Source organism: Dokdonella sp. (assembly GCF_039926425.1).
Taxonomy (GTDB): domain Bacteria; phylum Pseudomonadota; class Gammaproteobacteria; order Xanthomonadales; family Rhodanobacteraceae; genus Dokdonella_A.
This window is the reverse complement of the sequence record NZ_JBDSWZ010000148.1, coordinates 1-48,174: the sequence shown is the minus strand read 5'-3', so window position 1 is coordinate 48,174 and position 48,174 is coordinate 1. Positions and strand designations below refer to the sequence as shown.

At 63.5% G+C, this 48,174-nt stretch carries 35 protein-coding genes, 1 tRNA gene and 2 pseudogenes; 23 read left to right on the top strand and 15 right to left on the bottom strand.

From position 1 onward, the window contains the following. The first annotated feature begins 143 nt into the window (after positions 1-143). The 15 genes from ABIV12_RS08915 (at position 144) to ABIV12_RS08845 (ending at position 23,215) form a co-directional block, all read left to right on the top strand. The gene (locus ABIV12_RS08915) at positions 144-830 is read left to right on the top strand and encodes a DUF2461 domain-containing protein (protein ID WP_348058392.1); all 687 of its coding nucleotides are present in this window, start codon (positions 144-146) and stop codon (positions 828-830) included. A 240-nt stretch (positions 831-1,070) separates the two neighbouring features. Then, positions 1,071-2,351, top strand: a complete 1,281-nt coding sequence (locus ABIV12_RS08910) for an HlyD family efflux transporter periplasmic adaptor subunit (RefSeq protein WP_348058390.1) — start codon at positions 1,071-1,073, stop codon at positions 2,349-2,351. A gap of 237 nt (positions 2,352-2,588) precedes the next feature. Next, positions 2,589-3,350, top strand: a complete 762-nt coding sequence (locus ABIV12_RS08905; protein ID WP_348058388.1) for an ABC transporter ATP-binding protein — start codon at positions 2,589-2,591, stop codon at positions 3,348-3,350. 90 nt (positions 3,351-3,440) lie between these two features. Continuing rightward, the gene (locus ABIV12_RS08900; RefSeq protein WP_348058386.1) at positions 3,441-5,876 is read left to right on the top strand and encodes an ABC transporter permease; all 2,436 of its coding nucleotides are present in this window, start codon (positions 3,441-3,443) and stop codon (positions 5,874-5,876) included. Beyond that, positions 5,869-6,018 carry a hypothetical protein gene (locus tag ABIV12_RS08895; protein ID WP_348058384.1) on the top strand — a complete coding sequence of 50 codons (150 nt, stop codon included), beginning with the start codon at positions 5,869-5,871 and terminating at the stop codon, positions 6,016-6,018. Before ABIV12_RS08900 ends, ABIV12_RS08895 begins: the two co-directional genes overlap by 8 nt. Positions 6,019-6,051: 33 nt before the next feature. Next, complete coding sequence (locus ABIV12_RS08890) at positions 6,052-8,511, top strand: ABC transporter permease (RefSeq protein ID WP_348058382.1); 2,460 nt, start codon at positions 6,052-6,054, stop codon at positions 8,509-8,511. A gap of 11 nt (positions 8,512-8,522) precedes the next feature. Beyond that, positions 8,523-10,907, top strand: a complete 2,385-nt coding sequence (locus tag ABIV12_RS08885; protein WP_348058380.1) for an ABC transporter permease — start codon at positions 8,523-8,525, stop codon at positions 10,905-10,907. Between the two features lie 51 nt (positions 10,908-10,958). Further along, the gene (locus tag ABIV12_RS08880; protein WP_348058379.1) at positions 10,959-13,373 is read left to right on the top strand and encodes an ADOP family duplicated permease; all 2,415 of its coding nucleotides are present in this window, start codon (positions 10,959-10,961) and stop codon (positions 13,371-13,373) included. 8 nt (positions 13,374-13,381) lie between these two features. Further along, positions 13,382-15,778 carry an ADOP family duplicated permease gene (locus tag ABIV12_RS08875; RefSeq protein WP_348058377.1) on the top strand — a complete coding sequence of 799 codons (2,397 nt, stop codon included), beginning with the start codon at positions 13,382-13,384 and terminating at the stop codon, positions 15,776-15,778. A gap of 57 nt (positions 15,779-15,835) precedes the next feature. Next, a complete protein-coding gene (locus ABIV12_RS08870; RefSeq protein ID WP_348058375.1) occupies positions 15,836-16,510 on the top strand; it encodes an ABC transporter ATP-binding protein in 675 nt (224 codons plus the stop codon). A 50-nt stretch (positions 16,511-16,560) separates the two neighbouring features. Beyond that, the gene (locus ABIV12_RS08865) at positions 16,561-17,949 is read left to right on the top strand and encodes a sigma-54 dependent transcriptional regulator (RefSeq protein ID WP_348058373.1); all 1,389 of its coding nucleotides are present in this window, start codon (positions 16,561-16,563) and stop codon (positions 17,947-17,949) included. A 164-nt stretch (positions 17,950-18,113) separates the two neighbouring features. Then, positions 18,114-19,442 (top strand): ATP-binding protein, encoded by a 1,329-nt coding sequence (locus tag ABIV12_RS08860; RefSeq protein WP_348058371.1) that lies wholly within the window; start codon positions 18,114-18,116, stop codon positions 19,440-19,442. Between the two features lie 278 nt (positions 19,443-19,720). Further along, positions 19,721-20,581 (top strand): hypothetical protein, encoded by an 861-nt coding sequence (locus ABIV12_RS08855; RefSeq protein ID WP_348058369.1) that lies wholly within the window; start codon positions 19,721-19,723, stop codon positions 20,579-20,581. Between the two features lie 12 nt (positions 20,582-20,593). After that, positions 20,594-21,850 carry a DUF4785 domain-containing protein gene (locus tag ABIV12_RS08850; RefSeq protein WP_348058367.1) on the top strand — a complete coding sequence of 419 codons (1,257 nt, stop codon included), beginning with the start codon at positions 20,594-20,596 and terminating at the stop codon, positions 21,848-21,850. A 180-nt stretch (positions 21,851-22,030) separates the two neighbouring features. Then, positions 22,031-23,215 (top strand): MFS transporter, encoded by a 1,185-nt coding sequence (locus tag ABIV12_RS08845; protein ID WP_348058365.1) that lies wholly within the window; start codon positions 22,031-22,033, stop codon positions 23,213-23,215. On the opposite strand, the gene epmA is transcribed toward ABIV12_RS08845, so the two are convergent. Both epmA and ligA read right to left on the bottom strand, forming a co-directional pair. Next, the gene (epmA, locus tag ABIV12_RS08840) at positions 23,206-24,189 is read right to left on the bottom strand and encodes an EF-P lysine aminoacylase EpmA (protein WP_348058394.1); all 984 of its coding nucleotides are present in this window, start codon (positions 24,187-24,189) and stop codon (positions 23,206-23,208) included. The genes ABIV12_RS08845 and epmA overlap by 10 nt on opposite strands. Beyond that, positions 24,189-26,549: an NAD-dependent DNA ligase LigA gene (gene ligA / locus ABIV12_RS08835; RefSeq protein WP_348058363.1), complete on the bottom strand. Its 2,361-nt coding sequence runs from the start codon at positions 26,547-26,549 to the stop codon at positions 24,189-24,191. The genes epmA and ligA overlap by 1 nt, the downstream gene beginning before the upstream one ends. Positions 26,550-26,756: 207 nt before the next feature. Between ligA and ABIV12_RS08830 the strand changes: the two genes are divergently transcribed. Together ABIV12_RS08830 and ABIV12_RS08825 are read left to right on the top strand one after the other, a co-directional pair. Further along, positions 26,757-27,599: a hypothetical protein gene (locus ABIV12_RS08830; RefSeq protein ID WP_348058361.1), complete on the top strand. Its 843-nt coding sequence runs from the start codon at positions 26,757-26,759 to the stop codon at positions 27,597-27,599. A gap of 133 nt (positions 27,600-27,732) precedes the next feature. Further along, positions 27,733-30,237 (top strand): M14 family zinc carboxypeptidase, encoded by a 2,505-nt coding sequence (locus tag ABIV12_RS08825; protein WP_348058359.1) that lies wholly within the window; start codon positions 27,733-27,735, stop codon positions 30,235-30,237. Between the two features lie 278 nt (positions 30,238-30,515). On the opposite strand, the gene ABIV12_RS08820 is transcribed toward ABIV12_RS08825, so the two are convergent. The 3 genes from ABIV12_RS08820 to hisS all read right to left on the bottom strand — a co-directional run bounded on the left by ABIV12_RS08820 (position 30,516) and on the right by hisS (position 34,442). Further along, positions 30,516-32,414, bottom strand: a complete 1,899-nt coding sequence (locus ABIV12_RS08820) for an aromatic amino acid ammonia-lyase (RefSeq protein WP_348058357.1) — start codon at positions 32,412-32,414, stop codon at positions 30,516-30,518. A 174-nt stretch (positions 32,415-32,588) separates the two neighbouring features. After that, the gene (locus ABIV12_RS08815) at positions 32,589-32,885 is read right to left on the bottom strand and encodes a GIY-YIG nuclease family protein (protein WP_348058355.1); all 297 of its coding nucleotides are present in this window, start codon (positions 32,883-32,885) and stop codon (positions 32,589-32,591) included. Between the two features lie 171 nt (positions 32,886-33,056). Then, on the bottom strand, positions 33,057-34,442 hold the full coding sequence (gene hisS, locus ABIV12_RS08810) for a histidine--tRNA ligase (RefSeq protein ID WP_348058353.1): 1,386 nt from the start codon (positions 34,440-34,442) through the stop codon (positions 33,057-33,059). 230 nt (positions 34,443-34,672) lie between these two features. Here hisS and ABIV12_RS08805 point away from each other — a divergent pair. Beyond that, positions 34,673-34,749, top strand: a tRNA-Pro gene (locus tag ABIV12_RS08805). 343 nt (positions 34,750-35,092) lie between these two features. Here the strand turns inward: ABIV12_RS08805 and ABIV12_RS08800 are convergent. Beyond that, the gene (locus ABIV12_RS08800) at positions 35,093-35,284 is read right to left on the bottom strand and encodes a DUF3606 domain-containing protein (RefSeq protein WP_348058349.1); all 192 of its coding nucleotides are present in this window, start codon (positions 35,282-35,284) and stop codon (positions 35,093-35,095) included. A 455-nt stretch (positions 35,285-35,739) separates the two neighbouring features. Between ABIV12_RS08800 and ABIV12_RS08795 the strand changes: the two genes are divergently transcribed. Further along, the gene (locus tag ABIV12_RS08795; RefSeq protein ID WP_348058346.1) at positions 35,740-36,012 is read left to right on the top strand and encodes a hypothetical protein; all 273 of its coding nucleotides are present in this window, start codon (positions 35,740-35,742) and stop codon (positions 36,010-36,012) included. Between the two features lie 106 nt (positions 36,013-36,118). On the opposite strand, the gene ABIV12_RS08790 is transcribed toward ABIV12_RS08795, so the two are convergent. After that, a complete protein-coding gene (locus ABIV12_RS08790; protein ID WP_348058344.1) occupies positions 36,119-36,361 on the bottom strand; it encodes a hypothetical protein in 243 nt (80 codons plus the stop codon). Positions 36,362-36,438: 77 nt separating this feature from the next. Between ABIV12_RS08790 and ABIV12_RS08785 the strand changes: the two genes are divergently transcribed. The 3 genes from ABIV12_RS08785 (at position 36,439) to ABIV12_RS08775 (ending at position 39,094) form a co-directional block, all read left to right on the top strand. Continuing rightward, the gene (locus tag ABIV12_RS08785; protein ID WP_348058342.1) at positions 36,439-36,756 is read left to right on the top strand and encodes a hypothetical protein; all 318 of its coding nucleotides are present in this window, start codon (positions 36,439-36,441) and stop codon (positions 36,754-36,756) included. A 156-nt stretch (positions 36,757-36,912) separates the two neighbouring features. Beyond that, positions 36,913-38,532 carry an MFS transporter gene (locus tag ABIV12_RS08780; RefSeq protein ID WP_348058340.1) on the top strand — a complete coding sequence of 540 codons (1,620 nt, stop codon included), beginning with the start codon at positions 36,913-36,915 and terminating at the stop codon, positions 38,530-38,532. A gap of 124 nt (positions 38,533-38,656) precedes the next feature. Continuing rightward, a complete protein-coding gene (locus tag ABIV12_RS08775; RefSeq protein WP_348058338.1) occupies positions 38,657-39,094 on the top strand; it encodes a hypothetical protein in 438 nt (145 codons plus the stop codon). Between the two features lie 411 nt (positions 39,095-39,505). Here the strand turns inward: ABIV12_RS08775 and ABIV12_RS08770 are convergent. Continuing rightward, positions 39,506-40,000, bottom strand: a pseudogene (locus ABIV12_RS08770) (GAF domain-containing protein); the annotation flags it as partial. 902 nt (positions 40,001-40,902) lie between these two features. On the opposite strand from ABIV12_RS08770, the gene ABIV12_RS08765 reads away from it, so the two are divergent. Further along, positions 40,903-41,433 carry a hypothetical protein gene (locus tag ABIV12_RS08765; RefSeq protein ID WP_348058336.1) on the top strand — a complete coding sequence of 177 codons (531 nt, stop codon included), beginning with the start codon at positions 40,903-40,905 and terminating at the stop codon, positions 41,431-41,433. Between the two features lie 103 nt (positions 41,434-41,536). Here ABIV12_RS08765 and ABIV12_RS08760 read toward each other — a convergent pair whose 3' ends face one another. From ABIV12_RS08760 to ABIV12_RS08730, 7 genes and pseudogenes are all read right to left on the bottom strand, one after another. After that, entirely contained in the window at positions 41,537-41,740 is a 204-nt protein-coding gene (locus ABIV12_RS08760) for a hypothetical protein (protein ID WP_348058334.1), read from the bottom strand. A 594-nt stretch (positions 41,741-42,334) separates the two neighbouring features. Then, positions 42,335-42,799: a hypothetical protein gene (locus ABIV12_RS08755; RefSeq protein WP_348058332.1), complete on the bottom strand. Its 465-nt coding sequence runs from the start codon at positions 42,797-42,799 to the stop codon at positions 42,335-42,337. A gap of 118 nt (positions 42,800-42,917) precedes the next feature. Next, on the bottom strand, positions 42,918-43,958 hold the full coding sequence (locus ABIV12_RS08750) for a PIG-L family deacetylase (RefSeq protein ID WP_348058330.1): 1,041 nt from the start codon (positions 43,956-43,958) through the stop codon (positions 42,918-42,920). Positions 43,959-44,144: 186 nt separating this feature from the next. Then, complete coding sequence (locus ABIV12_RS08745; protein WP_348058328.1) at positions 44,145-45,413, bottom strand: glutamate-5-semialdehyde dehydrogenase; 1,269 nt, start codon at positions 45,411-45,413, stop codon at positions 44,145-44,147. Next, entirely contained in the window at positions 45,410-46,573 is a 1,164-nt protein-coding gene (proB, locus tag ABIV12_RS08740) for a glutamate 5-kinase (protein WP_348058326.1), read from the bottom strand. Before proB ends, ABIV12_RS08745 begins: the two co-directional genes overlap by 4 nt. Then, complete coding sequence (gene argH, locus ABIV12_RS08735; RefSeq protein ID WP_348058324.1) at positions 46,566-47,861, bottom strand: argininosuccinate lyase; 1,296 nt, start codon at positions 47,859-47,861, stop codon at positions 46,566-46,568. The genes proB and argH overlap by 8 nt, the downstream gene beginning before the upstream one ends. A 193-nt stretch (positions 47,862-48,054) precedes the next feature. Further along, positions 48,055-48,174, bottom strand: a pseudogene (locus ABIV12_RS08730) (N-acetyl-gamma-glutamyl-phosphate reductase); the annotation flags it as partial.

Genomic DNA, 48,174 nt, shown 5'->3' with positions numbered 1-48,174 from the left:
GGCCGTGGGAGCAGCTTCAGCCGCGATGCTTGGGTCGACAGATCGGCATCCGCCTCCAATGACCACTCGACCCGGCAACGCAGACGGTTCACCCGCCGCATAGGCACTCTTACAATCGCGTTTTCCTCCAATCGACGACCGCCTTGGCCACGACCTACTTCACCCCGAAGACCTTCAAGTTCCTGCGCGACCTGGCGGCGAACAACAACCGCGCGTGGTTTGCGGACAACAAGCAGCGCTACGAAGACGTGCTGCGCGATCCATTTCTACAACTGATCACCGACGTGCAGGCGCCGCTCGCGAAGATCAGTCCGCACTACATTGCCGATCCGCGCGCACAAAATGGTTCTTTGTTTCGCATTTATCGCGACACACGCTTCGCCAATGACAAGACCCCGTACAAGACTTGGGCCGGCGCGCGCTTCGCACACGAACGCCGCCGCGAGATCCAGGCGCCGTCGTTTTATCTGCACCTCCAGCCGCGCGACTGTTTCGCGGGCGGCGGGCTGTGGCACCCCGAGCCCGCAACGTTGAAAAAAATCCGCGACTTCCTCGCCGACAATCCCGCGGCGTGGAAGAAAGCCGTGCACGCGAAGGCATTCCGCGAGCGCTTCGAATTCTGGGGCGAAAGCCTCACGCGCCCGCCGCGCGGCTTCGATCCCGCGCACGAACTGATCGACGACCTCCGTCGCCGCAACTTTGCCGCGGGGCAATCGTTCAGCGACACGATCGTCACGTCGGACGAGCTGCTCCCACGGATCGTCGATATCTTCAAGCGCGTCGCACCGATGAACGACTATCTGTGCGCCGCGGTGGGGCTCGAGTTCTGAGCGCATCCATTCCGGCCAACGGCCCCGTGGGCCGGACGCGTGCTTTTTGCGGCCGGCGCTCTTGTCCGTTCGGGCGGTAAAAGCGCCGGCCGCGTAGAACGCGTCCGGCCTACGCCGCCGCCGCGATGCCTCTTTGGCAAGTGAACGGCAGCGTTCGGAAGGTGTTCGGTATCGGACAGTTTTCTGGCGCGACAGCTTCATGGATTCTCTACAATCAATCACTTGCATGGATCGGGAGCCTTGGCACGCTCCCTGCTCTCTCCACGCATGGATATCGCACGCCCCGAACTCAAGAAGCGCAAACGCAATCGCCGGATCATGATCGGCGCCGCAGTCGTCGTCGCGATTGCCGGTGCCGGCATCGGACTCGCATCACTCGGACCGGCGATTCCATCGGTGGAACGCTCAAGCGTTCTGGTCGACACCGTCAAGCGCGGCGAACTGCTGCGCGAAGTACGCGGGCCGGGCACGCTGGTGCCAAAGGAAATCCGCTGGATTGCTGCCGAAACCGCAGCGCGCGTCGAGCACATCGTGGTCCGCCCGGGTGCGATGGTCGAGCCCGACACGGTGATCCTTGAGCTCAGCAACCCTGAAGTCGACGACCAGTTGCTGGCCGGCAAGGCCGCGGTCACCGCTGCGCAATCGGATCTGGCGGCAAAGCGGACAGAACTCACCTCGAAGCAGCTCGACGAGCAATCGTCCCTCGCACAGGCGCAAAGCGATTACGAAACGGCAAGGATGCAGGCCGAGGCGGAAAAAATCGTTGCCGAAAAAGGGGTGATCCCAGCGGTGCAATACAAGAAGAGCATCGTGGTGCTTGCACAACTGAAGAACCGTGTCGGCATCGAACAACAACGCGTCATCGAGTTCAAGCGCAACATCACCGCACAACTCGCCGCGGAGCAGGCACGTCTCGATCAACTGATCGCGACGCGCGAATTGCGCCAGAGGCAGGCCGACGCGTTGCATCTGCGCGCCGGCATCCACGGCGTGCTGCAACAGGTTCCGGTTGAGGAAGGCCAGCAGGTGGTTGCCGGGACCAACCTCGCGCGGGTCGCGCGTCCGAACGAACTGCGTGCCCAACTGCGCATCGCCGAAACGCAGGCAAAGGACATCGTGCTTGGCCAGCCGGTAAAGATCGACACGCGCAATGGCATCGTCGACGGCAAGGTCACGCGCGTCGATCCGGCGGTGCAGAACGGCACGGTGCAGGTCGATGTGGACCTCGTCGGCAGCCTTCCTCCCGGCGCGCGACCCGACCTGTCGGTGGACGGCACGATCGAAATCGATCGGCTGCCCGACGTGCTGTATGTCGGCCGCCCGGCGTTTGGCCAGCCCGATTCGCAAGTGCGTCTGTTCCGCGTCGACCCGGCAAGCGGAATCGCATCACGGGTACCGGTCGCACTCGGCAAGAGTTCGGCCAACCTGATCGAGATCCGCAACGGTCTGGCGGTGGGCGACACGGTCGTGCTGTCCGACACCAGCGCGTATGACCAGCACGACCGCATTCGATTGAAGTAATGGTGGGGCGAAAATTTGAATCACGATGAACACGAAGACAAATATCCGAGAGAAGGCACGCGTCTGGCCTGGTGGTCCGACGCCGGCCAATTCCCAATCAGTCATGGCCACGAAACCGCATCTCTTCTTCAGTCCGCATGGCATCGCACACTCGTCCCGCGATTTTGACCGACCGCTTTTCCGTCGTGTACTTCGTGTTTCAAGCTTCCGCCGTACAGCCCATCATCGGACACAACCATGACCACTGACAGCCTGATCCACCTCGAGAGCATCAAGAAGGTGTTCCTGACCGACGAGGTCGAGACGCACGCGCTCGCTGGCGTGCATTTCGACATCCGCAAGGGCGAGTACGTGTCGATCTCGGGTCCTTCCGGCTGCGGCAAGTCGACCCTTCTCGCAATTCTTGGCCTCCTCGATACACCGAGCGAGGGCACCTATACCTTGAATGGTCGCGAGGTCGCCGATATCGGCGCGAACGAACGCGCGCAGATCCGCAACCAGGAAATCGGCTTCGTTTTCCAGGCGTTCAACCTGATCGGCGACCTCACCGTGTTCGAGAACGTCGAACTGCCGCTGACGTACAGGGATGGCGTGTCGAAAGCGGAACGACGCGATCGCGCGGTTGCCGCGCTCGAGCGGGTCGGCATGGCGCATCGCGTGAAGCACTATCCGGCGCAGTTGTCCGGCGGTCAACAGCAGCGTGTCGCCGTCGCTCGCGCGCTGGTCGGCTCACCGTCGATCCTGCTCGCGGACGAACCCACCGGCAACCTCGACTCGAAGAACGGCGAAGCGGTGATGGCCTTGCTCGATGACCTGCACAAGGCGGGTTCGACGATCTGCATGGTGACCCATGACACGCGTTACGCAGAATTTTCAGACCGCCGCATCTTCATGTTCGATGGACGCGTGGTCGATGAAGCGACGATGCATCGGCTTCGCCATGAGGAGGACGAGCGACTGCTGCGACCGAGCCGCAACACCGTCGGCCAGTCGTTGTAGCAGACGGCTCGCACAGGCGCAGGGTGCGACTGCAAAGCCCGGCGCATCGACGATTCACAGCGCGATTCATCACTACGAGAGGAAGGTCCCATGCGATTTGCGTTCGCCGATTTTCGCCACGCTGCCCGGCAACTGGTGGCACGCCCGGGATTCGCGCTGTTCTCGATCTTGTCGCTTGCCATCGGTGTGGGCGCGGAAACCACGTTGTTCAGCGCCGTCAACACGTACCTGTTCGCAGGCGTGCAAGGCGTCGGCGCGCCGCAGGAACTCGTCGAGATCGACGGCACGCGACGGGGCTCGGACTTCGTCAGTTTTTCGTATCCTGATTTTCGCGACTACGCCGACCGCATCAAACCGTCTGCGGCGTTGTTCGCCTACCGCCTCGAAGCAGTGAACCTTACCGCCAACGGCGAGCCGCAGCGGGGCCTCAGCACGTTGGTGAGCGGAAATTACTTCGACGCGCTACAGGTGACGCCGTATCGCGGACGACTGCTCAACCCGAATGACGATCGCATCGATTCGGGCACGCCGGTGGCGGTCGCCACTTACGCGGCATGGCGCAAATATCTCAACGCCGACGACGGCGCCATTGGCAAGCCTGTCCTGATCAACGGTCGCGCGTTTACTCTGATCGGCGTGACGGCACCCACGTTTCACGGACTGATCGGATTCTTCAGCCCGGAGTTCTACCTGCCGCTGAGCCAGCGCTCCCTGCTGCAGCCGGGAATGGCGCAGGACCTGACTAACCCCAATGCACGCTGGCTCTCGATCGGGGCACGCCTGACGCCTGAGGTGACGCCGGCTCGCCTCGAGCAGGAACTGTCCGCGATCGTTACACAGCTCGCGGCCGATTCCGGAACCTCGAAGGACAATCCCGGCGTGCGCCTTTCTCCACTGCGTTCGATGCCCGCGGAATTCCACGGCAGCCTGCTGGCATTCTCAGGCTTTTTGTTTGCGTTGATTTCGATGATCCTGCTGGTGGCCTGCGTCAATGTTGCAGGCATGATGCTGGCGCGTGGCGAAGGGCGTCGCTTTGAAATCGCAGTGCGATTCGCGTTGGGCGCGAGTCGTGGCAGGATCATTTCGCAGTTGCTTGCCGAAAGTGCGCTGCTGGCGGTGGCCGCGGGCATCGTCGGTGTGACGCTGAGTCTCTGGTGGTGCCGCCTGCTCGAACGGATCGATCCGCCGACGCCGGTTCCGGTGCTGCTGCAGATTCCAGTCAGTTCGATGGTTCTGCTCTTCGCATTGGGCTGCGTCATCGCAACCACCATCGGGTTCGGCCTGCTACCCGCGCTGCGCGCGTCCAGTCGCGCACCCGGCGCGGGCGAAGTGCTGGTCGGCCGGCAGGAGGCGGGCCGACGCTCGCGCGTCGGTGCAGCACTCGTGGTCGCCCAGATCGCACTGACGCTGGTTCTTCTCGTGACGGGTGGATTGTTCCTGCACGCGATGCAGCGTGCTGCTGCGATCGACCTCGGCTTCGATGCACAGAACGTGCTGGTTGCCGATTTCAACTTGCGTCCGAGCGGCTACGAGGATTCGCACCAGTTGCGCCTCCAACAGTCGTTGCTGGAGCAGGCGCGCGCATTGCCTGGCGTACAACAGGCCGGTCTCGCCGCGGTGACGCCACTCAGCCTCGACCGTATGCAGATGGGCAGCTTCCAGGTCGCCGGCGCGCGCGACGATGAATTGTCGCCGGACGTCAACCTGATTTCTCCGGGTTATTTTGCGGCCCTCACGATCAGGATGAGCGGACGCGATTTCGACACGCACGACGCCAAAGGCAGCAGCGACGTCGGCATCGTCAATACGTCGCTGGCACATCGACTCGCCGCGGATGGCAACGTGCTCGGCCACACCTTTCGCTATGGCGACGGCAAGGACATGCGCCAGCTGACGGTCATCGGTATTGCGGAAGACGGCCGCTATGCATCGCTGTCGGACGTCAATCAGCCATTCCTGTTCCTGCCGCTGGCGCAATGGCCGCACGCCGAAACATCGCTGGTCGTGAAAACGGATCTGCCGGCCAGTTCCTTCGCACTGGAGTTGAACGGTGCAGTACGGTCGCTCGATGCGTCGCAGCCGGCCGGCCAAGTGCGTCCACTCGGCGATCTCATCGCGCTGTCGTTGTTGCCACAACGCATCGCCGGGCTGATGTCGCTCGCACTCGGCACACTGGGCCTGCTGCTGGCCGTCATCGGCCTGTATGGATTGATCACGATGCATATAGTCAGCCGCACGCGCGAATTCGGCGTGCGTCTGGCGCTCGGCGCCAGCCCCGGCCGAATCCTGCGCGAGGTGATGCAACGCGGAGCGCGGCTGCTCGTGCTCGGACTGGCAATCGGCACACTTCTGTCATTCGGCTGCGAGCAATTGATCTCCAGCCTGCTGTTCGGCGCCGGCGTCGGCGATGTTTCCGTCTTTGCCTTCAGCGCAATCGGGCTGGCCGCGGCTGCGCTTCTCGCCTGCTGGCTGCCCGCGCGAAACGCCGCACGCACCGCGCCGATGGAGGCCTTGCGGCATGAGTGAGCCGCGCGCACCCAACTGGAATCAACGCGTGCAAGCGGCAATTGCCGATGGTCGACACCCGTTCTGCACGCAGCGCACCTGCGCGATCCCCACCTTGCGCGCCTCGCGCATCTCGCCGATGGAGGCGCTGCGGGATGAATGACCGCAACGCCATCATTTCACACGGGAAACAATGATGCTCGACACCCTGATGCAGGATCTTCGCTACGGTTTGCGCACGCTCGCCGCGCGGCCCGGGTTCACCGCCGCGGCACTGCTGACGCTCGCGCTGGCAATCGGTGCGAACACGCTGGTGTTCAGCCTGATCGAAGGCATTTATCTGAAGCCGCTGCCGTACCGCGACGATGCGGCGCTGATCGACATCGAGAACGCGTATCCGAAGATGGGCCTCGCTGCGACCGGCGCATCGATTCCGGACTACCTCGACCGCCGCGAGCAGGTCCCGGCATTGACCGACAGCGCGCTCTACAGCGGAGACAACTTCAACCTTGCTGAAAACGGCGCACCGGAGCGCGTGCACGGTATTCGTGCGACGCCTTCGTTGTTTTCCACACTCGGCGTCAGCGCCACGCTTGGCCGCACATTCACCGAGGAAGAAGCGGTAACCGGTCGCGACAAGGTGGTCGTGCTCGGCAATGCGCTGTGGATGAACCAGTTCAATGCGGATGCGTCGGTGGTCGGACGCGAGCTGCGCCTCAACGGCGAGAATTATCGCGTGGTTGGCGTGATGCCGGCCAGCTTCATGTTTCCAGATCGCGAGACTGTGTTGTACGTGCCGTTCGCATTCACCGACGCGCAAAAAGCGGAAACCCAGCGCGGTACCGAATTCTCGATCGGCATCGCACGGCTTGCCCCTGGCGCGACGATCGCGGACGCGAAGGCGCAATGCGATCTGGTGATCCAGCGCAATTTCGATCGCATCGATTCCGTTGGCGGCGCGCAAGGCGCGCAGTTCGCACGGTTCATGCGCGACGCGGGTTTTACCGTCAACGTGCGGCCACTGCGTTCGCTGCTGGCCGGTGACCATGCGCAGATGTTGCTGTTGCTGCAGATCGCCGTGGCCCTCGTGCTGCTGATCGCATCGGCGAATATTGCCAACCTGTTGTTGACACGTCTGTCCGCGCGACAGAAGGAGCTCTCCGTACGCGCCGCGCTCGGCGCGAGTGCTGCGCGTATCGCGCGCCAGTTGCTGATCGAGGCGTTGTTGCTCGCATTGATCGGCGCCGCGCTCGGGATCGGCGTGGCCGTCGCTGGCCAGCGACTCGTCGCGATGTCCGGGCTGCTGCCGGATTGGGTGTCGCTCGGTCTCGATCTGCGCGTGCTGTCATTCACTTTTGCGGTCGCGGTCGGCACCGGTGTGCTGTTCGGACTGTTTCCGGTCGTTTCCGCGAGACTGTCGCAGCCGCAGCGGGTGCTGCGTGAAAGCACCCGGATCGGTGGCGGCGGGCGCGGCGCGATTGCACTGCGAAATGCGCTCGTCGTGACGCAGCTCGCGCTTGCAGTCGCACTGCTGGCAAGCGCCGGCCTGCTGATGCGCAGCTTCGCCAACGTCATCGACCAGAGTCCCGGCTTCGACGCGAACGGCGTGCTGACCGCGGCCATCGCGCTGCCACACGGAAAATACCCGGATCCGGCCTCGCGCGCACGGGTGATGGCACGCTTTCTCGACGCAGCGCGCGCGCTGCCCGGTGTCACCGCGGCAGGCCTCACGGACGTGCGACCGATGTCGGGCGCGGTCAACGGATCGAGTTACGCGCTGGTCGGGCATCCAGGCAACGGCGCGACTCCTCACGCGTTCGTGCGCACCGTCGATGCGGACTATTTCAGGGCGATGGGCATCGCGCTGCAGCGTGGCCGCACGTTCAACTCCGATGACTGGAACAGCGCCAACAAGGTTGCACTCGTCGATGCGCTGTTCGCGCAAAAACGTTTTCCCGATGGCGATGCGATCGGTCAGGTGCTCGATCTCGACCGACCCGGCGTGTCCGGCCAGCAGTACGCCATTGTCGGCGTCGTCGACACCGTCAAGAACGGCGATCTTGGCGAAGACGTGACCCAGGAAACCTTCTACTTGGATTACGGTCAGTCGCCGACCGACACGGTCGCTCTCGTGCTTCGCACCCGGACTGAACCGGGCGCTCTCGCGGCACCATTGCGCGCGGCGATCCATGCGATCGATGCCGAACAACCGTTGTTCGACATGATGACGCTCGATCAACGCGTGCAGTTGTCGCTGACGGGGCGGCGCGTGCCGATGCAGTTGATTGGCGTCTTCGCCGCGCTCGCGCTGTTACTTGCCGCGATCGGCATCTACGGCGTGCTCGCATTCGCAGTCACGCAGCGTACGGGCGAATTCGGCGTGCGCATGGCCATCGGTGCGAACGGATCGCAGATCCGTCGCGAAGTGATGTCCGATGGAGTCTGGCTGATCGGAATCGGAATCGGCACCGGTGTGGTCGGTGCATTTGGGCTCGGCATGCTGCTGAAAAGCCAGCTCTTCGGCGTCGACAGCATCGACCTGCCGAGCCTCGTGGCGGTGGTCGGTGTCTTGGCATCGACTGCACTGGCCGCGTGCTGGCTGCCGGCACGCCGCGCGTCCCGGGTCGCGCCCACTGAAGCGCTGCGCCACGAGTAGGAGATCGCACGATGAACGTTTCGAATCTGCTGCAGCGTCAAGTGCGCTCGCCCGCCTTCGCACTGGCGGTGACTGGGCTGGTGGCGGTGGTCGTCGCAATCAACGCGACCGCGTTTGGCGCCCTGCATGCGCTGCGATGGAAGGCATTGCCTTACGAACACGGCGAACAACTCGTCGAGCTGCGTGCGAACCTGCAGAAATTCGGCTTCAAGGTCGGACTGAGTGACCGGCTGCGTGTCACCCTCGAACAGGATCACGCGCGGTTCGCGGATCTGGCGGGTTTCATCGCCGACGGGCAGACCATGAGCGACGAAAGCGGTCGTGCCTGGCATGTCGCACGGACAACGCCGAATATCGGCCGTGTCCTGGGTGTGGCGCCGGCACTCGGACGCGGATTCACCGATGAGGACGCGCACCCGGGCGCCGATCACGTGGTCCTGCTGTCCAACAACGAATGGCGTTCGCACTTCGACGCCGATCCGGCGATCGTCGGACAATCCGTGCGGTTGCGCGGCGAGACATATCAAGTGATCGGCGTGATGCCGCCGTCGTTTGCATTTCCCGATGCGACCATCAATGCCTGGCGGCCGTATGCGATGTCTGCGTCGGAACAGGCACAGGCGGATCGGGGTGAAGTCGGCGACCTCGGGATCATCGCGCGGTTGACGCCCGGCACCACGATCCGCGACGCCGATGCAACGATGACGACCCTACTCGCATCGGGCGGCGGAGTCGCCGGACTGGTTGCGAATGCCGGCCTGACATTCGAAGCCCGACCGTGGCGCGAACGTTTCGGTGAATCCGCGCAGCAACCGCTGGCGCTACTGCAACTCGCCGCGCTGATCCTGCTGGCGGCAGTCGGAGCAACGCTGGTGAATCTCCAGCTCGACCGATTGCTCGGGCGCGCGCGCGAGTTCGCGGTGCGACGCGCACTCGGCGCACGCGGACGCGACATTGCGCTGGACATCATCGCCGACATCGCACCACCGTCGCTGCTCGGGCTCGCACTCGGACTGCTCGCGGTACCGTCATGCATCGCGTTGATCGTCGACCGCGGACTGTTGCCGGCGAATCCTCCGCAAGGCGTCCAGTTCGGGCCCGCGGCTGTCGTCGCGGGCACGCTCGCCGCGCTGCTGGCCTTCTGCAGCAGCCTGTTCGCCGCCGCGATCGCTCAACGCGCAAATCGTCTGTCGTCGCGCGCGGGAACCGAAGGACTCGGACGCGTTCGTCCGGCGATGCTCGTCGTGCAGGTGATGCTGACCACCGCATTGCTCGGCGGCGCCGGCTTGCTGTTGCGCAGTGCGCTGAATCTCATTTCGGTCGACCGTGGTTTCGACGATCGCGGCGTGCTCATCACCGCGATCCAACGCGCGCGCGCCACCGGCACGCCCGTTGCCGTCGACGAACGCGCGCGCTGGCAAACGCAGGTGTCGGCGCTGCGCGACGACCTCGCAACGTTGCCCGGAGTGCAGAATGTCGCCATCGCGGATACCCCGCCATTCACCCACATGGCAAGGGTGGCGACGGTGCATGTGCCGGGGCAGGACGGTGACCAGACCGCACGCGTCAACGGCATCGGCGTCGGTTATTTTGCCGCGCTCGGTATCCGCATCAGTGCCGGGCGCGCGTTCGAAAACGCCGATGAAGGCGATGCGAGTCCGGTCATCGTCGATGCGTTGTACCGGCAACGCTATCTTGCATCGGTCGACCCGCTGACGGCCACCGTCGGCATTGCAGACGCAAACGGCGCCATCCGCCGCGCGCGGATCATCGGCGTGGTGCCGTCGGTGAAGCAGAACTCACTCGACGAAGCGGGCGATCTGCCGACCTACTACACGTTCACGCCAGCGCCGTCGCCGACAGTGTTTCTCGTCACCCGCATGTCGGGCCGTCCTGCCGACCTCACCGAAGCCGTACGCCAGCGCGTGATCGCGCATCTGCCCGACGCCGGCATCGTGACGAATACGCCGTTGTCGGTCCTGATCGCGCAGACGCTCGCGGATCGCGAAACCCTGCTTGGCGCGGTCGGCGGATTCGCGCTGGTCACGCTGCTCCTGACCGGCGCCGGTCTCGCACTCGTGCTCGGCTTCGCGGTGCGCCGCCGGCAGTCCGAGCTCGGCGTGCTGATGGCGCTCGGCGCCGATCCGTCCGGAATTCTACGTCTCGTGATGCGCCAGGGCGGTCGTCTGATCGTCCTCGGCGCAACCCTCGGAGTGCTGGCCGGTGTCCCGTTCGCGCGGGTACTTGCCGAGCATCTGTATGGACTTGCGTTTACCGACCCATCGACCTGGATCGGATCGGTGCTGCTGGTACTCGTCGTTGCAGCATTCGCATGCTGGATTCCGGCGCGATCGGCCGCGCGTGTGTCACCGACCGAGGCATTGCGACATGAATGATCTGCGCGCCAAGGGACACGCCATGACCGCGTCCACAGGACGATCGACACGATGAATGCCCTCCTCCACGACCTCCGCGACGCCGCGCGGGGTCTCATCAAGCGACCGGCGTTCTCGTTGCTCGTGATCGGCGTGCTTGGCGGCGGCCTCACCTGCGTGATTTTCATGCTGGCGATGCTCAACGGCTTCGTGCTTCGCCCGCTGCCGTTCGATGCACCCGACCAGTTGCTGCATGCGGGACTGCGAGAGGACGGCGGCAACGATCTCAATCCAATGGGGAACCACGACCTCATCGCTGTACAACGCCGCCTCGCCGACATCGCAGAAACGGCGGGCTTTGCGCGCTCGACGATGAACCTGAGCGATCTCGACCGGCCCGAACGCAGCAGCGGTGCGTTCGTCAGTGCGAACCTGTTCCGCGTGCTCGCGGTCGCGCCGATGCTGGGTCGCGACTTTTCCGACGCGGACGCACGCGACGGTGCGCCGTCCGTCGCGATGCTGTCGTACGAACTGTGGCAAAGCCGCTACGGCGGCGATCCCGCCATCGTCGGTCGCCAGATGCGCGTGAATGCGCAGCCGACCACCGTGATCGGCGTCATGCCGGAGAACTTCAGCTATCCGAACCGGGAAGTCATCTGGGTCGCCGCGCATCTGTTCGAGGGTGCCAAAGCGGATGATCTGTCGTACTGGATCGTCCTGCGCCGGCACACCGGTGCCAGCGATGCCGCGATCGACGCCGGATTCGCCAGCTGGTTCGCGCAAGCGGTCCACGATCAACCGGAACGCTATCGCGGCATGCAGCCCGGGATCGAACCGCTCGCCTGGTTTGCGGTGAGCCGCACCATCCGCACCGTGCTCGACATCATGCTCGCTGCCGTCGTCATGGTCTTGCTGGTTGCGTGTGCGAATGCGGCAAACCTGTTGCTGACGCGAACCCTCGGTCGGCGCCATGAATTCGCAGTTCGGGCCGCGCTGGGCGCGAGCCGAACCCGTCTCGTCACGCAACTGGTTGCGGAATGCCTGTTGCTCAGTCTGATCGCGACTGTCATTGCGTTGCCACTCGCTCACATCGGCGCGCAGTGGCAACAGGGCCTGATGCGTGCGGCTGATTTCGGGCCGCCGCTGTGGTTGCACTTCGACATCGACGCCACGGTCATTGCACTCGCGCTGGGTGCCGCGTTGCTCACCGCAGCGCTGACCGGCTTGCTGTCGGCCCTGCATGTCCGCGACACGGCCGTCGCCGACAACCTGCGTGACGGCACACGCAGCGTCGCCGGCGGATCGTTTGCACGCATCAGCCGCATTCTGGTGATCGGCGAAATCGCGCTGTCGTGCGCACTTCTCATCAGCGTCGGCACGATGGTGCGCGGGCTCGCCGCACTCGATCATGTCGACCTCGGGATCGCCACGGATCATCTGTTGACCGCGCGCCTGATGCTGCCGGCGACGAGCGATGCGACGCCAGCGGATCAGGTGCGTCTGTACGAACGTCTTGGTGAGCGTCTTCGTGAAGATCCCGGCGTGGTCGACGCAACGGTCGGTACCGCCACTCCGGGAACCAATTTCAACGAGCTCCACGATGTGCTGCCGGCGGGCGCGGTCGCCGGCGACGCGGCGCAGCCGCAGGTGCTGACGGGCGCCGTCGACGATCACTTCCTCGCCGCCTACAGCATCGGTCTTCAACAAGGACGTTCGTTCGACTCGAGCGATCATCCGGACGGCCCGCGCGTCGCCATCGTCGACCAGCGTTTCGCCACCCGCTTCGGTGCAGGCGCGGGAGTGCTCGGGCGCACATTCCGTCTCGATCCGCGCGATCCGAAAGGCGCGACCGTCACCGTCGTTGGCGTGGTCCCCGCACTCAGACTCAACGCGCCCGGAGATTCCGCGCAACCGGCCATGCTGTTTCCACTCCGCCAGGCTCCGTTCCGCATCGCCAATGTCGCGGTACGCGCGCGCGATGAACCGCTCGCGTTTGCGCCGCGGCTCAACGCAATCATGCGTGGGGTGGATGCGGATACGCCACTTTACTGGGTACGCGACTACGCCGGCGTCATCAGCAGCGGAACCCTCGGCGAACGCACGGTTGCGCAGAGCTTCAGCGCGTTCGGATTGATTGCCCTGCTGCTCGCCGGTGCAGGCCTGTACGGCGTGATGGCGTTCAGTGTCGGACAGCGCACACGCGAAATCGGCGTGCGGCGTGCACTCGGGGCGCCCGCCCATCGCGTGCTGCGCCACGTGTTCGCTCGCAGTGTCGTGCAGCTCGGCATCGGCCTGGCGCTTGGCCTCGCTGCCGGCGTTCCGTTCGCGCATCTGCTGACCGGCTCGATGCCGAGCATCGAAGGCAGCAACATCGCAGTGGTGGCAAGCGTGCTGGCGATATTGATTCTCGCGGCGCTGGCCGCCGTTGTCGTGCCGGCCCGGCGCGCATTGCGCGTGGACCCGACCGTCGCGCTGCGTCACGAATAGGACTATCCATGTTCGCAAGAGTGTTCCACGATCTTCGCCACAGCGCGCGTCGCCTGCGCAAGGCGCCCGGCTTCTCGATCGCATCGATCGGCATGCTGGCGTTCGGCATCGGCCTCAGCGTCGCGATGTTCTGCACGCTCAGCGGCGTGCTCCTTCGCGGGCTTCCGTTTCCCGACAGCGGACGTCTTGTCATGCTCGAAGCGGACAGCGCGACGCAGCACATCGAGCACGCGCACCTCACCGTCGCGGAAGCCGAGCAGCTCGCAGCGGGGACCCAGGGATTCGATGCGCTCGCCTACTTCACCTACTGGACAGAAACGGCTGAGCCCGACGGCCAGCGACCGCGCGATATCACCGCACAAAAGGTCAGCGCCGACTTCTTCGAGGTTCTTGGCTTGAAGCCGCTTCTCGGCCGCGCATTAAGTCCGGATGACATTCGCCTCAACCGCGCAACCGTGGTGCTGTCGTATGGCGAGTGGCAGCGCAGCTTCGGTGGCGATCCGAACGTGATCGGGCGACGCATGCGTCTGGCCAACGAGCCGCCGCTGGAAATCGTCGGGGTGATGCCCTCGACGATGAATGTGTTCACGGGCGATACCGGACTATGGAGGCCGTTGGCCACGAAGGACCTGCCGCAGGACCCCCATCAACGTTTTCTGCTGATGATCGGACGTCTGCACTCCGGCGTGTCGCTCCAACAGGCGGCGACGGGCCTGGAGGCAAACGTCGCTGCATTGCGCGACGCAAACGGAAGCGACCCGTCGGACTGGCGCATGCAGGCACGCCCGTTCCTCGACATCCTCGTCGGCGACGTGCGCCTTGCGTTGTGGGGCGCGTTTGCACTGGCGGTGCTGGTGCTTCTGATTGCCGCCGCGAATGTCGCGATTCTCCTCGACGGACGCCAGACTGCGCGCCGTCACGAACAGGCGGTCATGCAGGCGATTGGTGCCACCCGCATGCGCGTCTGGCGTGGGCTCCTGCTCGAACTGGCGTTGATCGCAGGGCTCGCTTCGGTTCTCGGTATCGCCCTCGCGCACATCGGTGTGCGTGTGCTTCGCGAACTTGCGCGCGACAGCATCCCGCGCATCGACGGCATCGCAATGGACTGGAGCGTCGTCGCGTTCGCCGTGCTCCTCGGAGTGATCATCCCGCTGTTTGCGATCCTGACCGGGTCGCTTCGCTTGCGGGCGCAGCCGAACGACGCCATCCGCAGTGGCGGCAAGGGCCTGTTCGGCGACAACCGCCAGCGCCGTGTCCTGCCCGCGGTCGCGACCGCGTTGTCCACGATGAGCCTGATTGCTGCACTGACCTTCGCGGCGACGCTCTGGAAACTGCAGAGCGTCGATCCCGGATTCTCCGCCGACCAGGTTCATGCGCTGCAGATTTTCAGCAACGCGCCGTCCTCCAGCTGGGCGGTGTTTGCCGATCGCATTCGCGAACGCCTCAGCGCGTTGTCCGGGACGCGATCGGTCGCGCTGACCAGCAGCGCGCCGTTGTCCAACATCGGCCCGAACAGCATCGACATGATCGTGATCGGTCGCGCCGCCAACGAACCGATGCAGGTGGCATTCCGTCGCGTATCGCCGGGATATCGTGCGTTGCTCGGCATCCCGCTGCTTGCGGGCCGCGACTTTGCCGACAGCGATCGTGGCGGAACCGAATCGGTGGCAATCATCAACCGCACTGCGGCGCGACGCGCCTTCGGCGAGACATCGCCCCTTGGGCAGCAGATCACGCTGCCGATGCGCGCAGGCGAAATCGCTTCATTCCGGATCGTCGGCGTCGTCGAGGACATTCGAAACGCCGGCCTGCGCATGCCGGCGAGTCCTGAAATCCTGATTCCATTCGCGCAGCATCCAAGCGTTGCCATGACGTTCCTTTTGCGGGGCGATCGCCCAATGGCTGGCATCGACGCGCAAATGGCCGAGGCCGTCTGGGAAATCGATCCGCAGCAGGCCATCACGCGCCAATACGCGCTCGTCGATGAACTCGCCGACCAGTTGCGACCGGCTCGCTTCTTTGCGGGTACGGTCGGCGCGTTTGCGCTGGCCGCACTTCTGCTTGCGATGCTCGGCGTGTACGCGGTCGCATCGCTCCAACAACAACGGCGTATCGGCGAGTTCGGTCTTCGACTGGCCATCGGCGCGTCCCCGACCACTCTCGCACGCGCAATCCTCCGAGAAAGCCTCAGTGCGAGCGCAGTCGGCGTGCTGGCGGGCTCCGTTGCGGCATGGCTGGTCTTTCGCCTTGCACAGACCACGCTCCTCGTCGACGGATCGACCCGGCAACTGCCACTGCTCGCCGCAGGAATGCTGGCGATGGTGATGGCTGCGGTGCTCGCAGCGCTGCTTCCGGCGTGGCGCGCGTCGCGCATCGATCCGATGGTTGCGCTGCGAAGTGAATAGCCCTTTGATCTCGCATTCGCGAAATGCAAACGAGCTCTACCAACCAGGATTCCCGAAATGATTCATTTGAACAATCTCGAAAAATCCTATCCGTTGGCAGGCGGCCGCAGCTGGGTCTTGCGCAACATCCAGCTCGACATCGCCGACGGCGAATTCGTCAGCGTGATGGGCCCATCCGGAGCGGGCAAGAGTTCTCTGCTCAACGTGATCGGACTGATGGATCACGACTGGCAGGGACAGTATTCGCTCGACGGCGTCGCGGTCGAAAAACTCAACGCGAAACAGCGCCAGAAGCTGCAACGCGAGAAAATCGGGTTCATTTTCCAGCACTATCATCTGATCGACGATCTGAAAGTCTGGGAGAACCTCGATCTGCCATTGCAATATCGCGATGTGCCGGCAAAGGACCGTGCCGCGCAGGTGGCCGACATGCTCGACCGTTTCCAGATCGTCGGCAAGAAAGACCTCTACCCCAATCAGTTGTCCGGCGGACAGCAGCAGCTCGTCGCCGTTGCGCGCGCAGTCATCACGAAACCAAAGCTGTTGCTCGCGGACGAGCCGACCGGTGCGCTGCATTCCAGCCAGGCGCGAATCATCATGGATCTGCTGCACGAACTGCACCGCGACGGCATGACCATCGTGCAGGTCACCCACAACGAGGAATACGCGAAGGAAACGCAGCGCCAGGTGAAGTTGTTCGACGGCTGGCTGGAGCAGGCGATCCCCGCCTGACATCTTGCGCGAGAGGGATACGCAACGCACGATGCACGCAAGGAGAATCCATGCCGCCCAAGGAACGCCCCAGCATCCTGATTGCCGACGACCAGCGCGATGTGCGCGAGGCCTTGCGTCTGCTGTTCAAGGCCGAAGGCATCGATGCCATCTGTGTGGACGGTCCGCGTGCCGCGCTCAACGCGCTGGGCGCGCAACGGTTCGGCGCCGCGCTGATCGACCTCAACTACACGCGCGACACCACCTCGGGAATGGAAGGGCTCGATCTTCTGCGCGACCTCAAGAAGCTCGAAGCCGATCTGCCCGTTGTGGTGATGACCGCGTGGGGGACCATCAATGTCGCTGTCGAAGCGATGCGTCACGGCGCAGGCGACTTCATCGAGAAGCCGTGGGACAACCAGCGGCTGATGTCGGTGATCCGAAACCAGCTGGCGCTCGCCAGTTCACGTGGCGAGGCGGCGAAGCTCAAACGCGAGAACGAGATCCTGCGCGCCGATGGCGACGAGGACTTCATCGCCGAGTCGGCCTCGATGCGCAGCGTGCTTGCGCAGCTCGACCGCGTGGCACCGACCGATGCAAATGTATTGATTCTTGGCGAGAACGGCACCGGCAAGGGCGTGGTCGCGCGCCGGCTGCACGCGCGGTCTTCGCGTGCGAAGCAGACGCTGGTCAAGGTCAACATGGGCGGCATTCCTGAATCGGTCTTCGAGGCTGAAATGTTCGGCCACGTGCGTGGTGCGTTCACCGACGCGAAAAGCGACCGTATCGGACGCTTCGAACTGGCCGATGGCGGCACGTTGTTTCTCGACGAAATCGCGAACATTCCGATCGCCCAGCAACCCAAGTTGTTGCGTGTCCTCGAGGACGGCGAGCTCGAGCGTGTCGGTTCGTCGCGCACGCTGCGCGTCGATGTGCGCCTCATTTCGGCGACCAATGCGGAACTCGCTGCAGAAGTCGCGCGCGGCGCGTTCCGCAAGGATCTGCTGTTCCGTCTCAACACGGTCGAACTTCGACTGCCACCATTGCGCGAGCGCGAGGCCGACATCGCGTTGCTGGCGCGGTCGTTCCTCGCACGCTTCGCAAAACGTTACCAGCGCGAAGGCTTGCGCTTTTCGGCGACGGCGCTGCGGGCACTCGAAGCGTATGCGTGGCCCGGAAATGTGCGTGAACTCTCGCACGTCATCGAACGCGCGGTGTTGATGCTCGATGGCAAGGTAATCGACGAAGCCGCGTTGAACCTCAAGCCCGAAGCGACCCACTCGCTGTCCGGCGCGGCGGCTCTTGCCGCAAGCGAGTCCATGAGTGTCGATGCCGCGGAAGAACAACTTGTTCGCCAGGCGCTGGAACGAACCGGCGGCAATATCCAGCGCGCCGCGACCCTGCTCGGACTCAGTCGGCCCTCGCTGTACCGTCGGATGGAGAAATTCGGCATTGAATGACCGGCCTTCGATCGGTCGTTGTTCAAAGGAGAAGACTGGATCACGAAGAACAGGAGGATGCCAACGCGCTGACATGGCTTTTCTTCGAGGTCTCTGCTTTTCAATCTTTTGACGTGCTTTCGAATGCCTTCCACCCGCCACCACCCACGACGCACTGCGCACGAATGACCGGCACCCCGCCCCGCTGGAACTATGAGACCCGTATTCTTGCCGGCACGCTGCTTGCGGCGACGCCCGCACTGGTCGCGCTGGCGATTGCACTGGCGATCAATGTCGAGGATCCGATGCGCGCTGTCGTCGTGTGGCTGGCGGTCGCGACACTCACCGTGGCGCTGGTGTTCGTCGCGCGACGCAACGCCGTGTATCCGTTGAATACCCTCGCCAACCTGCTCGAAGCGTTGCGTGAAGGTGATTACAGCCTGCGCGGCTCGCGTGCCCAGCGCGGCGATGCGATCGGCGAAGTGGTGCTGGAGATCAATGCGTTGTCGCAGACCCTGCGCGAACAGCGGTTGTCGTTCGAGGAACGCAGTGCGCTGCTGGCCAAGGTGGTCGCGACGCTCGACATCGCAGTGATCGCGTTCGATGCGGACGCCCGCGTGAAACTGGTCAACCCTGCGGCCGAACACCTGCTGGCCTCGACATCGAGCCGGCTCTTAGGGCGCAGCGCGAAAGAGCTCGATCTGGCCGACTGCCTTGAAGTCGCCGAGGTGCGCATGGTCGAGCGAAGTTTCCCGGGTGGCAGCGGACGCTGGGAAGTACGGCGCGCCCGGTTTCGCGAGGACGGCTTGCCGCACGAGTTGCTGGTGATCACCGATCTCAGCCGCACGTTGCGCGAAGAGGAGCGCCTCGCGTGGCAGCGACTGTTGCGCGTGCTCGGGCACGAATTGAACAATTCGCTTGCGCCGATCCGCTCGATGGCCGGCACGCTCGCGAAATTGACAGACGTCGAACCGTTGCCGGATGACTGGCGCGAGGACGTGCATGGCGGACTTGCGCTGATCGGCGATCGTGCCGAGGCGCTGGCGCGTTTCATGTCGCGCTACACCCAGCTCGCTCGCCTGCCGCCGCCGAATCCACGCGAGTTCGAGTTCGGTGCGTTGGCCCATCGTGCGGCGCGACTGGAACAGCGGATCACCGTCGAGGTCAGTGACAGCGTGGCCATCCGTCTCGTCGCCGATCTAGAACAACTCGAACAGGCGCTGATCAACCTGATCCAGAACGCGGCCGATGCGGCACTCGATGGCGGTGGCCGCGTCTCGCTGCAGTGGCGTGTGTCAGCGAGGCGCCTGCAGATCGACGTGGTCGACGACGGCCACGGACTGCCCCCGACCGAAAACCTGTTCGTGCCGTTTTTCACGACCAAGCCCGGCGGCTCCGGCATCGGGCTGGTGCTCGCTCGGCAGATCGTCGAAGCGCACGGCGGTTCGCTGACGCTCGAAAACCGGCGCGACGCGACGGGATGCGTGGCGCGGGTGATGCTGCCTTTGTCCTGAGGCGCATAACGGCGAACGGACTTCGGCAGCGATTCCCGCCTTCGCTCGAAGAACGCCGATGCAGCTTTGTCCACTTATGTTGCGGTGCATTTGACGCGCTCGATCGGCGTCGATAACTTCGACCGTACGCGCACGTACGGTTCGGGGGGAGGCCCGGCCGACACGCGTACCCCTCGAAGCTCAGGCGCCACCGACGACAGCAGGATGCGTTCCCGTCGCGATGTGCCGTGGGTCCGGCGTGGCTCCACGCGCTGCGTGGAGACGATCAAGGAGAGACCATGTTTCGTATCCTCGTCGCATTGTTGCTTGCATGCAGCGTTCCGTTCGCGGACGCCGCAACCGCGACCACCGGCGTCGCCTTCGTGCACGGCACCGGCAGTCAGACCAATGCGTTCAACGACTACTGGCAACCCACCATGGTCAACACCGTGCGCCAGGGACTGGTCAACCAGAACAACTATGTCGTCGTCAACTGCGATCTGAACCAGTACATGTGGGACAGCCGCGCCGCCGGTTGTGTTGCAGGACAGCTCAGCAGCTTCATCAGCAGCCACGGCATCACCGATCTCGTCGTGATCACGCATTCCAACGGCGGCAACGTGATCCGCTGGATCCTCTCCAATCCAACCTACGACAGCCGCTATCCCGGCATCATCAGCAAGATCCGTTGGGTCAATGCACTCGCGCCGTCGAGTGCGGGAACGCCGCTGGCGAACGCGGTGATCGCAGGCAACGTGTTTGAAAACGCACTCGGCTGGCTGCTCGGCTACCAGTCCGATGCGGTGCGTCAGCAGCAGACCAGCTGGATGGCCGTGTACAACCAGAACAACCTCTACGGCACCGCCGGTCGGCCCGCGTTGCCGAAGGGGTTCTGGGACGTGATCGGCACCGATGTCGATTCGGCCGTATGGGACCCGGACAGCTACTGCGGCGGTTACACACTCAACGTCGGCCTCGAAATCACGCAAGCGTGGTTGTCCAGTTGCTCGGATGGTTTCATCGAATGCTCAAGCGCCGCGGCCGCGGGATCGGTGTGGTTCTACGACACCGCGCGCACCGCGGGTCGCGAACCTCTCAGCCACAACCAGAGCCGGCGCGCCTGCTTCGGTCTCGAAACCATCCTGCGCAACGACCTCTGAGGAGCCAAGACCATGTCCGCATTCACGCTCCGCCCCACCGTCTTCCTCACCTGCGCACTGTTCACCGCTTCCGCCGCATCGGCGCAAGGAGACGCGAATGCAACGGCGTTGCATCTGCTCGCGCGCGGTTCGAATGATCTCGTTCCGTCGCAGTTGCGTGCGCCGCCCGCTGGCAAGCTCGTCACGACCGATCTCGATCGTGTGCCAGTGGCTGTTTCGTGGGCGCTTGATGCCGGGAAGGCACTCGATGCGAATCCTGCGGCGTTCACCAGCGAAAGCCGCGAGTACTGGATCGACGCGAGTCAGGCCGACCTGCAACGCGGTATCGCGCTCGCCCTCAGTGCGCCCGGCGCTCTCATCCGTCTGAGTCCGCACGGCGGCCGATCGACGGCGGCCATCGCCATCAGTGATGTGCAGATCACCATCGCCGGTCGGCGTCTCGACAACGGTACTGCGATCCGCACCATCGCAGGGGACGACGAACTGCGGGCCGCCGGCATGGACGCCCCGCAAGGAAGCATTGCGCTCCGATTGTCCGACACGATTGGCGCCGGCACGCTGCAACTCGCGGTGCCGACAGCGAGCGGCGGGTACCTGGTTCACGTCTTCGAACCGGCGAGTCGCGTGACATTGACCCTCGCTGCCGAGCACGACAGCGTGATTGGCGGTGACGCATTGCGCTTTCGCGCGTCGGTCGTCGGCGCCAGTGGGCTCGTTCGCATTGGCGGCCTCGTCAATTCCCCCGACGGATCGAGCCAGCCGATCGCGTTCACACGTCAACGCGACGGCACCTACCTCGCGACCGTCGTTCCCGATGTTTCGCATGCGGGCGATCGCGGACTGTGGGACGTGAATGTGTTCGCGGTCGTCGCTGGCGCCGTTGCACTCCCCCGCGATGCCACGTCCGCATTCTCGGTGAGTGTGCCCGTCGCGCGCCTCGATGGAACCATCGAGCGCAGGATCGGCGCAGGCGGATCCCGCGACATCGCCGTGAAGCTCGGCATCGAGAGCGTCGCCGCGAGTCGCTATCAGGTGTCGGCGGTCCTGTACGGCACCGACGGTACTGGCCAGCTGAAGCCAGCGGTCATCGCGCAGTCCGCCGCCTGGCTGGCGAGCGGGCACGGCCAGATCGAACTGCGTTACGACGCGGAACGGCTCGCAGAAGCCGGCTTGTCGGCACCGTACGAGCTGCGTGATCTTCGGCTCGTCAACCAGGCGGACATGAGTCTGCTTGAACGGCGTGAGCGGGCGGTGACACTGGCGAACTGAGCAAAGCACTTCCCGCTTGCCCAACACGTCCAAGCGCTTCGAAAGACCGTAGGCCGGACGACCGCAGGTCGGCCGGCAGCAACGTTCGGACGGAAGGCAAAGAGCCGGCCGCGCACGCGCGTCCGGCGTGCATTCGTGCCCATCGCGTCTTGCGAAGGTGGCGCACGCTATCCTTCGCGCATGCACCCACCCGTCCCGGCGACTCGACTCGCCACGTTCTATCTTGCCTACTACGCCGCACTCGGCGCGTTCACCCCTTACTGGAGCCTGTTCCTCAAGGCGCGCGGGCAGGACATCGCCGCAATCAGCGTGTTGATGAGCCTGTGGTACGCAACGCGCGTGGTTGCGCCGAGTTCGTGGAGTTGGCTGGCTTCGAAATCGAAGAGCCCCGTCCGCTGGTTGCGCATTGGCTGCGTGATCACCCTCGCGAGCTTCGCCGTCTTCGTGGTGCCGCTCGAATTCGGCGGACTCTTCCTCGCGATGTGCGTGTTCTGTTTCGCCTACAACGCGGTGATGCCGCAGTTCGAGGCGATCACCCTGTCGCATCTCCCGGGACGCAGCGAACTCTACGGGCGCATTCGGGTGTGGGGCTCGATCGGCTTCATCGTCACGGCCAGCGGCCTTGGCATCCTGTTCGATCACCTGTCGATCCTGTTGCTGCCGTTGCTGATGCTGCCGATCTACGTGGCGCTTGTCGCAAGCAGTTTTGCCAATGACTACCTGCAGGTCGCCGCCGTTGACGTCGCGGCGCCTATCGGCTTTCGCAAACGGCTGCTGCGTCCGGACGTGCTTGCGTTCTTTGTCGTCGCGCTGCTCGCACAGGTGTCGTTCGGGCCGTACTACACGTTCTTTTCGCTGTATCTCGAACAGCACGGCTACCGGCCTTCCGCACTCGGCGCGTACTGGGCCATTGGCGTATCGGTCGAGATCGCGATGTTTTTCGCGTCCGCGCGCGTGTTCGCGCGCTGGGACGCAACGCGCGTGCTGGTCGTCGCGCTCGCATCCGCCGCGCTGCGCTGGTGGGCGACGGCGCTGTATCCGGACAACGTTCCGCTGATGGCGGTGGCGCAAGTGACCCACGCACTGAATTTCGCGGCGTTCTTTGCCGCGTGCATGCAACTGCTGGTTCGGTATTTTCCGGGGCGCTTGAACGGCCACGCGCAAGGCCTGTACTACGGATTCTCGTCGGGCGTCGGCGGCGTGATCGGGGCGCTTCTCGCCGGATGGCTGTGGAAATTCGACGGCGGCCGCCTGTCGTTCCTCGTTGCCGGCGGCGTGGCGGCGGTTGCGGCGGTGATCGCGTTCGTGATGCTGCGCTCGCCGCGGCCCACGATCGACCTGATGTCCGATTCCACTCAGGCCTGATCGAACGGAAACGCGATCACGTCGGCGATCGCGTCGCTGCCGGCCAACCCCATCAGCAGGCGCTCGATGCCGAGTGCGACACCGGCGCAGTCGGGCATCGCCGGCAATGCGTCGAGGAGCCATCGGTCGATCGGAACCTCGCGCTGACCGCGGCTTCGTCGTCGAGCGTTGTCGCGATCAAACCGCGCGCGCTGCTCGACCGCATCGGTCAGCTCGTGATACCCGTTCGCCAGCTCATGCGGCCCCAGATACAGCTCGAACCGTTCCGCAACGGGTGGGTCGTCCTCGCGGATTTTCGCCAGCGCGCATTGCGACGCCGGAAAATCATGGACGAGACTGATGCGATCGTGCGGGAACGACGGCTGCAATCGATGCGTCACGAGAAGGTCGAGCCAGTCGTCCCGCGATAGCGCGTCCCCATCGATGCGAACGTCGGCCAGCGGCGATTGCAGTTCCGCGATGGACGCGGCAAACGGGTCGAGGTCGAGCTCGTCGACAAACCAGTCGCGGTAGCTTTTTTGAACGACTGTCGCCTGTCGGCCAACCTGCTCAAGCGCGGCTTTCACAAGCGTGCACGTTTCGTCCATCAGCCGGCGATGATCCCAGCCGACGCGATACCACTCGAGCATCGTGAACTCGGGATTGTGCCGACGCCCTGCCTCGCCATTGCGAAACACCCGACCGAGTTCGTAGCAGTCGCCGATGCCGGCGGCGAGCAGGCGCTTGAGGGGGAATTCCGGCGACGTCCGCAACCAGCGTTCGGCGAGCCCCGCATCCGAGTGGCCAGAAAATTGCGTACTGAAACTCTCGATGTTCGGTTCGGTGTTGCCGGCCTGGCTGAGGATCGGCGTTTCCACTTCGAGTACGTTGCGCTCGGCGAAAAACGCTCGAATCTGCGCGTACAAGCGCGCACGCGTCTTCAGTGAAACGAGCGCTGCGGCCGAGGCTACGGTGGGCGATGCCAATGAGTCGATCACGCCGAATGCTTTGCCAGGAACGCGAGCAAGGCCGCTTCATCCCAGATTTCCACGCCAAGCTCCTGCGCCTTGTCGAGCTTGGAACCCGCCGCCTCTCCGGCGACGACAAAACTGGTTTTCTTCGAAACGCTGCCGGCCACCTTTGCGCCCAATGCTTCGAGCCGCACCTTCGCGTCGTCTCGCGTGAGCGCGGACAAGGTGCCGGTCAGAACGACGGTCTTGCCATCGAGCACGCCAGTTTCGACCGTCGCCTGTGCGGACGTCGCTTCGGCGAGCCGTGTCATGCCGTCGATGCATCGTGCAAGCAAGGCCCGACCCTCGTCCATCGCGACGTACGTGAGCAGTGATTCCGCTGTTTCGGTCGGCAGACCCGCCTCGAGCAGCGCATCCGCGTTTGCGCCGGCAACGGCGGCGAGCGATTCGAATGCGATGCCGAGCTGCTCCGCCCGCTTCGTCGTGACCTTCGCGATGCCGAACTGGGCAAGCACGTTTGCAACCGTCAGCTCCGCCCGCAGTTTCGGCGATGGTGGATGGGTGTCTGTCACGACCACGCCGCGCGCGAACAGATCGTCAATGACGGTCTGGTTACCCGATTGCTGGAAGAACGCATCGATGGCGTGGGCGACTTCGTTGCCGATGTCGGGCACCAGCTTGAGGATGGGCCATGGAAGGTGCCGGATCAGCGCGAGATCGCCGAACCACGTGGCGAGACTCTTCGAGGTGCTTTCACCGACATGCTGGATCCCGAGCGCGTAGAGAAAGCGGTCAAGTGTCGTCCGGCGGCTCTTGTCGATCGCCTCGACCAGGTTTTCCGCCCACTTCGTTGCGACCTTGCCGGCCTTTGTCGTTTCAGGGATGGTGCCATCGCGTTCGTCGGCGCGCTGCTTCATCGCGATCAGGTCGTCGACGGTGAGCTTGTAGAGATCCGCGACCGAGACCACGTAGCCCAGATCGCTGAGATCCTCGATGTAGCGTTCGCCCAAGCCGTCGATGTCCATCGTGCGGCGCGACGCGAAGTGGAAGATCGCTTGCACGCGTTGCGCCGCGCAGGTGAGTTCGCCGGTGCATCGGGCCACCGATTCACCCTCCTCGCGCACGATGTCGGAGCCACAGATCGGGCACGTCGCCGGCATCGTCCAGGGTTTTGCATTCGCCGGTCGCAGCTCCATGACAACCCGCACGACTTCCGGAATCACATCGCCGGCGCGCCGCACGATCACCGTGTCACCGATGCGCACGTCGAGCCGGGCAACCTGGTCGGCGTTGTGCAACGTCGCGTTCGTCACGGTGACTCCGCCGACATGCACCGGCACGAGACGCGCGGTCGGTGTGGCCGCACCGGTGCGCCCGATGTTGACCTCGATCGCCTCGATCAGCGTCTGCTGTTCCTGTGCCGGAAACTTGTGCGCGATCGCCCAGCGCGGCGTGCGGCCGACGAAGCCGAGTTCGCGCTGGTCGGCATAATCGTCGACCTTGTAGACCACGCCGTCGATATCGAACGGCAATGTGTCGCGCTCAGCGCCGATGCGTGCGTAATAGGCGAGGCATCCCGCCACTCCGTGCGCGGTGTCGACCAGTGCGCTGACCGGCACACCCCATTCGCGGAATTTCGCGAGCGTTGCCGAATGCGTGGTCGGAAGTGCCCCCCCTTCGACGACTCCGACCGCGTAGGCGTAGAACGCGAGCGGACGCTGCGCGGTCAGTCGCGGATCGAGATGTCGCAATGAACCGGCGGCGCCGTTGCGTGGATTGACCAGTACCTTGCCACCATTGGCGCGCATGCGTTCGTTGTACTTCTCGAACCCGTCGCGCGGCATGTAGACCTCGCCGCGCACTTCCAGCACCGTCGGCACGTCGGTGCCACGCAGGCGCAACGGAATGGACCTGATCGTGCGCAGATTCGCGCTGACGTCCTCGCCTGTTTCGCCGTCGCCCCGTGTGGCGCCGCGGACGAACACGCCGTCTTCATAGCGCAGGCTGATCGCAAGTCCGTCGAACTTCGGCTCGACCGAAAACACCGGGTCGGTTTTTTCGATGCGCTGCTCGACCCGGCGCACGAAATCCTCCACCTCGTCCGGCGTGAAGGCGTTGGCCAGCGACAGCATGCGTATCTCGTGCGGGACCGGCGCAAACGCGCCTGATGGTGCGGCACCGACACGCGCCGTCGGCGAATCGGCAGTGACCAGCTCAGGATGGGTCGCTTCCAGTTCGCTGAGCTCACGCATCAGCTTGTCGTATTCGATGTCCGGAATCTCCGGCTCGTCGAGCACGTGATAGCGATGGTTGGCGTCGTCGATGCGCGCGCGCAGATCGGCGGCGCGGGCAGCGGAAGGGGCGTCGGCTTTGCCTCGGGTCATGCGCGATATCCGGCTGGAGATCGTGGGAGCGGCTCCAGCCGCGATGCTTCTGTTGGGTCGACAACCCAAAAACATCGCGGCTGAAGCCGCGCCCACGTGACTTTTGGAAGTGCGCCGAGTTTAACGGCTTGCCGCACGGCGGCGTGACGGGCGCGTTGTCGCCGTTCACACTCGTGGCCATCTCCGGTTGACGACGAGGACGGCACGATGGCGAAGAAGGCGTGGGCCCCATTTCCCCATCCGGAAAAACGATTCAACTACGCCGGCGACACGCTCGCAAAAGCGTGGGGCGACCTGCACGCAGGCGATCAGGAGCCGTTCCCCGACGAGAAGCACGTCGCCACGCTGCTCAAGCGCAATGCGAAGCTCGGCAAGGATGCGAAGGCCAGCGCGACCGGGTTGCAGGATGCGTGGCGCGCCTTCCACAACGGCGATTTCCAGCAGGCCTACGACCGCGGAATCGCGCTGGGTCCCCTCGGCTCCTCGGTAGCGATCAAGGCCGGCGGCATCCACGCCACCTACCTGATCGATGACCCGGCCGCGAAGGTCGCCCGCTACGAAGACCTGATCCGCCTCGCCGACGAATCGGTGCAGGCGCTGCCGAACGAGGCGAACAGCCACTACCGGCGCGCGTTCGCGATCGGCCGCCTCAGTCAGACGCTGTCGATCACCAAGGCACTGGCGCAGGGCCTGGCCGGCAAGGTGAGGGAATCACTCGACGCGGCACTGAAGCTGACTCCGAAGCACGCTGAGGCGCACTCCGCGTTCGGGCTCTACCACGCCGAGATTGTCGGCAAGGTCGGCGGCATGCTGGCCAAACTGACGTACGGCGCCAACGCGGCCGACGCGGAAAAACATCTGCAGCAAGCGGTGAAGCTGACGCCGGCATCGCAGATCGCGTGGATCGAATGGGGGAATGGCCTGCTGCTTATCCATGGCGACAAACGCGAGGACGACGTCGCCGAAGCGTTCGACAAGGCCGCGCGGCTGAAGCCGCACGATGCAATGGAAGCTCTGGATGCCGCGTGGGCGCGAGAGCAGATCGAGTGATCGTGCGCGCGATCATTCGTCGCGTATCCCTTGATGGACCGGCCGAAGCGCTCTTTACAATTCCTGATCGCGTCGACCTTCCGCGCGCGCCCGCGGGCCGCTAGTATCGAGCGCTTTATCCGGGGGTGGATCCGTGCGCAGAACCTTGCTTGCCGTGGCGATCGTGGTCGCTGGCTTGAACTCCGCTGCCGCCGAAGAATGGGTGGTCGAAGCGCACTATCCGGACAACGCAGCGCTCGCGCGCGCCGCGGCGCACTTCCAGCACGTGATCGTCGACGGCAAGCGCAGCACGCTGCGCGTCGCGACGGGCGATCGTGGAATCGCGGCGCTTGAAGAGGCCGGCTTGGGTGTCTCCATTGACCAGAGCGCCACCGCGACGTTGAACGCGTTTTACGCGCACTTCGAGCAAGCAAAGGCACAAGGCGTCGCGCCGAACAGCATCCCGGGTTTCCAGTGCTTTCGAACCGTCGAGGAAACCTATTCGACGATGGATGCGTTGAAGGCCGACCACCCGAACATCGTCACGATCGATGAGCTCGGGCCGACCTGGAAGAAATCGCAGAACGCGAGCGCAGGTTACGAAATGCGTGCACTGCGCATCACCAACCTCGACACGATCGCGTCGGATCCCGATCGTCCGAAGATGGTGGTGTTCACCTCGATCCATGCGCGCGAATATGCGCCGGCTGAACTTGGAACTCGTTTCGCCGAATGGCTGGTCGACAACTACGGCACCGACGCCGAAGCCACCTGGCTGGTCGACCACAACGATTTCCGCATGGTGCTGCAGGCGAACCCAGACGGGCGCAAGCAGGCCGAGCGGGGAATCCTCTGGCGCAAAAACGTCGATGAAGTGAGCGGCAATTGCGACGGCAACGTCAATGTCGACAATGACGGCGACGGCATCGATCTCAATCGCAACTTTCCATTTCACTGGAACATCACGCAGGGTGTGGGGTCGGACGGAAACGTGTGCGGCGAAACCTATCGCGGGCCGGTGAAGGCCTCCGAGCCGGAAACACAAAACCTGGTGCAGTACGTCGCCGGCAAGTGTACTGCCGACGGAGTCTGCAGCGGAGGTGTCTTCGCAGACCATCGCGACGGACCGATGAATCCGCCGCTCGGTGGCGACGGCGGCGCGGCAGCACCCGCCGACACCACTGGCTTCTTCATCGACATCCACAGCAATGCAGCCCTTGTGCTGTGGCCATGGGGCGATACGCCCAGTGCCGCGCCCAACCAATCGGCGATGCGCACGTTCGGCCGTCGCATCGCGTATTTCAATGGCTACACGCCGGAGCAGGCTGACACGCTGTACCCGACGGATGGCGCCACGGACGACACCATGTATGGCCTCCTCGGCGTGCCCGGCTTCACGATCGAGACCGATGGCAGCGGATTCTTCGAAGACTGCGCATCGTTCGACGGCACGACCGCGCCGAACAACATCGCCGCGTTGCGGTATGCCGCGCGCAATCTTCATGCGACCTACAAACTGCCGATCGGTCCCGACACCGTCGGCGCGACGGGAACATCGGATCTCATCGCCACCGGAGATCCAGTCAGCATCAGCGCACGGATCGACGATTCACGCTTCAACCAGTCGACCTCCGGCGACTCGGTCATCGGCACCGTTCGCACGATCGCGAGTGCAAACGCCTATGTCGACCAGCTGCCCTGGGACAGCGGTTCGCAAGCAGTCGCACTCACAGCAACTGATGGCACCTTCAGCGGATCGGTGGAGGACGTCCGCGGAACGCTTCCGGCCGGTGCGAACCTCGGAGTCGGCCGCCACATGATCTACGTGCAAGGCACCGATTCCGCTGGCAACGCCGGTACGCCAAATGCCGCAATGATCGACATCGTGAGCGCGGATTCGGTCGGCACACTTGCGGGCACGGTCACGGACAAGTCGTCAGCCGCTCCACTGGTCGCGACGATCACGCTGGCGAACGCCGACGAAACGCATCGCGCCACCAGCGACGCGGCCACCGGAGTCTATCGGGCGCACGGCTATCCCGGCACCTACGACGTGCATGTCAGCGCTGCGCATCACCTCTCTGAAGACCTGCACGGTGTCGCGCTCACTCTTGGCAGCAAGATCGCACACGATTTTGCACTGTATCCCAATTGCAGCATCGTTTCGGACGACGTGGAATCGGGCAACCAGGGCTGGACGGCGCAGTCTCCATGGGTGATCGAATCCGGCACGGACGGCGACACGACGAAGGTGTGGAACACGCCGGACTACGGCGACAACCTCAATCGCTCGTTGACGTCGGCCGTGCACGATCTCACCGGCTACAGCGAGGTCACGCTCGATTTCGACGACCGCTGCGACACCGAAAGCGGTTTCGACTATGGCCACGTCGAGTACAGCGCGAACAACGGATCAACATGGACCGCGCTTTACAGCTGCAGCGGACAGACGACCTGGCAGTCGCACCACATCGAACTGCCGGTTGCGGCGGATGGTGCCGCGGCCTTCAAGCTGCGGTTCCGCCTGACCAGCGACCAGAATGCAAACGGGCCGGGATGGGCGGTCGACAACATCCGCATAGAAGCCGGTGGCGACGCGTGTCGGGCACTGCAGCAACCAGACGATGTGATTTTCGATGACGGGTTCGAGGGAAGCTGAGAACTGTCGCAGGCGCAGTCCACTTGCCGCGTCCATCGCTCCCACTGTTTTTCTGACGTCATTCCCGCGAAAGCGGGAATCGCTCCGGTCTCTCAAGGCACGGAGCGAACAACTCGAGCGATTCCCGCTTTCGCGGGAATGACGTCGACTACTTTGAGCAATGACCGATTTCGCTGGAATGACGTCGAGTACTTCGAGCGATTCCCGCGTTCGCGGGAATCACGTTGGCCCATGGGTGACACCTACGATCGTCGCGACACCGCGCGCCGGTGGAACGGTCAGGCAAGCAACGCGTCCGACGCCACCAACGCGCACATCGTCTTCACGTCGCCATCCATCGCACGATCGCGCGCCATGAAGGCAATGCGCTCGCGGATTCTTGCGTGCGCCTGCGCCACTGCCCTGCCCGCGTGGAAATCTTTTGCTTGCGCGAGTGCTGCCGCGAGCGTCTGTACTTCGGATTCGAACTGCGCGCGCGATGGATGGCTCGCATCCGGCGCATTCGCAATCTTTGCCGCAATGGCACGCCAGTCGCCGCGCTGGGCGAGACGACGCGCCGCATTGAGCATGTCCTGGCGGTAGTCGAGTGCCTGCGCCGCGGTGTAGAGCTCCATCGCGAGCACGTGGCCGAGATCCTCGGTCATTTCCAGCACGTGGCGTGCTTCATTCGCGCCCATCGACACGTGATCTTCCGCGTTTGCGCTGGTCGGAATCGAGTACACCGACGCAGGATGCGCGCGAGTCGCGAGATCGTTGACGAGTGCAGCGGCGGTGTACTGGACGATCATGAAACCCGAGTCGGTCGCGTCCTCGTTGCCGATCAGGAACGCCGGAAGGCCGTCGTTCGTTGCAGGATCGACCAGCTTGTTGAGGCGTCGCTCGGAGATCGATGCAAGCACCGGGATCGCCGCCTTGATGTAGCTCATCGCGAGCGCCAGCGGCATGCCGTGGAAATGACCTGCGGAAATCACCTGGTCCTCGATGACGTGTGCATCGGGAGCATCGGGAAAGATCAGCGGATTGTCGGTGACCGCATTGAGTTCGATATCGATGACGCGGCAGGCCTGATCGTAGGCGTCGCGCACGGCGCCATGCACCTGCGGCATGCACCGCAAACAGTACGCATCCTGAGGCTGGTGTTTCTTGCCGCCCTTGAACGGCAGGAAGCGCGCGTAGAAAGCCTCGCGTCCATGACGCTGGCCCGGCGGCACATAGTCCCATGCGATATCGAAATGCTGCTTCTGGTCTTCCGGATCGCTCCATGAATCGGCCAGCCATGTGCGGAAGCGAGGCACCAGGTGATACGGAATATCCGCAAGCGTCGATCCGACGAGATGGTTGCGTATCGTCCGCGCGGTTTCGACCTGGCCCGGATGCGGACGCAGCGCGTGCACTTCTTCGCGCATCGCGCCCGCACGACCGGCGAATGCATCGAGCGTCATCGCCGCGGCGAGATCGGCGGTCGCGAGCAGCGCGTGCAGACGATCGAGCGCGAGCACGGCGCACGCAAGCATCTGCGCCGTGCCATTGTTGAGTGCGAGGCCTTCCTTGAACGAAAGACGCAATGGTTCGAGCCCGGCCTTCTTCAGCGCGTCGGCCCCGCACATGCGGACGCCCTTGTGGAACGCCTCGCCACCACCAAGCAGCACGATCGCGAGATGCGAAAGAGGCGCCAGATCGCCACTCGCGCCCACGGATCCCTTTTCGGGAATCAGCGGGATGACATCGCGATTGAGCAGCTCGGTGAGCGCGCGCAGCGTGGACACGCGAATGCCGGAATGACCTCGCATCAACGTGTTGATGCGAATCGCGAGCATTGCGCGGACCACGGTCGAATCGAAAGGCTTGCCGACGCACACCGCATGCGTGATCACGAGGTTGTGCTGCAACTCGTCGAGCAGCGTGCCCTCGCGCTGTTCGGGATTGCCGCCAGGCAGTTCATCGCGCGCGCGATGCGCGCCGAGCAGCTTGTCCGCATTGCTGCCGAAGCCGGTCGTCACGCCGTAGATCGGCTCGCCGCAGCGTACTTTTTCACTGAGGAAGTCCGCGGCGCGCTGCACGTGGGCGAGTTGTGCTTCGTCCAGAGTGACGCCGGCGCCATGCCGCGCTATTGCGACGAGTTGCTCGCGGGTGAGGGTGGTGCCGTTGAGAAGGATTGTTTGGGCGGCATCGGGCATCGAAGTGGTCCAGTGGTGCTGCATTGTCCAATCGAGACTGTTTTAGGAAATACGCATACATGCAAACCGAGAAATGGGCCGGCGCACGATCTTGAGCGACGAAGCAAAAATGGATTCCCGCCTTCGCGGGAATGACGTCGGGTTGGAGGAGTTGATGAACGCAAAAAGCGGCGCTCAGATCTGGATGTCATCCCACAAGTCTCGCCAGATGGGATTTGCGTTTTCAATCAACCTCAGCTTCCAGACACGATTCCATTTCTTGAGCTGCTTTTCTCTCGCAATCGCTGAAGGGAAGTCGGGGTGAAGCTCAAACCACACGAGGCGGCCCACGTCATATCTACTTGTGAATCCTTCAACTGATCCTTCGCGGTGCTGATGCACGCGTTGTCTCAAGGATCCAGTGACGCCGACATAGAGCGTTCCGCGCTCGCCGCTCGCCATGATGTAAACCGCGGGCTGCTGTCCGGACATTCCTTGTCCCCCTTTCGCGCTCGAAAAATCCTTTACCGACGTCATTCCCGCGAAGGCGGGAATCCATTTGCAATGACAACACTCCGGAACATGGATGCCCGCGTCGGCCGTTGATAAGTGGATCCTCCTTTCGCGAGAATGACGTCGACGAAGGCACGGGCTATCGACGCGCTATCGCCCCATCACCGCCGCCTGTGCGATCTCGACCCTCAACGTCTCCGCCAGTTCCGCGCGCTTCACCTCGTACTGCTCTTCCTTGCGCAGGTCTTTCACGGTGACGACGCCCTTGGTGATTTCATCGGGCCCGAGCACCAGCACGAAGCGGATGCCGGCACGGTCGGCGTATTTGAACTGCTTCGCCAGCTTGCCCGCCTCGACGACCGCTTCGGTGTTGATGCCCGCCCGGCGCAGTTCGGTCGCGAGTTCGAGGTAGCGCGGCAGCTCGGCTTCGTCCATCTGCGCGACCAGCGCCTGGACCGTGCTGCGACCGCCTTTGAGCAGGCCGGCTTCGCGCAATTGCCAGTACAGACGCGTGGCGCCAATCGAAATGCCCACGCCGGGCAGCTTCGACTTTGTGTAGTGGCTCGCCAGGTTCTCGTAGCGCCCACCCGAGCAGATCGAACCGATCTGCGGATGGTCGTTCAACGTCGTCTCGTACACGGTGCCGGTGTAGTAGTCGAGGCCGCGGGCGATCGACAGGTTCAGCGAGAAATAAGACTCGGGCACACCGAATGCCTTGACCAGAGTCAGCACTTCCCTGAGCTCCGCCCTGCCTTGTTCAAGGGACTCGCTCCCGGCACCGAGCGCGTCGAGCTTCGACAGCGCATCGCTGAGTGACGAGGAACGATATGCGACGAATTCGAGCAACTTGTCGACGGCAGCGGCGGACAGCGCGAAACCCTCACCTGTGAGCGTCGTACGCACTGCGTCCGCGCCACGCTTGTCGAGCTTGTCGACTTCGCGCATCATCGCACCTTGCTGCGCCGCGTCGGTGATGCCGAGCCCTTCAAGCCAGCCGCGCATCAACTTGCGATTGTTGATCTGGATCGTGAAGGCGCCGATGTCGAGGTCGCGAAAGACGCTGTAGATGACCGCCGGAAGTTCGGCGTCGTAGCGGACCGACAGGCTGTCCTTGCCGACCACGTCGATGTCGCACTGGTAGAACTCGCGGAAACGCCCGCGTTGCGCGCGCTCGCCGCGATAAACGCGCTGGATCTGGTAACGCCGGAACGGAAACACGAGGTCGTGCTCGTGCTCGGCCACGTAGCGCGCAAGCGGCACCGTCAGGTCGAAGCGCAGTGCGAGTTCGGGCACTTCGCCAGCGGTCGCGGCCTGTAACGCGCCGGTCGACTGCACGAAATACACCTGGCGCTCGGTTTCGCCGCCTTCCTTGGTGAGCAGGACGCTGGAAAACTCCATCACCGGCGTCTCGATCGGCAGGAAGCCGTAACGTTCGAAATTGCGCCGGACGGCGTCCAGCATCGACTGGAATGCGACCTGATCGAGCGGCAACAGTTCGAGCACGCCTGGCATGGTGCGGGCTTGGGTGACAGCCATGGATGTCCTTGGGATCGGCGCCGCGACGACAGCGCGCGCGGGCATTGAAACGATGTCGTGTAGATTAACAGATGGTCCGCTGCAACCCGCGCCGCGCTGCGTTGAAACGGCGACCGATGCGGCCATGCAGACCGTCGCCCTCCCCACCGGTCACTGCCACCTGTTGTGTCGCCTGTTGCGCCATTGGCACGCCGCCGTTAGAATTCGCGACCCGCTACGGCGGCCCCGGTCGGGGTGTAGCTCAGCCTGGTAGAGCGCTACCTTCGGGAGGTAGAAGTCGCAAGTTCGAATCCTGTCACCCCGACCAACAGCATCAACAAACAAGGCCACCTCGATCGGGTGGCCTTTTTTGTGCCTCATTGCTGCGTGGGATGGAGCAGGCGAAGGGCGCGACGTCGGTCTGATACACGTCGATGCGCGACTTGCTGCGATGGCCATGCAGGGCGACCGACGATTCTTTCGAGGCGGTGGCAGCGAGTCATTCGTGGTGGAGTCGGCCCGAGGCGATCGTGACGCGCTTCCTGGAGGTCAACGGTGAGCCACGACCGCCCCGAGCTTGCCCCTATCCTACGATAGGCTTTCAACAACATATAGTCCTTTTCACGCCTGCGCCGCCGAACTTCAGCAGCCGTTCGAACTCTGCCGGGCCATCATCCGGTCGCCGCAATTGAATAGGTCGTATCGAGCCAGACCTGGACAGCGGTCACTGACGGGCCTGCGGCCGCCACGGCGCGCCGCAGGTCTGCCCGACTGCAGCCCAATTCTCCGGCCCAGAATTCCGCGTCTTCTCGTACATCGATTCGCGTGGGGTCGGTCGGGCCATCAAGGTCGTCGCTGCTCATGCAGATCTCGTCGCAGGTGATATGCCCCCATTCTCGAAGCGCCATGCTGAACGTCATGCGGACGAGCGTTATAAACCGGGCAACGACACGCTCTCTATGCACGGAACTCTGACCGGGGGCGGTCTGTCCTATGCACAGCCGCCACGACCCCATCGTTGTCTCCTTGCAAGCCAATGACACAAATTGCCCAATCGACGTGGGGCATTTGAATCTCCCGCGTGGGCGGGGCGATCGCTACGATCTATCCATCCTTCGTGCGCTTCGGCCATGGAGATGAAAGAGTTGAGTGTGCACTTTCGTTGCGGCGCCCGAATTGGCGCGGTGGCGCGAGTTTGCCCGCTGGACTCCATGCACATCCCTGCGACTGGAACCTGATCCATTCAGAGTCGGTCGCATGGTCTTCATTAAAGTCGTGCGCGCCATCAAGCGCACTCTGAGCAATGGATCGATCGACGATGAAAAAAACACCTGTCACCGTCAGTGTCGGATCGCTCAACGACGACATTGCAGCGCTCGCGGCCAAGGTTTACCGGACGTTGATGGATGGCCCGCGCCTCGTGTGGGCAGATGATGACGGGAAGGTCTACTCGGGCGAAGCAGGCGACCGCCATGGCGTGCCGCCCTCGTGGATCGCTGGCACGTTCGCGTTCGGTCAGGCCGCCGACGACATTGAAGGCGACCTTCTCGCACTACGACGGGAGCGGTCGAAAGACTGGATCATCGACTGATCGGACGCAGCGGATCACCGTGGCCCGGCATTTCACGCGTGCAGGCGAAATGCATGCGCACTAGTGCACATGGCGTCATCGGTCTTGCGCCGCCATAACGAATCGGTCACAGCTGCTTCACGAAAGAAATATTCCAGGCCTGTAGGCTTGGGTCTCTTGCAAATGCCGCCATTGCGTTGAACGCCGTCGGGTGGATGTTCGCTCCGGCGCGGCACTCATGTTGAACGTCTGCAAACACCTGCCTTGCGCGAAACAAGTCCGCTCCGTCGATCCTGGAGCGGTCTTGGTACTGGCCGATGCCGCCAGCTCGTCCCCGGTAGCCGAAATTCCGTTTGCCCGATGTGATCATTTCGGCTGCAGGTGAGGCTCAGATTGAACATACCGATTGACAGGTTTCTCAAACCCCTTCTTGTTGCGGGCATTGAAGTGCGTGCCGAATCGTCGAGCTTGGCAGGGTTGCTCGACGACACGATGCACGAGTTTCATCTTGCCACCGCGGCGGTATCCCCGCCCGGCTATCACTGGTTCGATCTTTACGTCGACGCCCAGAGCGGCGAGCAGCGGGCCGCCGTGACGGCACACGGGGTGCTCTCGCGCATGGTGGAGCGCGGCGACACCGGCCGAATCGAGGATTTCCGCATCCTGTTCGGCAAGCAATGGCTGGAGATGGGCGAGACAGGCGCGCGGAAGTGCAGGCGCCTTCGTTCGCCAACCTCGTCGTTGCAATCTGACGTGGATCGTTGAAGCCGAGTCACGCGAGGCAGTCGGCGCTTCCGACATCTGTGTCCACCCGAATCGAGAATTCGCCGTGCGATGCGACTTCGCGACGCGGATTCCTGGCGCGCGGCTGAGTCGGACCAGCCTGTATGCTCGCGCCGTCGCATCAACGGAATCTGCTGCATGCGCTCCGACGCGCTTCCTTTCCATCACCCCGCTGCGTTCTGGCTCGGTTGCATCCTCATGAGCGGCGGCGTGTTCGCGCATGTCCCGATGTTCGCGATGGGAGCGCAGACGCATTACCACCTTGCCGGCATGCCGATGGATGCGACCATGCTCCTCGGCATGGCGCTGATCCCGATTGGGCTCGCATTGTCGGCGTACGGATTGATGCCCCGCCTGGATCGACTGCGGCGCGCGGCGACAGGGGCACACTCGCCGGAATTTCACATCGCCGACCGGGTTCCGCTCGGGCGCGAGCACTGGACGCTGGTGCTCGCGATGGCTGTCGCGCTTGCTGTCGACGTGATGAAGCCGGCCACGCTCGGTTTCGTCATGCCCGGCATGGTGAGCGAGTACGGAATCAGTCGGCAAACCGGTGCGCTTCTCGCCCTCGTCGCGCTGACCGGAACCACGATCGGCTCGGTCGTGTGGGGCCGCATGGCCGACCTCATCGGACGCCGCGCTGCGATCCTGCTTTCTGCGCTGATGTTCATCGGCACCTCGATTTGCGGCGCGATGCCGACGTTCGAGTGGAACCTTGCCATGTGCTTTCTGATGGGCACCTCGGCTGGTGGCTTGCTGCCAATCGTGTTCACGCTGATGGCCGAGACGATTCCAGCAGCCCATCGGGGATGGCTGCTGGTGGCACTCGGCGGTGTCGGCACGTCCGCCGGTTATCTGCTCGCAGCAGGCGCGGCAACCCTGCTTGAACCCGTGTTCAGCTGGCGGTCGTTGTGGCTGATGGGTTTGCCGACCGGTGCGCTCATCATCGCGCTCAATCGCTGGATCCCGGAATCGCCACGTTTTCTGGCGAGCGTCGGCCTCGGCGATGCGGCGCGCGCTGTGTTGCTGCGTTTCGCGGGCAATCAGCCGTCGGCCATCACGGTGGGCGCACCGACCGGCTGCAATGATCCGCTCTCGACGGAACCACGCGACGCCGCGGGCCTCCGCGCGCTGCTGCGTGGACGCCACGCGCCGATCACCCTCGGACTGTTCGTTTGCGGCGTCGCGTGGGGTCTGGCCAATTTCGGATTTCTGCTGTGGTTGCCGATGACCCTCGCTCACCTGGGTGTCGGCGCTGCTTCCGCCAATGCTCTTCTGGCGCAATCGGCCATGCTCGCCTTGCCTGGAATCGGGGTGGTGATCTGGCTCTATCAACGCTGGAGCAGTCTCAAATCGCTACTGCTCTTCATCGGATTGACCGCCGCGGCGCTGCTCGTCTTCGGCGCAATGGGCGCGATGCAAGTGCAATCTCCGATCGCCGCAATGGCGGCAACCGTCGCGCTTCTCGTCAGCATCAGTGGCGTCATCTCGATGCTGATTCCGTACGCAGCCGAGATCTATCCAGTGCGGCTGCGTGGCACGGGATCGGGCATCATCGCAGCGAGTTCGAAACTCGGGGGTATCATCGGCGCCGGACTCGGTGTGATCGGCTTTTTCGAACACTTCGCGCTGTCCGCGGTGACGATCGCCGTACCAATGATCGTCGCGGCACTGCTGCTTTTGCAGTCGGGCATCGAGACGCGTGGTCGTCGACTTGAAGAGATCGAGAAGGAATTCGGCGAGCCGGGACCAAACTGATCTGCGCGTTCCGGATCGTGTCGGAACCGTCAAATGAATCGCGCGATACCCGAATCGCTCCGAAAGATCGGTTCGTTCAGTCGAAGAGTGTTGTTATGAAGGCCCCACGAAGCAGGAGTCCGCCATGAAAGACCACATCTTGATTCTCGGCACACTGGCACTTTCACTGGCGACGAGTCTGGCCATTGCCCAGACCGCTGCGGATAAAAACGGGACGACGCCAACGGGCAACCAGGACTCGATGCCGCACAAGACGGATGCAATCAACCGCCAGGATGAACGCTCCGGAAACAACCTTGCGGCAAGCAAAAAAGACGCAACCTCCACCGGCGATTCCGATCCGGCAAAGACAGATCATGTGATGTCGCAGGATGGCAAGGACGGCAACAATCTTTACGGCGGCGCGGCATTCGACAAGCTTGATCCGAAGAAAACCGGGATGATCAGCATGGCGGATGCGAAATCGAATCCATGGCTGGCGCAGAATTTCAAGAAATGCGACAGCAACAGCGATGGAAACGTCAGTCGGGACGAGTACGTCGTCTGTTCGCCAGCACGATGAATCAGGTTTGTTGACACGAAGCCGGATCAATCCTGCGCTTTCGAAGAACTTGAGTTCGGGGCGTTCGAGCTTTCCGGTTCGCACGTGGACGAGCCGCCCTTGACCGGCAGTCCACGGCGCGGTCACTTCACCAGTCGGTACCGGTCATGACGCTGTTTGCAGGGATGCCGTTGGATGCGGTCGGGGCAGAAGACCCCGACCTCGACTATCGCGGCCAACAGCTGGGATCGCGTCACGCCGAAATAGTCGCACCAGACTGCGCGGTCCGGGGATTCTGTGCAGGTCATTTCGAAGAGGCAGACCGGGTCACCGTACGTGTCACGCCCGCCGCTCGTGATCCTGCAGAGACCATTCTCCAGCCGATCAGAGAGCGCCGCTCACGGGAGTGGCTCGAAGGCGACCCAACTCGGTGACTGCGCGCCGATGTTCGAGCAATGCGACGGTCTGACGCGCCAATGCGGAAAGCGCATCCAACTGGTCTCGATGCAACAGGCGCGGTCGCCTGTCGATCACGCAGACCGTGCCAAGCGCATGTCCATCCTCGGAGATCAGCGGAGCCCCCGCGTAGTAGCGGATCCGCGGATCCCCGACGACCAGTGGATTGTCGCGGAAGCGATCGTCCCTGAGCGTGTCGGGCACCACCAGCATGCTCTGGGCCATGACGGCATGTGCGCAGAACGACGCAGCAATCGGCGTTTCCTTGCCGGGAACTCCCACTGCGCTCTTGAACCACTGGCGCTCGGAGTCGACCAGGCTGATCAATGCGATCGGCGTCTGGCAGATCATCGACGCAATCCGCGTGATGTCGTCAAAGAGCGCCTCCACCGGAGTATCCAGCACTGCGTAGGATCTGAGTGCGGCCAGACGTGCCTGGTCCTTGGCAAACCGGATGGATTCACTGTTCATTGCCGATGTCCGAAAGCAATCAAGAAAACGAGTCGATGGTACGCGTGACTCGTCAAAACGAAGTGTAGATGAGTTGAACGGGATGAGGACATCGTGCCCACCCTGCTGTGCTTCCTGGGGCGGAGGAGCAACTGCGGCAATGGGCGCCGCTTCGAACCCATGCGATTGCAACATCCTTTCTTGACGAGGAAATCACCAGACCCGGCCAAGCCACACGATTCGGCGCCAGCAGGTGCAGACATCGGTTTTCGCCACGCCATTCACGCTCCCGACGACGCTGTATCTACCTGTCTTCTCACATGGAGAAGCATCGCACCGCGGAACCTTGAATCTGCCAGGAGCGCTTGCAGTTTTTTGCGTTTGCTTTACGCGTGAATTTCCCGTTTGTTTGCGTGGATTCAGCTACGGGAGACCATCATTGCTCCCGCAACGTTTGGCGAAACTCCCTCCCCTGAGTCCCTCCCACGTCTGCGCTGCGCGTGAGCGCCGCACTCAAGGTCGAGATACCTGCCATGGATGGCCATGATGATCGGGCCCGGTGAAAACCGGGCCCGATTTCATTTCCGGTTCTGCGTGCTGCGTGCTGCGACGTTGAACTTCCGACATCATTTCCAGCCCGGAAATTTGGCGCCGCCGCGAAGGCGCGGAAGGATGGCCAAAGGGAGACGTGGATGAGTGGATACTTAACGGCCTCCTCAGCAACGGGACACCCGTTTTTACTGGGTTCACCATCGGGCGTTCACAGTCACCGCCGACCCGGGGAACACCATGATCAAATCGACGACGGACGCGTTCCGCGCGCTGACGATTGCATCAAATTCCTCGAGAACCGATTTGATCCACCTGCGCTGCGGGCAGGACAACGGTCGGCTCGTCCCTTACTCCAACGAAAGGAAATCTCCATGAAACAGCTCGTCATCGCCACCTGTCTCGCCGCAGCATTCGGACTCTCTGCGTGCGCCGAGAAATCGCCCGCCGAGGCGAACCAGGATATCGCCAAGGCGCAACAGCAAGCTGCGAAGGATGTGGCCGACGCTGCGAAGAAGGCATCCTCCACGGTCGATGAAGCACGACAGAACGTGGACGTCGCCAACGCAAAGGCGTCTGCGGACGTTGCCGAGGCAAACGCCAAAGCGAACGAGAAGATCAACGATGCCACGTCGGACGCGTCGAAGGTGCAGGGCGATGCAAATGAGAAATTGGCAACTGCCCAGGCAGACTCGTACGACAAGGAAGCGAAGGCGCGATACGACCTCGCCATCACCAAGGCCGACGCGGATTACAAGGTCGACGTGCAGAAGTGCGAGGCCCTGGAGTCGGGTCAGCAGTCGGGCTGCAAGGATGTCGCGAAATCGACCAGCGAGCAGATGAAAACGCGCGCAGCCAAGGAGCGGGATGATGCGGAGTCGGCTGCAAAGAACATGAAGCGCTAAGCGCCGACAATAAAAAAAGCGGAGGGAACTCGAGGTTCCCTCCGCCGGTTTTGAAAACGAGAGATGCGTCAGGTGAGCTCAGCTCCCGTCGCCGGCAAAGCGACTATTCGGCCGCATCGTCCTCTCCACGCGGATCGATGAGGCTCTCCTGCTCCATCCCCTCAAGCGCGGCCCTTTCCTCATTGCTTTGTGTCTCGTCGCCGAAGTCATCGGCGGCCTCGACGTCGATCTCCTCTTCGATGTCTTCCGGACCATCATTTATTTCTTCGGAGGTGGGGGAACCAGGATCGGTCTTTTGTGTTGCCATGATTGGAACTCCTGAAAGACGGTGGATTGGCGCAATCTGTATGAGAACGGAAGCCCACGCAGCCATCGTCCACCATTTTCCCTGAATCGACGCAGATGCACGCAGCTCCGACACGGAGTCGTGCGGAATGAGCCCAGTGGATCGATGGCGTCGATCACAGAGTCAGCCCCGATTCCGCACAAAGCGCGTAGATGTGGTCGCTACTCAACCCGGCTCGGAGCGTCAAATGGCGAATCAACCGCGCAAGTGCGAACATTTCGCGTGTCGGTGCCTTGTCGAAGCAGGGGGCGTCTTCTGCTCCGCCCATTGCGAGGAACATGCGAACGACACCGCAATCGGACGATGTGGCTGTGCCCACGGCGACTGCGATCAATCAATCGTGGAGATGGTGCCGGACCTCGTCCCGGCCTGAATCTCACGCGCGGAGTGACGGCGATCAGCACTGTGCATCGGCCCTTTCACCGTGACGCACGCCAGCGGGGATGATCCTGCAATCGCGAGGAACCCCGCTATCTGCTGCAACCCGGTTCCCGCCCATGAAAAACCCGGCTCCAGGCCGGGCTATTTTTCACGCAACGCTCACGCGCGATCCCATCAGCGGCTCGACTGCTTGCGGTGATCGCCCGGGCGGCTCTTGCTTTGCGGGCCAGCGGACGGCTGCGGATCGAGATCGTTCAACAGCGCGCGCAGGTCGACTGAGACGGTTGCCCCGTTTCCTGCAATATCGAGCGCCGCCATCGATTTCTTGGCAAGGGCAGCGCGGTCGATGTACAGCTCGCGATCCTGTTCGGGCGGGCGCGTGGTGCTGCACAAATTGCGATTCAATCGCAGCAGGCTCGTCCCAGAACGCTGCCACGGATGTGCCGGTGAAAGACGCTTCACCATCACGCTGTCGAGTTTGACGAGCACGGTTTCATCGCTGATTTCGGTGCAGCGCCCGATGCCGATATCATATGACATGGATTTGTATATCCTTGATAAAACGAAAGTATTCCGGCATTCGCAAGCGGCCGGAGGCAGAATTTGCAGGGGGTGCAACCGGGCGTCTGGAAATGCCAATACTCCATTATGACAGGTCGCGCGTAAGATTCCGTTAGCCGCCCGTTGCGGTCGCGAGCGGCACGTGCGTCACGAAAAGATGCGGCGAATCTCGTCTGGCAACCGGACGTCTGTTGCCTCAGGCCATATCGCCAGAGATCGGGGCGAGTTCGGCCGTCACAATGGCCGGGAGTTCCCGGGTATCGAACCATCGCTGTCGATCGAAGATCATCACTCGCGGCAGTGTTCGATGGATCTTCGCGAAGGCAACGCTGGTTGCAAAGTCGAGGGTCGGCAATGACACCAGCCACGCATCGGACGTCGGTTCGATCGTCAGCGGCGGTGCGCGGCCACTCACCTCGACCGCGGATCGTGCAGGCAGCACGACCCGCCATCGCCGGGCTTGCGTAGCCGCCGCTGCAATCACCAGCAGTTCGTGTCGACGAGGCAGTACGGGATCTGGAACGCGCGAAATACGCAGCGTGGAGTGCCGGGCGGCAAGGCCATTGGCAACGATCCCATCGACTTCAAAATGCTCCGCGCGTGATGCCAGTGCTCTCAGGCGCCCGGCACTCAACGCCATCTGGCTGACGTAGGCGGCCATCGCCGCCTGCTTGCGCTGCTGAAATGCGCTTGCGCGCAAAACCGTGCTCGCGCTTGCGTCGACACGATGCACGACATAGCCCAGGCGAATGCACGATGACTCGTTTCGCAGCAGGGCCAGTTCGAGCATCACGCGCAGCGCGCTGTGATCGGGGTGACGATCGGCCAGTGTCGGCATCGCGAGGTGAGTCGGCGTGAACGACGAAAGCGACCGCACCAATTCCTCCAGCGCCGCATCGTCACGCATCAGCGCCTCGGTCAGGCCCTGGTCCGGCAGGCCGAGAAATTGCAATGCTTCAGGCGAGTCGATGCCAAGTTCCGCCATCGCCTGAGCCGCCTCGCGTCGCCGTCGCGCACCCCAACGCTGTCGATCGGCAGGGCCGACGGTCCAGCGACGTTCGAGCCAGCGCTGCGGCCAGGGATTGTTGTCACCGTCGGTGGCGAACACGACGCGGACCGTCGCTCCTGCAGCACGCGCGGACTGGATCAGCTCGCCAGCCGCCAACGTCTCGTCGTCCGGGTGCGGCGCAAAAACCATGAGTCGATCGTTGGCGCAAAACGCCGGCAGTGCATTCATCGACGTTCAACCGGGATCAGCACGGGCATCGTCGAGTCGCTTCCAGACGTCGGAGCGCACAGCCTATCGCAACTCCCGGAGGAATGGCTGCGCCGCTGCGTGCCCTCGATGCAAATTGGTTGCCCCCCGGCGATTGGATGCGCGCACACCACCTGCGTTGCCAGCGCTCGACACACGAATCGTTCCTCAATGCGATCCGGCGTGCCGAACCTGGCCTTCACCACGCACGACGAAGCGTTCGATCGTCAGGGCTTCCGCACCCATCGGTCCGTATGCGTGAAGACGGGTGGTGGAAATGCCGATTTCGGCACCGAGTCCAAGCTCGCCGCCGTCGCTGAAGCGTGATGACGCGTTGACCATCACCACTGCCGAGCGCATCGCGCCGACGAATTTGCCGGACACGACCGCGTCCCTCGCGGCGATGACCTCGGTATGGTCGGAGCCGAACCGGCGAATGTGCGCGATCGCAGCGTCGACATCGTCGACGACACGAACGGCAATGACCAGGTCCAGGAACTCCGCAGCATAGTCATCGTCGCTCGCCGGCATCAGACCGTCCGCCAGCGCGCGACTTCGCTCGCATCCACGGATTTCGACCCCGCACTCGCGCAAGCGCGCAAACGCCCGCGGCAGGAATTCCGGAGCACTATCAACGTGGACGAGCAGTGTTTCAAGCGCATTGCAGACCGCAGGCCGGGTCGTCTTGCCGTCGATCAGCAATGCCAGCGCGAGATCTGCATCGGCGGACGCATCGACGTACAGATGACAGACGCCCTGGTAGTGGCGGATGACCGGGACGCGCGCATGCTCGGCGACGAATCGAATCAACTCAGGACCGCCGCGCGGAATCGCGAGGTCCACCAGGTCGCTCAGCTGAAGCAGTTCGAGCACCGCTTCCCGGCGAAGATCGTCAATCAGGGTGATCGCCGCCGCCGGCAGACCGCTTGCGCGCAATGCGTCCTGCAGCGCGTTCGCAATCGCCCGGTTGCTGTGGATCGCTTCGGAGCCACCCCGCAACAGAACGACGTTGCCAGCCATGAAGCAGAGTGCGGCGGCATCCGCAGTGACGTTCGGTCGCGACTCGTAGATCATTGCAATGAGTCCCAGAGGAATTCGCACGCGCTCGACCACGAGTCCGTTCGGCCGCACCTCGCGACGCGTCACCGTTCCGACCGGATCGGGCAAGTCGCCCACGGCACGAACGCCGGCCGCCACGTTCGCCAGCCGCTCGGCGTCGAGGAGCAAGCGATCGACAAGCGCCTCACGTCGTCCGGAACCGCGCGCGGCCGCTACGTCGATCTGATTGGCCGCAAGGATCGCGTCGGCCTGCGCATCGAGTGCCGCCGCCATCGCGCGCAACGCATCGCGCTTCTCCGAAGTCGACAGCGCCGCAATGGTCACACCAGCCGCGCGCGCCGCTAGCGCGAGCTCGCGCATGCTTGTCGGCGCATTCATGGCGTCGCCTTCTCGGTCATGGCAACAAGATCGTCGCGCCGCACGACCGAGTCGCCGTAGCTGAATCCAAGCACCGATTCGATATCGCGCGTATGCCGCCCCGCCAATCGACGGATCTCGCCAGCGGAGTACTGGCACAGCCCGCGGGCGATGATCGACCCGTCAGCGGCGTCGCCCGCCACTACATCGACGATATCACCGCGGGAGAATTCACCGTCCGCCCCGACAATGCCTCCCGGCAGCAGCGAAGCGCCACCCGTCAACGCACGGGACGCTCCCGCGTCGATCCGGATGCGTCCGCCCGATCCCGGCGCGTGGCGCAGCCAATACTTGCGCGCGGCGAGACGCGTGCCTGACGCGTTGAATCGCGTGCCGCGAAAACTCCCATCGCCGATCGTCGCGATCACTGCCGCATTGCCGCCGTCGAACAGCACGGTCGAGATCCCGGCATTGGCGGCTTTTGCCGCGGCTTGCAACTTCGTGTGCATTCCGCCGGTTCCGACGGCGCTACCGGCGTCCCCGGCCATCGCGAGAATCTCCGGCGTGATCGCGTCAACGACTGCGACTGGACGCGCCGCCGGATCGCGCGCTGGATGTGCGCTGTAGAGACCCGCGACGTCGCTGGCAATCATCAGCACGTCTGCGTCGACCAGCGCCGCGACGATCGCCGCGAGATTGTCGTTGTCGCCAAGCTTCAACTCCTCGACCGCGACGGTGTCGTTTTCATTGATCACCGGCACCGCGCCGAGACGCAGGAGTTCCAGCAGCGTATTGCGCGCGTTGAGGTAGCGACGCCGGTTGCGTAGATCATCGTGACTCAGCAGCACCTGCGCCACCGGCGCGTCGATCAGCGCCTGCCAGAGACCCACCATGCGCGTCTGTCCCATCGCTGCAAGCGCCTGACGCAGAACGATGCCGCCTGCACGTCGCCGCTCTTCGGAAATACGCGCGCGCCCTGCCGCGACCGCTCCGGACGACACCAGCACGACTTCGCGACCGGCCGAGCGCGATGCCGTGATGAATGCGGCCAATCCACGCGCGTTGTGGTCGGACAATTGCCCCTGTCCATCCGTGAGCAGGCTGCTGCCGACCTTCAGCACAGCGCGTCGCCAAGGCGGCAAGGCCTGCGCGGCGAATGCATCGTTTCCACGATCACTCATCGAAGGCGCGCCAGCGATCACGCAACTCGTCCAGTCGAAGGTCGGCCGATGCGCCAGCCGATACGCGCGCAGCGAGACTGCCTTCCGGTGTGCGTCCCTGCCCGGCTGTTTGCGACGACTCCGCGGCATTGCGGTACGCATCGCGAAATGGAACGCCGGCAACCGCCTGCTCCACGGCGCGATCGGTCGCATACATTGCAGGTTCGATTGCAGCGCGCATCGTCGCTGCATTCCATTCGATCCGCGCCAGCAGATCGGGCAGCAACGCCAGCGCGCCGAGGCCCTGGCGGAAGCCGTGGAAAATCGCGCCCTTGGAAAATTGCAGGTCCCGCTGATACCCGGACGGAAGCGACAAGAGTTGTTCGATCTCGGTGCGCGCCGCGGCGACGCTCGCATAGGACGCGCGCATCAGTTCGATCACATCCGGATTGCGCTTGTTCGGCATGATCGAACTGCCGGTCGTGTACTGCGCGGGCAGGTGCACGAATGCGAATTCCGCCGTGGTGAACAACGACAGGTCCCACGCCAGCCGACGCAGGTCGAGCACCGCAGCGCCGAGCGCATCGAGTGCGCCAATTTCGAATTTTCCGCGTGACAACTGCGCGTAGATCGGATTGACCTGCAAGCGTGCGAACCCGAGCGCCTGCGTGGTGTGCGCGCGGTCGAGTGGAAGGTTGACGCCGTAGCCCGCCGCAGTCCCGAGCGGATTCGCATCGATCCACGCCAGCGTATCGCGCGCCCGCTGCGCATCATCGATGAACGCTTCGGCGAATCCGGCAAACCAGAGTGCGGTCGACGAAACCACGGCGCGTTGCAGGTGCGTGTAGCCAGGCAGCGGCAGCGATTCGCGCGCGGCGCGCTCGAGGCAGACGTCCGCGGACGCGCGGCACACCACGAGCAGCTCGCGGAGCTTGTCCTTCAACCAAAGGCGCGTCGCGACGAGGATCTGGTCGTTGCGGCTGCGCCCGGTATGCACCTTTCGGCCCGCATCGCCGAGGCGCTCGGTCAATCGGGCCTCGATCGCCGAATGGCCGTCTTCAAACCGTTCGTCGAGAATGAATTGGCCGGACGCGAAATCCTGCGCGAGGATCGACAGCTCGCGCACGATGTCGGCAGCTTCGATCGCCGTCACGATGCCGATGTTGGCGAGCCCCTGGACATGAGCCTTGCTCGCTTCGATGTCGTGATGCAGGAACTCGCGATCGAGCACGACATCGTCGCCGGCGAGGAATCGCATGATTCGCTCGTCGGTGTGCGTGCCGGATTTCTGCCAGAGAAGATCACTCATTCGGATTCACCTTGTCGCCAACCGTGATGCAGGACCGATGCGAACGCTTCGTCGACCAAAAATCCCGTCCTCGAATGGAGCGACCAGCGCGTCGGCGGAAACGTACTTGATTGTTGGGACGAAATCGCGGGATGGACGCACGGAAGAATCCTCGAAGCGGGTTGGAAAAAATGGATCGTGCAGCACGCGCACGTCACGGTTGCACGATTCCCTCCAGCTCGTCGAAACCGAATGCGCGATTCACATTTTGCAGCGCCTGCGTCGCGGCGCCCTTCAGGAGATTGTCGAGCGTCGCGACAATGACAACTCGCCG

Excerpts from the sequence above, each read along its gene's own strand:
- hisS (WP_348058353.1), bottom strand. The coding sequence starts at position 34,442 with ATGGCTGTCACCCAAGCCCGCACCATGCCAGGCGTGCTCGAACTGTTG.
- ABIV12_RS08885 (WP_348058380.1), top strand. The coding sequence starts at position 8,523 with ATGAACGTTTCGAATCTGCTGCAGCGTCAAGTGCGCTCGCCCGCCTTC.
- ABIV12_RS08880 (WP_348058379.1), top strand. The coding sequence starts at position 10,959 with ATGAATGCCCTCCTCCACGACCTCCGCGACGCCGCGCGGGGTCTCATC.
- ABIV12_RS08905 (WP_348058388.1), top strand. The coding sequence starts at position 2,589 with ATGACCACTGACAGCCTGATCCACCTCGAGAGCATCAAGAAGGTGTTC.
- ligA (WP_348058363.1), bottom strand. The coding sequence starts at position 26,549 with ATGACCCGAGGCAAAGCCGACGCCCCTTCCGCTGCCCGCGCCGCCGAT.
- ABIV12_RS08795 (WP_348058346.1), top strand. The coding sequence starts at position 35,740 with ATGAAAAAAACACCTGTCACCGTCAGTGTCGGATCGCTCAACGACGAC.
- ABIV12_RS08800 (WP_348058349.1), bottom strand. The coding sequence starts at position 35,284 with ATGAGCAGCGACGACCTTGATGGCCCGACCGACCCCACGCGAATCGAT.
- ABIV12_RS08780 (WP_348058340.1), top strand. The coding sequence starts at position 36,913 with ATGCGCTCCGACGCGCTTCCTTTCCATCACCCCGCTGCGTTCTGGCTC.
- ABIV12_RS08750 (WP_348058330.1), bottom strand. The coding sequence starts at position 43,958 with ATGAATGCACTGCCGGCGTTTTGCGCCAACGATCGACTCATGGTTTTT.
- ABIV12_RS08830 (WP_348058361.1), top strand. The coding sequence starts at position 26,757 with ATGGCGAAGAAGGCGTGGGCCCCATTTCCCCATCCGGAAAAACGATTC.
- ABIV12_RS08895 (WP_348058384.1), top strand. The coding sequence starts at position 5,869 with ATGAGTGAGCCGCGCGCACCCAACTGGAATCAACGCGTGCAAGCGGCA.
- ABIV12_RS08860 (WP_348058371.1), top strand. The coding sequence starts at position 18,114 with ATGACCGGCACCCCGCCCCGCTGGAACTATGAGACCCGTATTCTTGCC.
- ABIV12_RS08850 (WP_348058367.1), top strand. The coding sequence starts at position 20,594 with ATGTCCGCATTCACGCTCCGCCCCACCGTCTTCCTCACCTGCGCACTG.
- ABIV12_RS08875 (WP_348058377.1), top strand. The coding sequence starts at position 13,382 with ATGTTCGCAAGAGTGTTCCACGATCTTCGCCACAGCGCGCGTCGCCTG.
- ABIV12_RS08845 (WP_348058365.1), top strand. The coding sequence starts at position 22,031 with ATGCACCCACCCGTCCCGGCGACTCGACTCGCCACGTTCTATCTTGCC.
- ABIV12_RS08760 (WP_348058334.1), bottom strand. The coding sequence starts at position 41,740 with ATGGCAACACAAAAGACCGATCCTGGTTCCCCCACCTCCGAAGAAATA.
- argH (WP_348058324.1), bottom strand. The coding sequence starts at position 47,861 with ATGAGTGATCTTCTCTGGCAGAAATCCGGCACGCACACCGACGAGCGA.
- ABIV12_RS08820 (WP_348058357.1), bottom strand. The coding sequence starts at position 32,414 with ATGCCCGATGCCGCCCAAACAATCCTTCTCAACGGCACCACCCTCACC.
- ABIV12_RS08775 (WP_348058338.1), top strand. The coding sequence starts at position 38,657 with ATGAAAGACCACATCTTGATTCTCGGCACACTGGCACTTTCACTGGCG.
- ABIV12_RS08815 (WP_348058355.1), bottom strand. The coding sequence starts at position 32,885 with ATGTCCGGACAGCAGCCCGCGGTTTACATCATGGCGAGCGGCGAGCGC.
- ABIV12_RS08765 (WP_348058336.1), top strand. The coding sequence starts at position 40,903 with ATGAAACAGCTCGTCATCGCCACCTGTCTCGCCGCAGCATTCGGACTC.
- ABIV12_RS08870 (WP_348058375.1), top strand. The coding sequence starts at position 15,836 with ATGATTCATTTGAACAATCTCGAAAAATCCTATCCGTTGGCAGGCGGC.
- ABIV12_RS08890 (WP_348058382.1), top strand. The coding sequence starts at position 6,052 with ATGCTCGACACCCTGATGCAGGATCTTCGCTACGGTTTGCGCACGCTC.
- ABIV12_RS08790 (WP_348058344.1), bottom strand. The coding sequence starts at position 36,361 with ATGATCACATCGGGCAAACGGAATTTCGGCTACCGGGGACGAGCTGGC.
- ABIV12_RS08865 (WP_348058373.1), top strand. The coding sequence starts at position 16,561 with ATGCCGCCCAAGGAACGCCCCAGCATCCTGATTGCCGACGACCAGCGC.
- ABIV12_RS08855 (WP_348058369.1), top strand. The coding sequence starts at position 19,721 with ATGTTTCGTATCCTCGTCGCATTGTTGCTTGCATGCAGCGTTCCGTTC.
- ABIV12_RS08900 (WP_348058386.1), top strand. The coding sequence starts at position 3,441 with ATGCGATTTGCGTTCGCCGATTTTCGCCACGCTGCCCGGCAACTGGTG.
- ABIV12_RS08745 (WP_348058328.1), bottom strand. The coding sequence starts at position 45,413 with ATGAATGCGCCGACAAGCATGCGCGAGCTCGCGCTAGCGGCGCGCGCG.
- proB (WP_348058326.1), bottom strand. The coding sequence starts at position 46,573 with ATGAGTGATCGTGGAAACGATGCATTCGCCGCGCAGGCCTTGCCGCCT.